Consider the following 43,422-nt stretch of genomic DNA (forward strand, 5'->3'; position numbering starts at 1 on the left):
TGGTGACCCAGCTGGCCACAGAGCATTTTCTACCCTATCAAATTTATTAATAACCACTTCATGCTTCCTTTGTATAGACTGTTCCAATTTATCTTCCAGAAACACGATTTGATCAATTACTTTTCCTTCATTCTTTTTTAGCAATGGAAGCAGCCCTTTATTTTCCGTTGTTACAATGGATTCGAGCTGTTCATATTTTATAAGCAAATCTTGTTTCATTTTCTCAAAAAGCGCATCAATATTTTCGTTCTTTAAAGTTTGAAGGAAATCTCTTTTTTTCTTTTCAGTACCACCCACTAATGTTTCTCGTAAATCCAATCCAAGTTCAACCATATCTGTTTCAATTGAACGATCCAATAGTGTGATGTTTAGTCGCGGCACAATCGGTGGCATTTTCATACCAAACCATTCGAAAGCCTGTTTTAGCTCTGCCCAGTATGCAATCTCCCCTGGTCCGGCAATGAATGAAAGGGTAGGAAAAAGCCATTCTTGCATTAATGGTCTCGTAACAACATTATTACTGAGGCTCTCCGGAAATTCACCAGCTAATTCAAGGATCTGCTCAAGAGTCAATTGAATTTGGCCACCCTTGCCGATAAAAAGCTTGTTTTCATCATCATAATCAAGCAATATTCTTTCATTATTTTCTTGATCATAATAAAAAAGATTTGCTGCTTGGTCGCTAATGTCAAGCGTATGTTCAAATCCATTCAATTTCAACTCTTTTTGCTGTGCCTTTACTTTTTTTGTTATTTCCTTACAATCATTTATTTGCTTAATAAAGAATTCTTTTTCCAGTTTCCGGATTTTCTCATCACCAGAGTCAATGATCAATAGACCGGAATCTTTAAAGAGATGCATAACGATCCATGCAAAGAAATCTACAAAGGTTTTTGATTCGTGAATAGCCTTTTCAAAAACATGTAGTAAATCCTTTGTATACGCTGTTTCACCAAATGATTTAATGATCCCTTCTACCCATTGATAACAAAGGTTATGGTTCAACGATATAGCTGAAACCATCCTTTTATCATGTACTTTTTCTGGATAAATTTTTTTTTCTATTTTATTGTTTCTTTCAACAAATACATGATTTACCTCTTGGTAATCATGGTCCTCTCCGGCTATCCAAAATACTGGAACAACAGGAACACCTAGTTCCGCTTCCTTCTGCTTAGCAAGAGCAATGATCGATATAATTTTATGTATCGTATATAAAGGCCCAGTTAATATCCCAGCCTGCTGACCACCTATAATGACCGTACTATTTTTTCCCTTTAACTTCTCAATTGACGCTTTAACCTTTTCAGATGTAGGAAATTGATTCATGTATTCCTCAATATGTGCTGCAAGCTCATTCCTCATGTACGAACGCTGTTGTATTTCGGTTAATCTTTTTTCATATTCTAAATGATCATTAAATCGATAATGAAAATAGCCCTGAATTTCTGGCGTCTGTTCCAGATAATCAGTTGCAAACCGGTTCGTAGCCGGTAATGAGAGATTTAGAATCTCCATTTTTGAACTTCCTTTCTAATCATTAGTTTTCATTCCATTCTCTCTTCATTCAAATGGAGTTTTTTCATTTCTCATTATTACCATAAGAGTATATCATTGTCCGTAATGAAAAGAAAAAAGTTTGTCTTGGATTTTCAAATGATGAATCAACCACTACAGCTTCTTAAAAAAAGGGTATTATTGCATAGCAACGAATGTATTCACACTTTGAACAAGTCCGATGATCGTCAGAACGATATATGCCATAAAAAATAAGAGAAAATTAAAACGCCAATAACCGCGAAAAACACGCAAGAAATCTATTTCCTTCTTGATTTTCCAAAAAATAAAGACAAATACAATGGCTGTGATCAGCATAAATAAAATAATTAGCCAAAAATAATTATGTTCCCAGATCGTTAATATTAAATGATGAACAGAAAAGACAAATAATAATGTAGTAATGTCTAATGCCATATGCACTGAACGTCGATGTTTTTTCGTTATTTGCTTAAAAATAATAAAGACTAGCAAATAACCTAATAACGGGATTGTCACAAAAGTAGCAATAATTGCTGAAAAAATAGAACCCATTCTAATTCTTCCCCCTTTCAAACTCCTTTCCTTTAATCAGATGATAAAAACTTTCTGAAAATGGAGCCTTCAATTGCTTTTTCCTTGCCTCATTAAGAACAAAGCCTAGAATCGCATCAACTTCAGTCGGGCGTTGTTCATCCATATCCTTTAGCATAGATGACCGGTTTTCAGCTGTTTTCCTAGAGATATTTTCTAAATGCCGAAAGGTTTTCTCCTTGTCCATCAAATCCAAAATAGTACTCACTTCATTAAAAAACTCCTTGAATAGGTAATAATAATGAGGATTCTCTAGGAGCAGGCCATTATTTATATTTAATACAGCTGTTAATGGATTAATAACTGCATTGACAATAAGCTTTTGAAGGAGCATTTCATTGTAATTCTTTTGCAAAACAAATGGAAAATTCTCAATTGGAGTAGCTAATAATTCTGCTAGTTCAGATTCGTTCTCACCTTGATATAGAGCCAGATTAATTAATCCTTCTCCCGTATGTATAATATGATTATCTTTTATTTTATTTGCACCATGCTCGACCGTACCAACAACAATCGTGTGACCATATAACTCATTCAGCAGCCTTAAATGTCCCATCCCATTTTGAAGAAACAAGAATGTACATTTCCCCTTCGTATTTGTTGATTTAATTTTTTCAATGACTGCAGGGAGCTGGTACTGCTTGACCGCTATAATCGTAAGCTCTTCTTCCGCATTCCAGCCTGAAAATAATGAAACATTTATCGCTTCATTCATCATTTTTTTTTCCTTTTCAAAAACAAGACCTTCTGTTAACAATTTGTTCATTTGCTTATTTGAGCGCACATATACATGAACTTCGTAATGCTTCATCAAATAATGGGCAAGCAAAAGGCCAATAGAACCTCCACCAATAATACCTATTTTCATAATTACCTCTTATTTTTTAAGTATTTAGTCATATTTTAACAGAAAAATTAAAAAGGATGGGAAAGAAAGTTGAAGAAATGACTGAAACAACAAAAAGACTCCTTCTCATAAAAGAAGAAGGAGCCAAGAAGAATTATACTGGATACACAGGATGTTTACGAACACTAAATTTTAATTCCTTCGTTTCATATAAATCAAATCTTTGTATAAGCACATTTCTTAAATCAAATGGAGAGACAATATCATCAATGATTAATTCTGAAGCTAGTTTATATATATCAATATGCTCACTATATTCTCGCTGCTTTTCCTGAATATATGCTATTCTTTCTTTCGGATCCTCTATTTTTTCAATTTTATTTGAATAAACTGCATTCACAGCAGCCTCAGGACCCATTACCGCTATTTGAGCCGTTGGCAATGCAATACAACAATCTGGTTCAAACGCAGGACCTGCCATAGCATACAATCCTGCTCCATATGCTTTTCTAACGATTACAGATATTTTTGGAACCGTTGCAGAACTCATCGCCGCAATTAGTTTTGCTCCATGACGGATAATTCCCGCCTTTTCAACTTTTGTACCGATCATAAAGCCTGGCACGTCCGCAAGAAATAGCAATGGAATATGGAATGCGTCACATAGCTGAATAAATTTCGCCGCTTTATCAGCAGAGTCAACAAAGAGCACTCCGCCTTTCACACGCGGCTGATTGGCAATAATCCCCACCGTACGTCCGCCTATCCGTGCAAGACCCGTTATTATTTCAGCAGCAAAAAGCTTTTTGATTTCAAAAAAACTGCCTTCATCAATTAAAGCATCTATACATTCATACATATCAAATGGGGCATTCTGATTTTTAGGAATGATTTCCTCCAAATCGCGACCTTGCTTCGGTTGAACAATAGCATGCTTCTTAGGCACCTCTTTAAAGTTCGCAGGAAAATATGTAAGATAGGTTTTCGCAAGTTTAATTGCTTCTTCTTCATTCGTTGCAAGAATGTCACCACACCCGCTTACCGAGCAATGCATTCTTGCCCCACCCATTTCCTCAAGTGTAACTTTTTCACCAATTACCTTCTCAGCCATCCTGGGTGAACCTAAATACATAGAAGCATTCTTATCAACCATAATCACAATATCGCAAAAAGCAGGGATGTATGCTCCTCCTGCAGCAGAAGGACCGAATAATAAGCAGATTTGCGGAATCATGCCTGAAAGCTTCACCTGATTATGGAAAATACGTCCTGCACCACGTCGGTTCGGAAACATCTCAAGCTGATCTGTAATTCTTGCACCAGCAGAATCCACTAGATAAAGGAGGGGCACCTTTAATTTTTCAGCCGTTTCTTGAATACGGATGATTTTCTCTACCGTTCTTGCTCCCCAAGAGCCAGCTTTCACAGTAGAATCATTCGCCATGACACAAACAGTTTGCTGATTTATCTTGCCAATAGCCGTTACGACTCCATCTGCTGGCAAATCCTTTTCTGCACAATTCGCAAATTTCCCATCCTCTTCATATATCCCATTATCAAAAAGGAGTTCAAGCCGTTTTCTCACAAATAATTTGTTCTGCTCATGCAATTTTTCATGATACTTTGAATGTCCACCCGCTTCTATTTCTCGGCTTTTTTCTTTAAGTTTTTCCGCTAAAGTATTTGCTGTTGCCATTCTACTCCTCCTCCTTGACTTATAAGTTAATAATCATCTGAATTATTCCAGAACGAACAACACATCTCCTTCATTTACAAAATCGCCAATGTTTACTTTCACTGCGGATACTTTCCCATCTATTTGGCTTTCGATAGGAATTTCCATTTTCATTGATTCAATCATTAATACATCTTGACCAGCGGTTATCTCGTCTCCGCTTCCAACCATAATATTTAATACTGTTCCTGCCATTGATGATGTAATTTCTTTCACATTGATTCCTCCTATTCAATAATTAACGTTTTATTTGTTAAAAAGCTTGTGGAATAATTGCCACTGATAAAATCACGATCTTTTAAAATCTCTTTAAATAATGGAGCATTTGTTTTAATCCCCTTAATGATTAAATTCGAGAAAAACTGCTCCGCTTTCTCAATTGATTCTTTTCTTGTATTTCCATAAATTATACATTTGGCAATCATTGGATCATAAAAGGGAGAAACGGTAGAATTGGATGCATAGCCAGCATCTACACGTACACCTTCAGACTCTTTCCAGCGAAACTCTTCCATTTTACCTGGTGACGGGAGGAAGCTTTTAGGATCTTCTGCATACAAGCGGAATTCAATCGCATGCCCTTGTTGCTGTATATCAGATTGCGATAGAGGAAGCTTCGCTCCTCTTGACACAAGGATTTGCCATTTTACTAGATCAAGACCAGTAATCTGCTCGGTTACAGGATGCTCTACTTGCAATCGAGTGTTCATTTCAAGAAAATAAAAATTTTCTTGTGCATCTACAATAAATTCAATGGTACCAGCGTTTTTATAATTTACCGCTTCTGCCGCCCTGATAGCTGTTGCATACATTTTCTGCTTGGCTGAATCCGATAAAAATGGAGATGGGGATTCTTCGATTACCTTTTGGTGCCTTCTTTGTATGGAACAGTCCCTTTCAAATAAATGAACAATGTTTCCAAAATTATCACCAAAAACTTGAATTTCCACGTGTCTCGCATGATTTATATACTTTTCAACAAATACCTCTTCAGAGCCAAAATACGCTTTTGCACGTGCCTTTGTTGAACTAAACGACTTAGCGAGCGCTTGCTCATTTTCACAGCGCACCATTCCGATCCCTCCACCTCCGCCACTTGCTTTTAGCATGACAGGGTAGCCCATTGATTCTGCAAGTCTGATCGCTTCTTCGAGTGTAGAAGTGCCTTCCTCACTGCCTGGCACGACCGGAACTCCTGCATCCTTCATTGTCTTTCTAGAAACAATTTTATCGCCCATTAAATCAATGGTTTCTGGATCTGGTCCAATAAAGGTGATTCCAGCTTCTATGACAGCTTTGGCAAATTCTGCACTTTCGGAAAGAAAGCCATAACCGGGATGAATTCCATCTACTCCTTCACTCTTAGCAATCTCAAGGATTACTTCAGAACGTAAATAAGATTTATTTACAGCAGGTTCACCAATATTGAAAGCAAATGTTGCCTCTTTAACAAATGGCATGTCTGAATCAGCATCTGAATAAACAGCAACCGTTTCAATTCCCATTTGATGGCAAGTTTTCATAATCCGTAAAGCGACTTCTCCCCTGTTTGCAATTAGAATTTTTTTCATCCAACATCCCTTCTTTCTATGATGTAATAATTAATAAGAGACTTGTACGTAAGCATAGAAAAATTCTCGGTTATTTTCTCAATCTTCCTACAATACAATATATTTCTACAATCTTTTCTATTTTTCCTGCTAAATTTGAAAACGCTTCCTATTTTTTTATTAGGTTTAATGTAACTGGCTATTTAAGTGCAGAATTTTTCGTTTTTTTGTTATATAATAAGGTTTATAGAAACATACATTTTCATAAATTTTTTTAACTTAATTAAATAGAAATAATTAATTGATTCATTTATTGCAGCAAAGAAGGAGAGGAAAGCAAATGTATAAGGTTGAAAAATTAAAAGTAAATTACAAAACACTTGAGGAATTTAAAAAGTTTAGAGAGTACGGTTTACAAGAGCTTTCGATGTTAGAAGATCTAGAAGCTAATATTATTGAAGATGATAGCGTTTCCCCTTTCTATGGGATCTATTTCGGGGACAAACTGGTTGCTAGGATGAGCCTATATCAGGTAGAGAAGAAATTCGACCGATACTTTGAGCCCGCTCAAGATTATTTAGAGCTATGGAAACTCGAAGTGATTTCCGATTATCAAAATAAAGGCTATGGAAGAGCGCTAGTAGAATACGCAAAAAGTTTTGGTCTCCCTATTAAAACGAATCCAAGAGTTAAATCTAAAGATTTTTGGGATAAGATGGGGTTCTCTTCTGTTGCTTATGATATGGAAAGAGATCGTGGAGAAAATCCGCTTGTTTGGTATCCTGACGGAGTTAAGGAGCAAACACATTAAAAAGACATTGCTTCAATGTTAAAGCGGACAATTTATATGTCCGCTTTACTCAATTATGCTCCACTTTTCTTTGACCCTCTATACCTTTTGCTCATGATCTTCATCCTTTAATTCAACAAGCTTTCTCGCTCTTTCCATAATATTTATTAATGCCTTATAGTCTGCTTGGATGGAATGTAAGTCTTTAAGTAATTTTTCATTTTCTGATGCAAGGTAATATAACTGCTTTTCAAGGTTTTGAATTCGCTCTTCATACGTTTGAATATTTTCATTCTGCAAGCTTGACTGTTCAGCCTTATCATATAAATCTTTTAAGTAAGTGACTAATTCTTCAAAGTCCCACACTTTTTTTTCTTCCTGAGGAGCTATAATTTCTGCCTCCAGAATCTGGTTTGTCACTTGCTTTTTATCCTCTAATTGCTGATTACTCAGTTTTCTTTCTTTTCTTTGTCTTTTGGCAAGCTCAATTCCAGATTTATACTGTTTTCTAACATATGAATTCCAGCGGAATCCACATGCTGCAGCTGTTCTTGTTAGTTCCTTGCCAACTTTATCAAATGCTTGCAGCTGTGTTCCTCCTTCTCTTATATGGCGAAGCACAACTTCTGCAAGCAGCAGATCTTCATCATGAGTCCACGCATCTTGTCGAGTCGATGACATCAGTTCACCCTCCTAGTGTTTTTTATTAATAATATGCTTATGCTAGAAAAGATAGACTGATATCCTGTTTGAAACTTCACAATTATCTTCGTTTTTCACTTTTTTAAGAATTTCTCCACTTGTTTATGATGAGCTTCGCCTTGCCACAATACTGCACAATTTCTGACTTCTTGCTTCACTCTTTCCTCCACGCCAGCCTCTGTCCACTTTTTTATAAACATTTTTTTATAAGATTTTAATACGTCTCCGTCTAGTACTAGCATTTTATTTAAAAAGGATCGGCAGCTTTCCATTGGTTCACCAGTATATATCCACTGAAAAAAACCCATTTCCTTTAATTCATCACTACTATATAAACGAGCCTCCATCAGCATTTTCATTGCATTTGCAGATGAGAGCTTTTCAGACAGGAAGGTTCCACCGCCCCAGCCTGTTGTGATAGAAAGCGTCCCTTGAATAAATCCAGCTTTAACCTCCTTACTCGCAATCCGAAAATCACAAGCAGAAGCAAGCTCGCATCCTCCTCCAACTGCGATGCCATTTAACAGAGCGACAGTTGGTTTCGGCAAGAAAAACAATCTAACTAGAAGCCCTGACATTCGATTTAACATACCAAATGCCGCTTCTTTCGTTTTTAATTGATGAAAGGATGATAAATCTCCTCCTGAACAAAATGCCTTGTCCCCTGCACCAGTAATAACCAATGCCTTGATTCGGTCTTCCGCAGCTACTGCCAGAGCTTCTTCCAACCCATCCATCACTTCATAGCTTATGGCATTCCTTTTCTCTGCCCTGTTAATAGTAAAAACTAATAATCCATCATTATGTACTTCTAATAAAAATGGCTTCATATTATTCTCCCCTTACTTACTTATTTATGTATTTATTAACAAAACGACAAAAGCACAAGAACAAATTGTTCTTGTGCTTTTTATGTCAGCTGGAAATTAGTTATTAACAACTTCTTTTCCTTTGTATGTTCCGCAAGCTTTACATACGCGGTGAGCAAGTTTCATTTCACCACAGTTTGGGCATGATACCATACCAGGTACCTGTAATTTAAAATGGGTACGACGTTTTCTTTTTGCAGTTTTAGAAGTTCTTCTAAAAGGTACAGCCATTCTTCCCACCTCCTTAAAAAGTTATGAAGGCCAGATCATGCTGGATTCTTCAAATAGTTACTTGTTTTCTTCCGCTCTTATGAATCGGAAGAAGGATCATTTTGATCAAAAAATTGAGCAAGTCCCGCAAGACGAGGATCAATTCTTTCCTCTTTGTCTCGCTCTTGAATGACTTCCCAATCCTTACCGGATTGCGGAGCCCCTTCTTCGCTGCTATCGGTGCAGAACACTTGCATGGGAACCTCGAGTATTAGGATCTCCTGAATGACCGGCATAAGGTCAATCACTTCACCCTTTACTTGATGAACCTCCTCTTCAGTTTCATAATCCAAACTTTTTAAGAGGAAAGTTTCTGTTGTTTCCACATTAATTGGGAATTTTACGTCAACTAAAGTACGAGAACAAGGAAGTATTAAGTAGCCGTTAATTTTCAAATGAAAAGTCACCTTTGCAGAGTCAATATCTGCTCGACCCGTTATATGCATTGGTGAAGCGTCTCTGATCGTTGGATCAATAGTTTTGATCTCATCAACATTGACGATTTCATCTAACGGAAAATCCTTGCTTCGATGTTTTTGTAACTGACTTAAAGTCCATTTCATACGAATCACCCCAAGGCAACAAAGGTAATTATAGCTTTCATATAATTATTTGTCAATATTTTTTCTTTACACCCTTTAACATGCATAAATTGCATAATGTAGTGTTATCAGCGTGTTTAGAACTCCTCACTCTTAGTATTATATCCTTGTTTGCATGTTTTGCAACAAGTGTGTGGTCATCGTTGTGGTCAAACGATGGCCATCTTTTTTTACCTTTATTCCCTTGGAAGGATTCAATTGATTTCATTAAATGTTATAACTTGATTCCTTACACTTTGTAATTGTTCCTTTAACTTTCTTTTTCTATCCTCTGTTGTCGTAAAAAAATAAAGAATAGGTGTTTGTTCTTTAAAAGCTGGTAGGATCTCTTTATATATTTCAATTTTCTTCTTATTATCAATCATCTTTCTAGCATTATCCACTTCAATTAAATGCAAATACCCGTTACGCTTGAATACTGCATCACATATCACTTTCTTTTTTGCCCCTAAACTTAAGTGTTTAAACTGAACACCTAATGAATTGGCGGGTTTTATAGTAGCTTCTAATGGTTGTTCATTCTTCCAGTCATGAGGGCAATTAAAATAAATGAACACTTCATTTCTTAGAAATGTGTGTGCCATGAAGTGTTTCTTATTATCATCCTTGGTTGATCCGATTAAATCTTTTCCCTGTTTATTCAGATAAATAACCTTTTCCTTCATATAATATGTCTCATTTATATATGGCCCTAATTGTTTCACTACTCGGCAGGCATTACGATAACTTTTTAAATCATGTATTTGCTGGAGGTGCTTGATCTTCACCATGCCCAGCTGGTCGATTGTCGTTAACAGACTTTCTATCCTTTCCTGTGTTGAGTATTTCATCTTCTCTTTCCTCCATCATTTTAAACATCATCTTATCGTCAATATATGGCACCTGTACGGTTCTCTTCTTTTCAATAAGGTAAATAGCCCTTCCAGGAATAGATGGCAAATCCTCGGCTCCTTTTTCATCCAGGAGAACCCGGCTAGCTACTTGTGAAGCACAAATAAATGAAAGCCTTGCTACAATATTCATTTTCACTTGCATTGGAACAGCTTCCTTTGTAGGGTACTGAGTAGCATATATTAGGCGATATCCTAACCCTCCACCGATTCGAGCAATTTCACTTAATGCTGCCTGACAAAACTCCGCGAATTTTTTCGCTTCTTTTGTTTTGACGATGCTTGGAGAAAGTTCGGCCCCTTCATCCACGATAATGAAAGTACGTTTTTTAATGGGTGTATCAATAATATTTGAGTAGCCTTTTTCACGGAACATAACCTCTCTCTGTTTTAATTGTTCAGTAAGGAATGCTAATACTTCCGTTGATTCATACACGTCACAAGCAACCTCTTTAACTTGCGGTAATGACTTGTATTTGTAAAACTCAAGCCCGGCTTTTAAATCAAGGATATATACTTCAACATCTGTAGGATTATTGAGGATGAGTGTGTTTAAGACTCCTTTCATAAACACAGTTTTACCAAATCGAGTCACACCACCATTTAGTAAGTGGCAATACTTTTCAAAATCATGATAAAGGACTCCTTGATGATTCTGCCCTATTGGCACTTCCCATGTTCCAGGTCTTAATAATTCATCATTGTAAGTCCATTTGTTTGGCAACTTTTTATCATATACATGGATCTTTAACAATCCATCAAACTCATAATCAACTTCTTTGTTTAATCCATCTTTAATTGCTGGAATTAAGGATTCCAAAGATTCTGATGGGATTCCTAAAGGAAGAGAGTAGAGGTAAGTTGTATAGGATTCATTGGTTTGTTTGCGAATGAATGTAGGGTATTTCATACTATTATCTTTGTTAATTCCAACTTTGCAATTAATAAATATTTGATCCATTTTCTTTTTGTCGGACATTTTCCCTTTTGGAATGAAAGCAGCAACAGCTATCGATAACGGCAAAGCGAACCATTCGATCATTAAGACACCCTCTTGATTTTTTATGAGAGACATCGAATAAAAAAGATATGTGATAACATATCAAAGCCCAATAAAAAAAAACAATATTAAACAAATTAAACAACAATAAATACCCATTTTGCATTCTTCAATGAACACTTCATTTATTGCACTATTCTTAGAAGAATACTTTGCTCAATTCTTTCAATAACCAGAGGATTGCACCAAATTTGCTTGTTTCCATCATAAGGTGAATCATTTCCTTATTAATCGACAGACCAGACTGCTCTAATGCATGTAATATCATAAATACCCCACCTGAAGCACTGATAAAAGTAATCCCAAATGTAAAGGGGTCCAACTTCATTCCCTCCTTCCTTGTATTCTTCAATGTATGCCCATATGAAATAATGATGCCTGTCATCTGAAATATATTTCCTAAAGGAGATTGTCTGTTTATGTGGAATAAAAAGACAAGGTGATGAAAAATGATATTACGATGTAGGTTAGAGGAATTAATAAAAGAAAGTGGATTAAGAAAAGACTTTGTTGCTGAAAAAATCGGATGTACAACTAGACAACTACGAAATTACGAAAGACAAGTCACTATCTTACCTATGGATAAGGCATATATTTTATCTGATTTATTAGGTGTAAAAGTGGATGATTTATACGAAAGGAGTGAATAATTTGGTATTTGATTTCATAGGGGCATTCATAATTACATGGGCTATTTATAATGTTTTTCAAATAATTTTAATGAGATTTCTTGATCCAAAAACACTTCGATACGTTTCGTTTATCGGTTCTTCTATTTTGATATTAATCGTCACAAGCTTTACAATGGGGATTGTGTCAGGATTCATTATCTATATACCTGCTCTTTTTATTTGGCTAGTAATTGACCTAATAAAAATTAATAAAAGAGATAATAAAAGTTCCCATAGTAAAACCGCATAGAGGTAAAATGATGAAAGTACATATAGAAATAAACCTAAACGTCGAAGGAAGTATAAGTGCAAGCCGTGCATCATTTTATGTTAAAGATAAAGACTTCAATAAAGACGCTGATTGGGCAGTTGGAATAATTGCTTATGAGTGGATCCAACAACGTTGGAGAGAATTTGGATGCAGAAAAATGATAATTCATAAAGTCGTGTGGGATGAGCAACATGATATCACTGATCTTGTGAGACAGATAGAACCGATTGATCCACCTGATGATTTGCCTTTTTAATTCATAAAAATGACACAAGGATTATCCCTCCATTCGCCTAATATTTAGGTATCGAAAGGAGGGATAATATTGTATAAGCCACTTGGGTTTGTGGAAAACGGAGTCAATTACTATATTTTCGCAACAAAGAGAAGTGTACTGGTTATCGGAATGTCAAATTCATTCTCTATTATAACTAAAGGAGAGACTTTTAAAGAAACAATTGCAGAAGCTCAAACGATAATTGCAAAAAAAGCCCTTATTAACTAAAATTTTTCATCTTAGTTTCTTTTCTAATTCCTGTATTCTTTTGGCTAGAGGTATCATCGCATTCCAAACATAATATTGATTCACTGATCGAAATGGATCTTTTCCATCTGTAATACCAAGACGCATAGCTTCTTGTCTTACATCCTCTTGAGCATCAGATAATTTTTGTTCCACACTTGTCATCTCCTTTTTATTTAATTCAGTTTTAATCGCATTCAAAAAGGACTGCCATCTTCCTTCATCTAAAATCCGATGAGGGCAATATTTACCAGACCAATCTTGATGTTTTTTTACACGTTCAACCCCCCAGCCGCGCTCTCTTAACAACTGAGCGATAAACTGTATCGCTAAACCTTCTGCTTGATAATATTTCGTACCACCTGACTTGCTGTAACATATTTCTATTCCTATTGATTTTCGATTACCTGAACCGTTACCATCTCCACAATGCCAAGCCATACGATCTAAAGGAATACCTTGCACAACCTCTTTATCATCAACAGCAAAGTGATAAGAGACTTGATTAGTATTATTTATCATGTATTGCACTTCGTTATTAGCACTAGCATCGTTATAAGTGTTGTGAACAGTGATATATTCAGCAGCCATTATATTTGGGCATTTTATTTTATGATTCTTAGATTGTACAAGCATTTGTCTAACAGGGATATTCACTTTTTATCACCCTTATCACTCTTAATCTGTTCAAAGCGTGACTTTAAAAAGTCCGGAACATCTAAACCTAATCGCGCCATATTTTCAATTAAAGATATCCCCTCAGTTCCGATTAAGAAGAAAAGCATCGAGTTACGGACGAAACCTTGTTCGCTGCCACTTATGATATCTAATTGATTTGCAATAATAACAAGGGTAATCATGGCCCCTTTCTTCCCCAACCCTTTTAATGCTCTCTTTGAACTAATTCCTTCATTCTGACTTCCTGCAATTACACCAATTAGAAAGTCACAAACCATAAAAATAACTAAAGCAACAAGCAAATGATCAATTCCACCAAGCAAATAGGCGATGGAAGAAATTCCACCGCCTGTAATAAATGTATAAAGTGTATTTGTCTCTTGTTTCATCTGTTACCTCCCAAAATTAAAAGAGGACTCAATGAGCCCTCTAAAAATGTTTTTTGAATCCCTTTTCATCTCTAGTGTTGTCGTCCTTAAACAGTCTTTTAACGAAATAGATGACATCCTTCATAAAGAAGAAAAGCCAACATATTATAGCTAGACCGAAAAATATAACTACAACTGCACCAATTGGATAGGATAGCCATGATATTAAGTGAATGTAAGATAAATAAACAACGATGCCTAATGGAATCCATAACAAAGGTGAAAATGCACTAAATAAAAATTTTTTCAAGTTCTCACCACCTATGGGATTCTATTCCCTGCTTTTGCTAATTGAGTGATAAGTTGATCAATCTGTTTAATCACATCTGCTTTTTCTTCTCCACTCATATTTGGTTCTTCAATCACAGCACGCTTAGCTGCTTGTAATTCACTTATTTCTTTTGATAACTGATTTATAGTTTTCATTGTTTCTGTATTTTCATGATCCGGATTATGTTTCTTCGCTGATAGATTTTCACGTTTTAATTTGTCCATCCGCTTATAAAAGTCATTAACACTTTGGTTATTACCTTCAAGGTTCTTAACCACAAAACGGTTAAGAATAGGAGCATCAGCTATGCCCTTATCAGGAAGCTCTGGTTTTTCCTTCCCAGCTACTTTGTAGCCTAAATCTGTTCCCTTTAAGAAATAACCACCTAAACCACCAGTATACCCTTTAAACACATGCTCAAGTTTTCTTGGTGACTTTTTAAAAGCTGCTCCAATATCTTTCGATAATTCTGATTGATATGGGCCATATTGATCTTCAGGTAATAAATCCTGTTCACGTCTTGGAACAATTGGAGAGTCAAAATGCATGCTCTTATTTCCGTAAACCTCTATCCATGGAAGAATTGCTGTAGGAATCCAGTTTGGAGTAAAGGCTTCTCTGACTGTCTTTCCAAATCCCTCAAATGCTTTTGGGTCATTTGTTTTCATAAAATCGAGCATTCTTTCAAATGACGTTCCAAACATAATACCTGCTTCGAAAGGTTTAGGAAGTTTGTAAATTTGATCCCCTATTTCAAAATGCCAGAACAGATCCCTTTCACGTTGCGGAATTTCTTTATACCAATCTTTATCTTGGTTATAATAATACGCAACAATTGAAGGTAATGTAATACTGGCTAACGATTTAACAGTTGCTTCAACTTTTCTCTCTTTAAAGGTACGTGCAAGTTTATCCATAGATTGAACAGCCGCATTAAAAAAGGCAGTCACTTGATTGTATTGCCTACCTACAGTTCCAGCTCTGCTAAAGTCAATTAGATCACGTGAAGAAAAGGCTGCTTCTTTTGGTGTCGCACCTTTATTCAAGCCTTTTTTAAATTCCCCTACCCTTGTCGCTTCCTCGGTTATTTCCGATACCTTGCGTAGTGGTTGAAGGAATGTATCTAAAGCTTTAAAAGGGGTGCCAAAGTTATTTTTAACTTTCTGACCTAAAGATTGTTTTACCATTTTACGTAGGTCGGCTTGTAGATATTCACGATCAAGAGTGGATAATACTGAGTTAGCTCCCCCACTTTGCTTCCAAAGCCAGTAATCACTATCTCTTTTGAGTACACTCTTCATCCCTTTAGCCATATCCCAAAATGGAATAAATCCATATTTAGAGTTAACAAATGCTGATAATTGATCTCGGAATATATTTACGGGTCCGAAGTCAGGAGATAGCACAGCGCCGGCTCGTAATGTTTTAGCAGGAACCCCCATTAAGTTAATGAAGAAGTTTTGCTTTTGGGCATCCAAAGAAAGCATGGCTTTGTATAAATCATCTTGCAGTTCCATTTCGATTTTTTGCCCATCTTTGTACACATAAACCTTGTTACCTTCACCTTTAAATAGATTATCAATCGCATCTGTTCTACCATCATTCATTTGTACGGTCGCATCATCCAGGACACTAGAAAGATTGTCGATAGAAGCATCTTGCTTTGTTACATTTGTGATTCTACCCCACATATTATTTTCTGGTGCATTTTTCAATAAGTCATATAACGCTACTCCAACCTTATTTCTTTCAGCAATGTTAGTAATAACATAAGTGTTTTTCACAATGCTTTCAATAGGATTAATAATAGGTTTTGTAGATCCAGTTCTTTGTTTGATTGGATTAGCTTGACTAGCAAACTTCATTTTAGGACTAGTTAAAGGTTCAAACCCTCTAACTCGTGGCTCTTGCACCCGATTCATTGGAATATAGTTAGGGTTTTCCTTAAAAATCTTTTTAAGAGCATCGTCAGTGTAATAACCTGAATCCTTTAATTCTTTCATTAAATTTTGACTGTACTTAACTAATTCCTCTTGATGCTTCTTGAAATCAGGTGATTCTGCTTCAATTTGTTTAATGGTCGCTTCTGCTAATTGGTAATCATTTATACCTTCGACATCTTTTGGCTTAATTCCTGCCGTTAAGCCTTTACTATCGTAATCTAGTGCACGTTTAGACGTTGTATATGCAAGGAAATCATCAATATTATTCTCAACTGGTTTAATAATTTCTTTCAGTGATTTTTCTAACTTTTGGCCTGAGTCACTAAAGACTCCCCCATTTAAATAGGTTTCAGCTTTTCCAGCTACACCACGAGCCAATTGAGCCAGTTTATGAGGGTCATTGTCAATCTTTAACCCTTTGCCCCCTAAATCTTTTGAAGCCTTATTTACTGCGTGTAAATCATTCACAATTGCAGTATAAGCCTTATCAAATGACCATTTTGATTTTTCTCGCTTACCAGTTGAATCAATTTGCTGTTTAACAATTTCTTTTGGATTATCTATATCAATCGGTGTACGATCAATTGGAGTACCTCGAACCATTGGTACTTCATTAACTGCACCAGATGTTATAGGCTCGAAATCTTTACCTGGTGTCAATCGATTTAATGAAGGTTCTTGAACAGCAGCTGCTATTTCTGGTCTAGCTTGGTCGATATCTCTCAACAGTGCTGTTTCATTTGTTTCAGACTTTCTAATCGAAGCTAATTTATCAAATAATTCATTCGATTGGCCATTTAATCGACCTGTGTTTGATCGTTGTAAACTATCTATAACATTCTGGCTAGGGGAACCACCAAATGTAGGTACATCCCCTTTAGCAAAAGGGGCCAAGCTAGTTTGAACAGCTTTACTTATTCCTTTCCCTAAGCCGTATAAGGCAGGATCAGCAATGGCTCCCAATCCAACTCCTAAACCTACATGCTTCAAGTTATCTATATAATTGGTATCTTTAGGGTTAAAAGCTTCACGAACACCTACTTCGCCCCCCGCAATTAAACCACCAGCAATTGCACCTTCTTGAGCCAATTGTTTAAGTTTATCCACCCCTTTTGAACCCGGCTTTAATCCTAAACCAGTTCCACGAATTGCTTTATATGTTCCCATACCAGGAATTAGATAACCAAGTGCATCATAACCGAAGTCTGTTATCTTACCTGCTAATGATCTATCTTCATTTGTGAACTGCGAAGCACGTTGGCCATCATTTGTTTTCTTATATACTTGGTCAAGCGTACCCAATGTTGCTGTGTTAGCAAGCCTTGTAAGTCCTCTGGTTGATTCTTTGGTGAATTTACTTCTATCGGTTTTAACAGCATCATCCACGTTGTTTTTAAACGCTTCTGTAAAGCTAACATCATCAAACGGATTAATCGCTTGACCAAAGTTTTTTAACGGAGTCATGATGTCATTCAATAACGATCCGTTGCTTTTATCCTTCTTGCTCTTGTTATCATTCTTTTTTTTTAATACACCTAAGTCACCTTTTTTCTGTTCTTTTTTTTGAGCAATGGGTATCTCAATACCGTATTTTGAATATACGTTATTTTCTTTTGCCTTAACTTGTTTATTTAATTTCTCTGTATATTTGTTGAACTCCCTTTCAGAACGGAACTGACCATTTGAAGCAGCATTATACATAGCATTAATGTAATCATCAATTGTAAAGCCCTGTTCTTTGATCTGCATTTGTAGCATGGGATCATTTTTTATTTCTTCAGCTGTACGATTGGCCCCGTTTCTTTTGAGAGCAGAATTATTAGACGGATCACTCCAATAATTTAGTGCATCTTGATATGTTTTCTTTTCCTTTTTTTCTTTATATTCCTGCAGCCGTTTATTGTATTCTTCCTTAGCTATATTAACCTGAGCTTTACTTGCCCCAATACTTCGAGCATTAGAAAGACCGGCATCATATGAGCCGGCCCCGTAACGAGATTCGAAAATCGCTTTATATTTATCAGGATTATAATTAGAAGGCATTTCGCACCTCTTCTCTTATCTTAAAAATGGTGATGGATCTAACACAGCACCTTTAGAATTAGTTACCTCATAATGAAGGTGAGGGCCAGTTGAACGTCCAGTATTCCCTGATTTACCTACTAAGCTTCCTCTTGAAACATTCTGGCCAACTTTAACACCTATGCTGTCTAAATGAGCGTAACGGTGTAAATATCCGTTAGCATCCTGTATAACAACAGTGTTTCCATAGCTAGAATGACCAGAAGTTGAAACAACCTTTCCGCTTATGGTGGATGCTACTGGCGTACCCTTAGGAACAGCTATATCCATACCCCTATGGTTTGAATTTTTCTGTCCAGTTACCGGATGTGTTCTGGTACCTGGCTGTGATGTGATTTTATAGTCTTTTAAGTTGGGGATCCAACCATCTCCTTTCACCTCTGTATTAAAATTTGCGTTGTTATAGTAATCAATCATTGCCTGATTCATAGATTGTTCAAGATTACCTTTATATCTCATTTCATAATCACGCCAAGCAGCTTCTTCACCATATTGAGCCTTAGCCCATTCAAGCTGTGCTTTTTCAGAAGCAGACATATTCTCGAAAATATATTTACGCCATGCCCTAGCATCTTTTTGTTCAGACTCCCATTCAGCGTCACGACGTTTATCACGCTGTTGCTGATAATTGAAGTTACGGTCATTAAGCATCCTCTGATAATCGAATTGTTGATCATATCGTTGGTCGCCAATCAAATCCCTTGATCTGTTATAGTCAAAATCTCTTTGATTTGCATATTTACTCCAATCAAATTGGTCACGATTAAGATTAAGTCCTTCTACCCCTAGGTATTCACTTAACTGTTGCGCTCGTTCTTGTAATGCTAAATTTTGGTCAAATTCCATCATCCGTTGAGCCATCTCTGCAATCTTTGCAGAACGTTGAGCGTCTAGGTCAGAAATATTCGATTGAGAAGCTATGCCAATCTTATTCATTTGGTCAGCAGCAAGTCCACTGTGCGCTAATCCTCTTGCACTAGCAACCTCAGAAGCATTTAGCTCGTTTTGGTACCTGTTCTTTCTCACGTTTTCTACTGCTCTCTCATAAAGAGGATCAAGTTGTTGTTTAGCTCGGTCTGCTGCTTCACCGTAGGTTAAGGCATTTCGTTGATTAGGAGTGAACGAATTTCTGCTACCACCGCCACCTGTATAGGTTACTTCTGGTTTGGCATACTCTTCATTTACCTTGCCTTGTATCGCTTTTTCCCTTTCTGATTGGCTCATATTATTTCGTTGGTCAGTTGTCCAATTGTAATATTTCATTAAGTCATCATATTTAGGGTCATAATTTCCTATATGGTCAAAGTTGCCTGTTTTTTGATATATATAAGCATTACGTAGCTCATCTGTGGTTGCCATTTTTCGGTTATCCGGATTATCATACCAACCATTTTTTATCTTATTTTTTTCATACTCATGACCTTCTGATAAGGCTGCTTGTTTCTCTGCCGATATTGCCACAAAAACAACTCCTTTCTGGCATAAAAAAGAGAGCCGTTAGGCTCCCGTTGGTACTTGATATCCCATGTCTGTTAAAACAAGATCAACTTGCGATTTTAAATTCGAAAGGTTTGGTACTTGCTCATATTGATAAGTACCGTTAAGAACGGCAAAAGACCACAATTGTACTAAACCACTATTTTTATTAAACATCTAAACCACTCCTTTATGTTGTTGTTAAAAGGGTTGATAATTCCAGAACAGATTGTTCAAGTATTTTTTGGCTTGCTTCTTGAGTAGCAACAATAGTCGAGAGTTCCATTACACTTGCTTGTAACATTTGGTTTTCCTGCCTAAGCAAATCTAGTTCTGAAGGTTTTGGCTCTGGCAAGGGCGGTGGTTCAATTTCAACCGCTATAACTGTACCTTCCATTACTTCGAGTTTGAAATACTCATAATGGACTTCTATAAAGTCATATTCATTAGCTTTACCACCGAAATTAGGGATTACATCTTTTTCGATAGCCTGTTCAACAGTTTCGTTATTCGCCGGTGTCCCTACTATTTGCAAATTAGTTTTGTTAAAAATGACTATCATTGGGTTAACACCTCTACAGATACATTTATAGAAAGAGTTCTTGCGACAGTTCCTACGTTTACCCACCTAATTTCAAGCTCACTGCAATCTTCATTAAGTCCAATGAACTCAATGTAACATTCTGCACCACTAGAGAACGGATATCTAAGAGGATTTAATGCAGGATTGTAAAGTTGAGTATTGTTGAATACAAATGATTGATTAGTTCCATATTTAAGTTTATCAATGTAATAAATATAGCCAGCATCATAAGTGACATAAGGTGAATTTTCATTAGCTTCTAAGGTTTTTTTATTCCATTCAAATACAAGAGCAGATCGGTTCTCTCTTGAATACTCCAAAATCAAACGATACCAAAATCCATTACCTGGAAGTGTTATTTTCTTGCTGTACTTCTCTCCATTAGGAGCTACACTTGTTGTTTTATCTGACCAGAAAACATACTCTTTTTTCATCCCCACCGGACTTCCATCTGATTTTAAAGGCACTCCATTTTTATCGAGTAAGGCAACCCCATCTTTCCTCCCTAACTTATCTATAACAGTCAGACCGAATTGAGATAGTTGTTTATTCATTTCCTCAATCTGTTTTACTTGATAATCACTTTCCATATGGAAATTTTCTGTGTGCTTTGCTTGTGTATCTCCAACATGGCAAGAGAAATTATAGCGATTTAGGACTTTATAGGTTACTGTATAAAAAGCTGCTTTGTTATACAACGCATTATCTAATTGTGCCATAGCACCTGAAGATGTTGTACCTTTTGGATAAATTTTCCATCTTTTATCTAGTCTGCCCTGTTCGTAGATAGAAAAAATTTCCTCTGCCTTATTCTGTAACTTTGAAACTCCAAACAAACTATTTACACCATTATTTATATTCCATTCAAACGGCGCGAGCGTGTTTTGATAAGGATTCGCCTTTTCCCTTAGCACAATCCCTTCACCTAAATTAATCTTATTCGTACCTTTCACTAAACGTAAAGCACCCTCATATTTAGCAGAAACATCTTGTTCAGTAGATGTTTTGTAGATGATTTTAATAGGTTTGAAATCAGGAGCTAAAGCAGTTGGTACAGATGATTTCGTGTAAGCATTGTCTGTGATTGGACTCCATGCACTATTAGGGCTGAATCCCGCATACCATTTCTTAGTTCCACTGTTATAGATTGCCCCACTAGGTTCTTGCATTTGCCATCCTAATAAAAATGCAAGTATCTCTAATCTACTTGGTTTATAATTATCTCCCCAGCCTGTATCAGCAGAAGAAAGAAATAAAATTAAACTATTTTCATCAAGGTAAAAACGATCATTTATGATATTAGATGCAGAATCAGTTCTCTGCATGAATACCCCGTTAAACTTAATTACATCAACAGAAGAGATATTAATACCAGGTGCTACTTCACTTAGAGGTATTAGAATACCTTTGCCACCAGTATAACTTGTATTAATCTTAGGATTTTTAACATTTTCAGAGGTTAGCAAGCTTTCAATCTTATTCTGTTTCTTTCTCCATTCCCCATCAGATGTTTGATAAATTTTATCCCCTTTATAGAGGTATTCATCAAAATGTAGAGCTGAACCATTATCTACTTCAATATAGGGATTTCTTACTGGTTGATATCCTAATACAAATTCGCGTTCTTCAGTCGCTTCTATAAGTTGAACATCTTCGAAAATAATCGCACCCTGCGCTTTGTTATCTACAATGCACCTAACTTGTATTGAATTAACACCTTGAGGAACGGTGAATTTTTCTGGAACATTAGTTGTATCTAGGCTAGTTCCACCATATGCATCAATATAAGTGCCAGTGTCGTAGCTTCTCTTACCCGACAAAAAATATGTTGATCCACTTTTAACTGGTAAAGACGTTGAATGTACTATGGTCGATCCATTAGAAACAATTGTAATCTTATTATCTGAATTAACCGTTACATTACTTCCACCGCCACTCCACTTACCGCTGTTAAAAGGAGGAACAAGGTTTTTTACTTCGTCCCCTAAAATTTCAACAGGAGCAAGTGCAGCATTTTCAGGAGCTTCAATATTGTTTTCTCCACGCTTTAGTGTAATAGTTACCGGTTCTTCTTCTTTAACCATGTTTTCAATGACAGTTACACGTCCTGCAATGGCTGGATCGGCTTCCTCAAAAGGCACACCATTCCAAGTGCCTTCAAAGTTTCCTGTTATATCAAGCTTCTTTTTAACCTCATCATCTTGATCGTTATGAGCTTTAACAAGATTATCAAACTCTGCATCTACTTGCTCTGCATCAGTTCTTGTACCATTTTGAAAGTCATATAATCGCTGAATTTTCGCCACATTATCACTCCTTATGGCTTTTTCAATTTATACTGAAAGACCATCCCATATATCGTTAAAGGTTGGTCTACTTCGTTATTTGTAATGATTAATTGAATGTTTTTTCCGCGTTTTTGTATCCTTAATTCATTTTGAACAACATCACGATAACCCCAAAATGCTTCTCCCCATATTCCTTCACCCCAACCCTGTGATTCATCAGTTGAAACTTCTTCAATTTCTACGTCGATATAATCCACTTTAGCCGCAAGGTTAAATATAGATGTTTCAGCATCGTATTGTTTCGCTATTGTCCAAAACTTTTTAAACTTCTTATCCTGGACTTCGTAATTGAAGTCGAAGTTTTTAGTGTGAAGCATGAATTTAATCGGTGCCCCATCATCTGAATATACATTTTCATCAAAACGGTAGATATATCCAGAGTCAGAAGCAAAAAATAAAACCCCTTCTTTTGTTAGGAAGGAGTTAGCTTTAATATTTGTGAATTTAGTCCAACATTGAAGAATTGTATCGTAAACAAGTGTTAATCCACTTGGGAAAGAGAGATAATATTTGTTATCAAAATAGTGTCCTACTGCTTTTCTTTTGTCAGCAAGAGAAATCCCTTTTAGAGTGTTTTCAACGCTTGATAGCACCCTTCCCTGACTAGTGAGAGTAGACACTTGCCTTGCACTTACATAATTTTGATCTGTAGAGTACATAGCATATACCCCATCTTCCGCAAGGTAGAAAAGGTCATTGCCTACCATCTTAACAGAGTTTGGAGCAATGCAACCTGTAGGCACATTTATTTTTTGAAGGTCAAATGCTTCAATTGTTCGGCCATCACCGCGAAGAAACCAGACAGAGTTTTCACAAAGAATAACTAAACCATCACGGAAAGCTTCTAGCTGGTTGATTACATCGTTATTATCGGTTGCTACATCAATAAAGAATATGGCTGGCCAATAATCATATACAGCATAACCCAATTTAGGATCATGGTGACAGAACGACAGCCGATTCTTTACCGTTGGGTGTGCAGCAGCATAAATTCGGTCTTGTTTGATAGCTAATGCTCTAAAATTAGTGAGATTAGCCAAATCATTTAATCCAGGATCTTGTTCTTCATTTACTCCTGTACCATCTGTTCCTTCTTCTTTTATAGGAACGTGAGGAATTACTTCAGATACAACCCCAGCTTGATATTGTTTTAACTTACCTCCATCAGCAAACAAAACAACATCACCAATGTTACGGTCTTTGTAGCTAATCATTTGTACTTCGGAACTTGATAATGAGCCTGTAATTGCGCTCAGATTGCCGTTTGATTCCGAATAAACCTTTTTATCACTAATCGCTAAATAAGCCCTATCACCGTTAAATCTGTTGTGCTGATAGTGCTTTGTTATAGGGTGTGATAAATGATTAGAGTATTTTACATAGCCGTTACGCTTAGATATTGGCCCTTTTCCAAATACTACGTTTTCGGCATCAACTACCGCCTGATCAGGAATAAGATTGGCTGCTGTTTTGTCATTGATACCTAACTCAAAGGTTCGGAGTGGATAAAGTAATTTCCTAGCCATTAAGTCACCAGCCTTACTTGCCCGACTTCTCCATCTTGATTTTGCTCAATTGCAAAGTCTCTTTTCTTTGCCTGGTACTCACTCCATGCATTCATTTGCATTTCTGGTTCCTCATCTTGATACTTTGCACGAGCAACAGCATACAAAACTAATAGATCATGATAATTTGAAGGAATTACTGGTTCGTCATCAGGGTTTACAAGGTGCGGTAATTTCGCATAATAATATAATGTTAATTCCCCGTCATTTTCGGGCTTTGGTTGAATAGTTAAGGCATTTCCCCACATTTTATAACCGCGGCTAGAACGGTCTTTTAGAGGTATTTCAAGCAATTCGTTATCATCCATAATTAATTCAATCTTATGGAAGTCAGAAGGTAAATCATATTTATCTTGACCGACAACCAAAGGAATGACAGCAGTTTGTTTATACTTTGCTACTGGAGTAAGATCATCCAATCCCCTATTAATCCATTGAATTATTTCAGCATTGGATAACGAATCATCTATATCCTTGTTTACTTCTTTGATTAAACTTGATAGATTCATGCAATCACCTACTTTTTAGTGGTGGTCTTTGGCTTTAATTCCTTGATAATTTCTTCTTTAGCTTCTTTTATTTCATTTTTGATAAATGCAGCTAATAGTTTGCCATCTTCACTGTTTGGTAGTTTAATTTCACTCATATTAATTCCTCCTTTAAATTAGAAAAAGGGAAGGCTTATGCCCTCCCTAACTTTTATTAAGGTGTTACTGCTCCACCTGTAGAGCCAACGATACCACGGAAATCAGATACACCGTAAGAGTAACGCATATAACCGCGATACTTTGCTTCTAATGTATCGAAGTCCTCTTCATGTTTAAACTCCGGCTTAACCCTCCAGAAGAAGTTAAGTTGAGCAACAGCAGGGTCCATAACAAACCATGCATCATCATTCGTAAGGTAATCATAGACTACTACTTCAAGAGCTCCTTTTAGTGTGTTAATATCATTGAAGTCTGTACCTGTTTTTTGATTTGAACCGACAATTTCACGAGCAACAAACTCTTTTGCACGTGGTACGATTAAATACTTCGGCTGGTACTGAATTTTATTACCAGTTTCATCTGGAGCATCATGCATGCACTTGATAGCCAACTTCAAGTTAGCATCATTTAATTCACCAGTTACAAGGTTAGATGCTGTACCCCCACCCTTTAAAACGTGATCATTTGCAAATAAAGCCTTACCATCATAGATCGGACGAGTTACACCATCAAAACCAGCATTAAGAACTGTGGCTGCATCAACTTCTACCTTTGTTCTTCCTGAATGAGCCAATGCTTTTGGCATCTTGTTAATTACGTTATACTGCTCATCATCATGCATTTCTCTTGTTACTTTGAACCCACTTGCAAAAGAATTGTGAGTATAAGTGATTTCATGACCGCCAGTAGGATCTTGATAAGTAACTGAACCTTTCTCAGTCTTATTATCCCACGGTGCGAAACCACCAAGTAATAGATCATATTCCTTAGCTTTTTTGGAGCTATTTACATTAAATACTTTATTAAATTGTTCGGATTTCTCAGGGTAGTTATCGAAGAAAATCTTTCGTAATCCTGGTTCAAGTAATTTACCCCATTGTGCATTATCATAACGTCCTAAAGACATTCAAATCATCCTTTCTTATTTCCATTTTGCGTATTCTTCCGGAGACATTCCCATGTGTTGAGCATAGGCTATTTCTTCCGGAGTTAAATTTAATGCAACAGTTGCATTTTCATCATGTGTTTCAACGTGTTTCCCTTGTCTCGCTTTAATTTGATCCACCACTTTCTGTTCTGCCTGTTGTTGAAGCGAAGGTATTTGTTCCTTTAACCCACGCAAGCTAGCAAACTCATAAGCTTCTGTAAGTGTCATTTTGTATTTAGTTGCTAGTTCAAACATTTCTTGCTCGTATTTAGGGAAGTTTTCATCTTTCCTTAATTCACTCAATTCAGCATCAACTTGTCTTTTGAAGGATTCTACTCGCATATCTTCCAGCTGCTTCTTAACAGTTGATAACTCTTCATTTACAGGAGCAATGTACTCACGATATGCTTCTTCATCCATTCCCAAACGTTGTGCTTCTTGCTGTACTCTTTGCTGTTCCTCAGCCTGTTGTGCTGCCTGAATAAGTTCATCAATTGACTGATAACCTGTAATTTGTGCAACTCTTTGAAGATGTTGCTCATATTCAGATGCCTTTTGATTCACTTTGTCATAATTTAACCCCTTCTGAATGTAAGTAGGAGCTTCATCACGACTAATTCTCATTTCCTCTTTGTTGTATTTAACAGGGATGTAATCCTCTTCCTGTGTGGTGGCAGGAGGTTGTTCATCTTGAACCTGTGAAGATTCTGATTCAATACCAGGATCAATTTGTTCATCCATTGGCACTTCTTCTACTGCTGGTGGTTCGTCACTGTGGTACTGTAAATCTAACTTCAATAAAAATTCGCTATGGTTGGCGATTGTCATATTTCTTTTCCTCCCTCGGTATGGTAGCCGACAAAATAATATAAAAAGGCTAAGGAAGTCTCATCCCTAGCCTGTTATTTGGTGTATTTCCAATTACCATTCTCATATCTACCGTAAATTCTTGTTGGTGAATCAATAACTACCTCCCAATCTTCTGCTAAAGCATCAGATGTACTTGGTGACCATGTAGCAACATCATTTTGAGCTGTTTTCAAAGCTAGATACGGACGATATGGAACCATATCATTTTCAAAAAAACCTTTAATTGCGTCCATCTTTGCAGGAAACACACCAGCTTCTACATAATAAACAAACATATTCGCACCATTCCAACCTTTACGAGCAATGCGTTTTCCTTGTTTAGCTAATTCTATAGCTTGACCAAAATTCATTTTCTTTTCCTCCCAAATAAAAACACCTATTGAGGTGCTAGTAATGTTTGCATTATTTGATCTTCATTCATTCCCTGCTGCATCATTTCCTGTGCTGCCTGTTGTACTTCTGGTGGTGCTCCTTGCATGAATGTATTAAAGTCAGGTGGCCCCTGAGGTTGTTGTTGCATTGCTTGCTGTTGCATCATCATTTCTTGCTTACGTTGCAACACTTCCTCGGCTTTTGGGAACTTAACTGTTTCTAACAATGCTTGTTCATCAATAACCTTCATCTGGTACAGTTCTTTTGCTTGTTCATACAAGAATGCTTTTGAATATTGCATTGAAGAACCAACTTCGACTCGCACATCAAAGTCAGGATCAATTTCAATGACTTGTTTCTCCAATTGTCCTTTTTCCCCATTGAATTCATCATATTCTCTTTTTGTTTTCAACTCATCAGCCTTAAATTTAATGAACTGTGCTTGATAATTATCTCCAAGAATACGAATATACCGTGGCTCTTGATAAAATTCTCTTACTAGCTCAATAATAAGCTCACCAATCTCTTTTAATCCTGCTTCTAACGTTCGACCTAATAGTCTTACACGTTGGTTAGCACTCTCTTGAAGGGCAAGAATAGCACTTGCAGCTGTAACCCCACTAGGAGCCTTTCCTTGTGTTACATCATGAATCCCTGAAACTGATTCAGCATCGCGTTTTTTGGTCGCTAAATGATTAGGAATAAAGTTTGGGATTGGTTGGCCCGATTCTTGTTTAATCTGGCTAATATCATTTACTTCAACAATTTTATAAGGCATATTTGTGTATTGTCTTTTATTTAAGCCACTGTTAGCACCTGTAAAAATCGTTCCATTACCACCTAATCGAGCATTGTCCAATATCTGCTGATCCAATAGGTTAACTATCATCTGCGGTGACATGATTTGAGCAAGAACACCCATTGCCCAAAACTTCTTTTCTACAGGGAATGCCGGAATAGCCACAAAAGGATAACGACCATGTTTATAGAATTCCTTTTCATCCCTTAGAAGAGTGTCTCCAGCAATCGTTACAAGTCGTATCTTACCGTTTTCCTTAGTCCAATACTCAATCAACAGGACTTTGTTATCTCTTCGTGGTGAATCGTCTGTATCGTCAAATACGGCGATTTCCTCATACTTCTTATCTGCCTGTACATCTTTGCCATAACGCTTTTTGATATACTCTACACTCTTTTGAGAAGCATAGATAACATAATCGCTGTCTTGCACACTCTTAGCCCTAGGAGAGATAAAGAACTGATCTAATGGCACATTAATGATGTCTATATCCCCTAAACCTTTTAATAGTTCAGGATTCCAGAACACCTTGTATATACCCATTCCATGCTTTATTCGGGTACGTTCATTAAGGATTAGCTTATAATCCATATCCCGAACGTCCCAAACGTACTCTATAATCTTAGAAAGAATATCAGCCTTTTCCTCATCACCTGGTTCAGTCGGCAAACAAACAATCTGAGGTCGGTTATCCGTTAACTGTGGAATAATACTCTCAACAATAGAAAAACATATGTTAGTCACGGGCTGAACCTGACCTTCATATGCTGGTTTACTCTTCCATTGTTTCCCTCGATAGTAATCCTCTTGCCTTTGCCACGATTTTTCTTCTGCGGCTTTAATGGTGCGAGATTCAATGAATCTATTTTGAATGAGTTGAACAAGTTTTTGTTCATTCTGCTTCTGCTTTTCGGATGATTCCTTTTGTTTATCGTCCTTTTCTAATTTCAATGGGTATTCACCCCTTTATTCTTCATAAGTTAATTCAACCAAGCCATTTTTAGCCATGTCTTCTAGCTCTTTTTCAATTTGTTCAATACTAATATTAATGCCATCTCTTGCAAACATTTGTTGTATCTCATATGGGCTCATTTACAAATACCCCTCTCCATCCTCGTGATACTCTAGCCCTGTTTCATCTTCCCAATGGCTGTAGTGGTCGTATTCGTTTGGATTCTTAACAGGCTTTTCTTCTTTGATCGGTTCTAATAGCTGTTGCTCCCTCGCTTTATGGGCAATAGCCAATGAGATAATTAAATCATCATGCTTTCCTTCTTGCGCTTCTGGCTTTCCATTTTCGTTTCTAACGAATGTTAGCATTTCATTAAGTGTTTCTATGTCATTAATTAAATCAACGCTCTCACGCACTATTTTGACCAATTCAGCAATGATTACAGGTCGAGACATACGATCAGTACGGAAACCAAATTTATGTTGTTTCTTCTTACTGATTTCATCAATAGTTTCACGCTTGTATTGTCTCCAGTAACCTAAGCGTTGTAACTCTTTCACTGGATAAGTAGAGAAGTTAACTTCAATACTTAATAATGCTTCATTGTAATACTTCCCAAGGCAGTACACTTGCCTAGCGAATAGATCTTCATCTGTCTGATGGTGTATGACTGCATCTTGTGAGCCTGTTAGATTATTAAGGACATGCCCAGCGAAATTGTCACTTCCATCTCCTGCGGTATCTCCACCAAATACATAAGGTGTTGATTTGTTTGGCTCCTGGTATATCTTGATGTAACCTTCTTCATCATCAATCCATTTGATTGTCTTATCTACAATCTTTTCATTCTCATAATCAAAAATAAAAAAGCCTTGCTTAACAGGCTTTCGATTACGTAAATATGCAATTCTTTCAGTAACCTTCTGTGCATCAAAGATGGTTTTCCCAATTACTCCCCATTCTCCAAGTGCATAGACCATATAATAATATGGGTCGGTTTCTTTGAACCCTTCCAATACATCAATTTGTTCTTGTTCAAGAAACTTATTATCTTTGTATGTGGTTCTTAATGTTGTGCAATTAGCTTTTTTCTTATCAAAGAATTCGGATTTAAGCCAGTGTGTAACTGATATAGGGTTAAATGAAATAATCATCTGTTTATACCAAATGGTTTTATCTCGAAGACGAATATCTAATTGTCGATAATCCTCTACATCCATTTCTGATGCTTCCTCAAGCCATATCCCTGTAACACCTACAATAGATTTAAGCTTTTCAACATCATCAAGACCAGCAAATATGATTTCATTGCCATTTTTACACTTGATGTACAGTTCACTAGTTCTTCCCTTCGGCACATGGAATAATGTACTTAGATTCCATTTACTAATTAAACTTTTAAACTGTTCAAATACAGAACCACGGAGTGTATCCTTTACCTTCCGCAATACCAAGAACCTATGTTTATGATTCGGATGGCTTTCTTTCATCATGCGGATTAGAATCTTTTGTGCAGCAAATACAGATTTCCCACTACCACCGCCACCCATTAATACAAGGTAACGATCTTTGTTATTCAAGAGGTCTCTATCAAGGTAAATCTGATTAAATACCTTCTTGCTGATTTTCACATTCGCCTGTGCCATCAGTCATCATCAAGAGACACGTTAATCTCTAATTCTCCACTCATATTAATATCCTGCTGTTCTTTCCATCCAAAATTATTCTTTAAATTGAACACTACGCCTTGAGCAATCTTAGGCTTCCATAGGCTTTCCTCAACAAATGCTTCAATCTTAGCCTTTGCTGCGCGTATCGTGTCAAAATACTCATCTCTTTCCTCATAATTTAGCAACGTTTGCCTGTTAGTACCTAAGAAATAAGCCAACCCTGAAATGGTGTACGGTTTTGGGTCTGGAACCTCTATAGGCTCACCATCTTTATTGAACATTACTTTCATATTCCTATCACAATGAAAGAAGTATTCACTTATTCTTTCAGATAATTCCTCTGGACTTTTAAACTTCAATGGTTTTGCCATTACATAAACACCTGCCCTCCCTTTGCAGGCTCGTTATAACCTACAAATAGTTATTATCACGTGGAGCTTCCATAACTGGAGGAAACTCTTTATCCATATCAATTTGTGCTCGTTGCATGTTGTCGGCTCGTTGCTCTCTCTTATACTCTGTGTAGTCTTTAGCTAGTACCTTATCAACTAGCTTTTGTGTTTGATCCATGCTCATCTTCACAAAAATAATGAATGTAATAAGGATTAATACTATTGCTGTAATGTATTCCATGGTTAACACCTCTCATTTACTAATAATTAAATAAAAAAGCCACTCAATTTGAGTGACTCTTAATTACTATATTTTTTCATAAGTTTTTACTTTAAATTGTTGCATTGGTACCCCTAACACCTCTGCTAGTTCGACTTTAATCAACTGGTGTAAATCACCTTTATAACTTGTATCCACATTAATCTCTTTATAACTTTCAAATTTCTCAGGAACCAAGTTGTCCCCTACTCTTTTAAAAAGCTGAAAAGTTACTCCAACTCGCAATTCACCCAACTCCTCTTTTGGAAAATATTAAAAGGTTTCTAAAGACTCCTTTATCCTTTTTTCTAAATCTAAGTAGGTTTTTATACGAGAATCCATCACTGTACTATAGTATTCAAACCCAATTTCATAACTGCAGTCAACACATCTACCATATTTATAACTCGGAGTGTAGTAAAAATTTTCTTTCTCAGCACAGTTAGGACAGTCCTGAATCTCTCTTTCCGGCATTTGATAGCGAGGATCAAAACTTTGTAATGAATTTAAAACCCTTTCTTTCAATTCTTTTTTATAATGATAACTTTTGTCACTCATTGTCGATTCCTCCTATAAAAATTTATATTATAAGAATATTCGACAAATACAGTATTATTCCTTTAATTCATCTAAACAATATATACAAAAATTACCTCTGACTCTATTTAGATAACTTATATAAGACATACTGATTTAAAGATATGCCTTCCTCGGCTGCCATAATTGAAAGTTGCTTGTGTAAGCTTTTAGGCACACGTACATTAAATTTTCCACTATATTCTTCATCAACTGGTTCAGGAATAGGATCGCCATGTTCTAGCTTTGTATCAATGTACATAGTTAATACTAATTGAAGCTCGTTTAAAGCTTCCTCATAACTATCTGCTGATGTATGGCACCCATCTAATTCTTTTACATTAGCCCAATAGCTTTCTTCACCATCATCTATAATACGTTTAACTTGGAATGTATACGGCAATGATAAATAATAATTTAAATCTTTTTGATTTTTCATGTGTTTTGGCATAAGATAGAAGGAGAAAAAGGAAGGGGGATTACTCCCCAATCCTTCCAAGCGTATCCTTTACAGCTTCGGGGTGTACTGGATGTTCACGCTTGACAGTCGTCACAAGTCCTTGTTCGTTTCGGAATTGATGGTGAGAACCGCGAATTCTCACTACTATGTATCCGTAATGTTCAAGGACTTTTTTGACTTCCTTAAATGATACTCCTTTTGGTTGGTTTTTCATCTTTTCGATGATTTTTTCTATCTTTGCCATGTTTCACCTCCTGATTACATAGTACCAAATACAGTACCATTGTACAAGAGGTTAATTGTAAAATTTTTCTCTTTTATCTAAAATGACACATTTCAGTTCACATAATAGCGACCGCCACCCACCCCTTGACGTTATTTTTATCGCTTGATTTTCCCACTATGACCATATAAAAAAGCACCCAATTCGGATGCTTATTTTAATACTACTTCATTTTTTATTAAATCGAATGCCAGATCTGTTACCTCTAACCGTTTAATAATTTTTTCATCCCCAATGGATATGTTTACTTCTATCGTCACAGGGATATCCGTAGTAGGTAAGGTACTAAGCTTTTCGACCAAATTTTTTACGTTCATGACACCCTCTCCTTTTAGCTGATAATTTCGGCAAAAAGAGAGATATCCCTTGTGTCTAAATTATGACTAAAAAAGGACGATGCTCTCATCTCTAAAAAGCACCGTCTCTCACAAAGGGATTATAAAGTTTATGCAGATTCAGCTATCGCCGCGCTCCACACAGCGTTCGTATACATGTTGAAGGCATGTACACTATTGAATCAATTAGATCGAAAAAGGTTTTGAAGTTAACTATCAATTAAGCATTATTCGACTGTTTCCGCAGCCGATAACTATTACTAATATCATAGTAACATGGAAAATGAAGCCAAAAGTGCAAAGATAGTGCATACTTTCTTAGCACTAATCGTTACTTCTCAACTGCATTTATCTCATAGACCCTATTTTTTATTTTAGAAATTGTTACGTCAAAGCCAATATCCAAAAACTTTCTAGCAACTTCCAACGCTTGTTCCATTGTACTTGCTACTGTATACATATCCTCACCTTCCTGTCGCAGTTTCGGTCAGTTAATCATCTCCACCCTAACACTTCAGCAATGGCATTCACTATTTCATCCCGCATGTTAAAAGCTGTACGTCTGCTGACTGGAATTTCTTCTGCTATACCTTCCCATGTCTTCATCTGCGGCCTGGTCCAATACTTCAATTTAACTAATTTTTGATAATCATCTGGTAATCCTGTGAATACTTTTTCAACAGCTTGAGCAATCTCTTCTAGTTTATTTAATCGTTTGTGTGTCGCTAACCTTGTGCCGATCTGCTCAGTAGGAGAAGAAGGAAGAGAACTCCTTCCCCCTCCTGTATTTTCATCATCATTTTCTTTTGTGAACATAATGTTATTTCTTAAAAACTGTATTTCTCTTAAAGTATCATGGTAACTATATAACTCTGATTCTATGTGCTTGAAAGTAGCTTTTTTTAGTTTGATTGCTGTTGTCATTTATTTGCCCCCTTCAACTACAATAGCTTTCATCATGTCTTTTAATGTGTTCTGCATACCTTGATATGAAAGAGCTATCCCTTTCCAAGTGACATAATATCCTTCATAGATACCAGACCTCTCTAAATTGACACCTTCTGCAATTTTACTTTTGTAATTAGAATCATTTATGGCCATCTTGTTTGTTTCACGCTCATACACATATATTTGACCTCGTTCTGTTGATGCCTTTCCGAAATAAAATTGGTATTGCGATTTATAAAAACCAGCAATCTTCCAAGCTTCTCGTTCAGCTCGATTATAAAAGTGTTCTAGTTTTGCTATTTGGAATGGTGTAAGTGAATCAAGGATTTCTTCATATGCATTTATAGATTTCAACAATTCATTATGTTGTTTAATTGCTTTTGCTGCCCCGTCTGATAACTCCTTCTTCATGTCCTCTTTTAGTTGTTCAGGAGCTGTCACACACTCACCTTCCTCCTGGCTTTCCTGTTCTTTTTGAGTTGATCTAACTCAATCCATCCACCGTCAATCTTCGAATAGGTAATCAAGGACAGTTTGTGAGGATATTTCTTTTCAAATAGCTTTTTCTTTATCTTAAAAGCTTCCGTTTCTACTCCTTTGACATCCACCACTTCGATAGTTCCATCCAATTTATGAATCTCAAAGTCTGCTTTATAATCAATTCGTCTGTACTTTTTCCCATTCTTTTCAAAGGCTTCTTGCAACATATAGCAAGGCTGGATTCGGAAGAAAAGTATTTGTTTATTGGCTTCTAGCCATTTTAGTTGTTCATAATACTTTGCTTCTAATTTAGAATCAAATTTAAGTCCATCTACTTCGACTTTCAAAGAATTATATTTACTCATCCGACTCTTTCCTTGTACAATTTATCGAGTTGTTCGTCAGTAAGCTTCTGCAAATACTCCCTGCTGAAGTTTGTTCGCCATTCAAGGACACTGATCATATTATCTCTTTCCCAAGCATCAAGTTTCATCAGTAACCTTCCTCCTGACGTTGATGATTAACAGCATTCTTTTCGAAATATGCCTGTTCTATTTGTTCCCATGTGAATCCGAGCATTTCTCCTAATCCAAGGTACAATTGAATTAAATTTCTGTAATGATGCAACGTGTAGTCTAATCTATCCTGAGCAAACAGGTCTGTTGCTGCTCTATGCAAGTAGATAAACTGTTTATTTACGCAATCACAAATGAATACAGCATATTTGAAATCATTTAATCCTTTCTCAATCCCTAATTCCAGTACAAAATGTAATCCGTCCACATATTCTTCTAATAAAGGATAAGACGATCTATACAAGTCAATTGAAGGTGATCCACATGATGAACATTCTTCATTATCGTTTATTTTTTTGAAATCACTGTCATTTTTATAAACACGATCTCCGCAATCACCACAACATACAAATTCAGCATTTTCTATTTGCGCTCCTACCGTGGTGTGAATTTTTCTAGGCTGCTGATTCTTACTCCAAAACTTAAATCCTCGCCACTCATTGGCACATTCTCCAATCTCCACAAGTAAAGCTAATATCAGTTTATTGAATCGATCCGGCTCATTGTAATTAATCCGGTCACGTAATATTTTTTGTGTTTCAAACAACTTTTTTAGGTTCATCCCTTGGTATCCTCCTATCCAGTTCTAACAAAGCAGCATATCTATGTCGTTTTGTATATCGGGCCAGCTCTAACAACTGACCCAATGTTAATGTTTTATAATCCATAGTTTCAGAACGGCAGATCATCATCATTAATATCTGGATAGCCACTATTACTGAATGGATCCTGCTGCTTGTTTTGCTGATTACTAGATTGATTGTTATTCGACTGCTGATTATCTTTCTTCGATTCCAGAAATTGAACGCTTTCAGCCTGTACCTCCGTTACATAAACACGCTTTCCGTCCTGCCCTTCATAGCTACGTGTTTGAATCCTTCCGTCCACTCCTGCCATTGAGCCTTTCTTTAGAAAGTTGGCCACATTCTCTGCTGGCTTTCTCCAAATCACACAGTTGATAAAATCTGCTTCCCGTTCCCCTTGCTGATTGGTAAAGGTACGATTGACCGCAAGTGTAAAGGAGCATGTTGGTACTCCATTTGGGGTATATCGTAAAATCGGGTCTGCTGTTAATCTTCCAACAAGTACTACTCTGTTCATCATGATTTCTTAACCACCTTTATAATCTAAAAAATTTTGAAGTTATGTCTCTTGTTTTTTCTGTATGATTCAATAATTTATTGAATCCATCACTGATAAATTCAATAATGTAAATTAACGAAAAACCAATATTTATGATCGGTGAAAGAACAATTAGGACATCTTGCACCTCAGGCTTAAGGAATGGAAATAAATTTTTGAAGTCATTTCGCATACCTAAATACGTAATTATCCCAGGTGTGATGTAAAACAAAAATATCATCCAGAACATAAAACGTTCCTCCGTTCTCTTTCTGTTCCCATAGGGATTGACATATAATTATTATGGGATTTTATTGTCTTTTTGTATTTGAAGTTAAAATATATTCCTCACGAATGACCTTCTTCTGCCATTCTAACCATTGTTCCTTTGTCCACTTATCTTGCATTTGTCCTCTTCCTCCACATCTAAGATATATTAATGTGTTTCCAACTTCTACTGTACTTAATGTCACAAACATTAGATGCAGTTGTATTAAATTTTTTCGATATATCACATATTCTTTTTCCATCTGCTATCATCTTTTTAATTTCAATCACTTCGTTTTCTTTCAATTTACTAAGACCACTTCTTTCACCTTTTGCAGTTCTCCCTCTTATGATCCTATCGTTCATATTATCTAAGAAAGTTCCAAGTTCAAGGTGTTCGGGATTAATACAAGCAGGATTATCACATTTATGCCTGACAACCAGCCCCTTTTGTATTTCTCCAAACATTTGTTCAAAAATAAACCTATGGACCAGGTAATGCTTACCATTCTTCGTTAAGTTCGGATATCCATTCCTATCCTTCTTATGAGATATACATATTAAACATCCGTTTTCTTCTTTAACTTCAATCTTTATGTTCTGACGATTTTTCACTACAAAAGGGCTGCCATGCTTAGTTACTCTTAGATAATGCTTATTGCAATATCCTTTTGCTTTAACTTTATTTTCACAATCTTTCATCTTGCATTTTAGCAATACGTTCCTCCTCCATCTTAAAGAATTTTTCGTATGTCTCAGGAGTAGTGTTTTTTACAAGACCTTCTTTAAATAATGAGTAAATATCTTTCCAGAAATGAGGGCCAAACCGTTCAGCTCTCATATCTCTGATTAAATCAGCGAACCCTTTGTCTATATGTGCATGCCTATGACACTTATTGCATAATGGAGCTAAGTTTCTCCATGAACCTGACCCAAATTGACTCCTAAAAACGATGTGATGTGCTTCTATTGGAGTGTGGCCACACATCTGGCAATACTCTCCAAATTCATCAATCATTCGATTATAGTCTTTTTCAGTTATTTTAGTTCGTTCCTTCTTGGTTGGAATTATCCTACCGCGATATAACTGAGGATTCTTTTTCTTTTTAGGACGTTTTTCTTTATGCTTTGGTTTGTCCTTGGGCTTAGAGATAGGTTTAGGTACTGGATGAAATCCTAAATCCATAACCGTAACAGCTCCCTCATTGCCATATTCTCTGTTTCATAAAGTGCCATAGATTTTATCATCTTTTCATTTTCTTTCTTAATGTTTTCATATGAGTAATCTAACTGAGTTAACTCATGCCTGGTATTAAGCAACTGATCTCGATAATTGTCTCTTTCCTCTTTTAAACTAGTAAGTTCAGATTCTATATCATCACATGCAGCATGGATACTTTCCAGCTCACTTACTTTTGCTTCTAATTTTTCAATAAGCACATCTTTCTCTTTTCCACTTTTCTTTTCGTCATTCAGTGCTGTGCTTAATTCATCGATTAGTTGGCGGTATTCAGCGTTTTGATCTTCTTTGGAAGGTTTAGTCCGAGAAGCTTTTTTCTCGGCTTTATCAAGCTGTTTCGGTGCTGTATTCCAATTTAATTTATGATTGTATAGTGTTGCTGTTGAAACTCCTAATTTTTCTGCAATCAACCTATCAGAATATCCCTTATCCTTTAAATCCTCATAAGTTGATTTCATTATTTTCACACTTTTTGTCACAGTCAATTCCCCTCTCTCATAAGCTAAATATTTTTCTCGGATTTTCTTAAGAAGCCTTGAAATATGAACTTGACTGCATCCGATTTCATTTGCAATTTCCACTTGAGTTTTACTGGATAATATCCCTTGAACAATGGTTTTTAATTTTTCATCATCTAACACTTGAAGAAATTCTTTAACATACAACTCTGATGTATCTTGTTCAATCGGTATTGTATCAGCAACAGTTAAATCTTTTTCTCCATCGTTACCCATTGGCTGATCTAATGATGTTGTATATCTATTCTTCTTCAACGCTAATACTTCTTTAGCTATATCAAAGGTCACTTCAAATTGGACAGCAATTTCTTCAAAAGATTCATCTCCAGTAATCTTCATTGCAATTTCTTTTACAGTTCGAGAAAACTTCGGTCCAGGGTTTATATCCCTTAATAATCTTTGGATATTTCCTTTTATCATTGGAACAGCATAAGTTGAAAATTTAACTCCATACGAAGGATCAAAATTCCTTACTGCTTTTATAAGCCCAATCATGCCCTCGCTTACAAGATCGTCATATTCAATCCGAAGATTGTTAGCATATTTTAGAAACCGTCTAGCCACATAATGAACAAGTTTTTCATTTTCTTTGACTATTTGCTCTAGATCAACAATCGGCACTATTTCAACTGCATTCATTTGCCTTCTCCAGTTCAATTAGTAACTTGAGGTTAGCTGCAGCCTTTTCAAGATCTTGTAATCCATTCTTGTTTTTATATCTACTGACATATTTGATTACATTCCCAATATAAAACCCCTCTGCAACTGTGTAGCCACCTTCTTTTGGAAAGTGTTTTTCTAAATATCCATTTACATCAATTTCATTCTTATGATAGTGGGAAGGTTTATTGATTAAGTCCTCTTCAAAGTTCATATTCATCACCAAATCCTCCAATCTTCCCTTGGTTTTATAGCTCCTTTATAAAGACGATCCAAAACTTGAAAAAACACTGCTATTTCCGTTCGCCCCAGCACAACAGCCATTCTTTTCATTGGTACATCTAGTTCCCATAGCCGATCTAATTTCGCAATCTCTTTATTGCTCCACATCCATTCGGAGTCCTCGATGTCTTCAAGAGAGATATTGATGTTATCTCTCCTGATTCGTAAGTAAGCATCCTCAAGCCGTGCTATAGCTAAGTTCTCTCTCTGCTCTGCACTCTTCAATTTTCTGCTCCCACCCTTCAAAGTAGGCTTTCCAGTCACGCTCTATTGGTTTGACACAGGAGCATGGGTTTAATGCCCATACTCCTTGCATAACTTCTTCCGTAAGCTTTCCAGAACCACTACAAGCTGTGCACATATCCGCACCTCACCTTTGATCTTTACCTTCAACCGGATACAAGTAGCCAGAACACATGCCCTTTAATCTACTTGCTGCAGCTGGCCCAATTTTATCCGATAAGGTTTCTACATCTTCATTACTGCTGAAGATAATTGGTTTACCAAGTTTATATAATTCATTGAATATCTGATAATATAAATCTTCTCTTGGTTCCGTCCATTTCAACTTCCCTAAATCATCCCATACAACAAAATCAGCATACTGAGTGATATTGGATAGAATACTATTGTAAGTTTCACCGTTATCCTTATTAAATTTTGCTGTCATTAAGTCTTGGATGAAAACAGGATCGCTTATTACCTGTACTCTATAACCATTTTTTATAAGATACTTGGCTGCACTTATTGTTAAGTGACTTTTACCTACTCCATAATTATTGTGCTGACGTTTCATTTCTGACCTTAATTGAGGATCATCAATGTTTTTTATCCTTTGTTCTCCATAAGTAGCGATAAAACCGAAAGATGGCCCTTTGATTCTTAACTTTTCATCGTTCTTTCTTACAATTTCCTCAGCAGGCTTCTTTTGCGGAAATGTTTTGAGATACTCCGTGATCTTCTTTAGCATGAGATCATGTACCGATTCTCTTATCTCAAAGTTTTTAAAATTATAATCCTCATACTCATCTGGAATCATGGCATTTTTATAACGAGCTCGCTGTTTAATAAGCTCCTGACATTCACAATCCTTGCCATATTCGTTTCCATCTTTCATGTAAAGCACCATTCCCATACCATTACATTTAGGACATCTATCGTTGTTGGTAATCGAACTCTGGCATTTCGACACTGTACTGCCTTCCGACCGTTCTCGAAGCTTGCTTAAAACCTCCTGTATTCTGTCCAGGTTGATTCACTCCTTCCTCATACCCATCTATAAAGGAGTCGTTATTTAAAAATGTTGTTGGGTGTTTAATGTATTGCTTGTCCGTACATTCAACTTGTTTCGCGTATTTCTCAGTACCAGACAAAATGACTTCTAATGAATGACTTTTAATCGCTTTCTTGAATGATTTAGCAGCCTTCTTCTTATCCACTCTCCTTGGATAAATAGACCAGAATTGCTCAAATTCATTTGAGTAAGGATTATTATTCTTTTCTTTATCTATATCTAATTCTTTATCTATTTCTGTTGCGTGACTTTGCGTGACTGTCACGTGACCTGTCTCACTTGAGATAGTTAATCTTTTCTTCTCTCTTTCTCTTTGTTTTCTAAGTCGGTTCTGTTCTCTAATTTTCTCAAGCCCATCAACGTTTTGGTGCTTTTCCCAATTAGAAATATTTATAAAATGATCGTCTGAAATCTCAATCATTCCGAATGTCTCAAACGTCTTTAATGCTAATCTCACTGTCGCAATTGGACGATTAAAGATTGTCGCAAGCATCTCATCTGTATATGGAATCTTCTCATTGAGATAGATAAAACCAGTCGCATTTGTCTTACCTGCTTGAGCAAGTAATTTAACCCAAATGATTAAGATCGTATCAGCTTCAGGCATGCTCTCAATTAATCGTATCTTCTCATCCTCAAACATTTGAGTGCTTAACCTGATCCATTTAACCTCTGACATGTAAACACTCCTATCCAATCCGAATAAACGTTCCCTGTAGCCAATAGTCAAAAGATGGTATATAATTGACTACAGGGAATATACTTTATAAAGAACGTAATTATTAGTCTAGTTGGTGGTGCAACTAGGCTATTTTTTTGTCCAATAATTTATGAATGTAATCTACACCTTTTGCTGTTACATATGTTTGTGGCTTATTTATTACCTGGGAGCCCATTTCTATCGGCTTCTCTTTTACTACAAAGTATCCACGGTCAATGAACTGCTGATAAGGTGTGTTATCACCCATGAAAATCTTGTTTTCTCTTAAGAAAGCAAACAGCTTGTTCCGACCAATCCCCAAAACCTTCGCAACCTGTCCAACCTTCTGATAATTCTCTCCACTAATAAATTTGTCATGAGCTTCCACTTTCGGCTTATTGCGCTCATTTTCTTCTTGGAGATCAGCAGCAAGTCTTAAAGCTTCAGCAAAGGTGGTAGGTACTGCAAATTGTCTCTGCAACTGCTCTTTTATTCTCTTAAACTCTTGAATAAATTTAACTTTAAATTTCATAGCTTCTGGAGTTACATAACCCATTACAACTAAAGTGAAAGCATCTTCTGTCATATTTACTTTTTTGTATTCTCTTCCTCTTACATTCCTGTAAACTGACTCTTCAAAGTTGATGAGTGAGAATTTCTCTTCTCCAGCTTCGATCAGTTTTTCCACTTGATTTCGAATATCTCTCAATACATTATCGTGATTCTTCCCAAACACCTCAGCCACAGTCAAACTGTCAGTAACAGCTTGTCCTTTCTCGATAAAGACTAATTGGTTCATTTATTTTCCTCCCTCTTCATAACAATCAACTCACCAACATCACAATTTAAAGCAATACAAAGCTTTGCGATCGTGTCTAAACTCAATGATTTTTTATGACCATTCAAAAGACTGTACAGTACATTTACATGAACATCAGCTTTTGTAGCGACTTCCTTAACGACACGAATTTTATTTTTTGCCATGAGGTCAAGAAGTTTTATTTCCAATTTAGCCAAATTCTATCACCTCCAATGATTTAATTATAACCTTTTATATAATCACTGTAAACACTTATGTGGTTATAAAAAGAAAAACATTTGCATTTTATCATAATATTAGATATCATGAATATAAATGTGTTATATATAAACACGAAACTATTCATAAAAAGGTGATTGTTGTGAAGGTGAAAAATAACTTGAGAGTATTAATGGCTCAACACAAGATGAACATTAAGGATGTTCATGAGAAAACAGGATTAAGCAGAACTACAATCTCAAAAATGTACAACGAAACTTCCGGGACCATCTCATTTGAAACTATCGAAAAACTTTGTCTATTATTTGACTGTGAAGTTCATGAACTACTTTACCTTGATAAGAAATAACTTATTACTGTATTACACTAACTAATTTAAAAAAGGAGCGAACACAAAATGGCTGGTCATGTACGTGGAGAAAATTACAAACCAACTACTACTATTGCATTTGATCCTGATATTCTTGCAGAAGTTGATAATTACTGGTACGAACACCGTAAAGGAAACAGAAGTAAAGGTGTAAACGAATTGATCCAGTATGGTTTAAAATACGTAAAACTTGTTGAAAAGAAGAAGCAACGTGAAGCTGAGAGGATGCTTGGATAAAACAGCCGAGCATCCTTTTTTTATTTTTATGCAGCTACGTTTTGCATCCTTTCAGTCAATTCAATAAACCATTCTTTATCATTAGTGGCTAGTGCTAACTCAATCATCGATTCATAATCTTCCTTTTTTAATAAAGTTGCTTCTTTTTCTAATTCCGAAATATCATGATCAGCATTGTTTTGTTGTACTATTGGAGTTTCAATAAATTTAAACTTTTTTAAATAAAGTCGTTCATATTCTCGAAGCCATGACTCAAGATCTTTATTGTTCATTTCAAACCCTCCCTATTTAATTGACTTTATCTATCTTTTGTTTCTTAAATGCGCTCTTCTACTAACTTGCCATCTTGCCACACTTGTAATTTATCCCGGTAGTTGTTATTCCAGTGTTCTGCAACTTCATGAGGATCAGTAGTAACCAATGAAATTTCATTTTTATAAATGATTATGAAGGTCTGTTTAGATTTTTTTAACTGTTCAACTTGATGTATTAATTTGTTGTTTTCCATTTTTTCATGAAAGAGGTCGTTATTTAGATCACTCCCACATGACTTTAACCGTTCAATTTCCTGCTGCTGTTGCTCAACCTTATCTAATGTTTCTAAGAGCTCTTGCTTCATGTTCCTCGCGTACCATACACCTCGCTCAATCATTCCGTCAAAAGCCCATGAAACCTTTTCTTTTAGAGTAACTGCATTTACTTCTTCATCTGATATTTCAATTAGATCTTCATTCGTCAAATTAACTCCTCCTACCTTTTGTTTACTTAATTAATTACAATCTGCTGTACCATCTGATTTCAAT

Annotated in this window: 62 protein-coding genes and 1 pseudogene (1 of these 63 only partly in view); 7 read left to right on the top strand and 56 right to left on the bottom strand. The window is 36.2% G+C overall.

Annotation, left to right across the window (positions count from 1 at the left end; genetic code table 11):
- From bshC to RUH74_RS03070, 6 genes are all read right to left on the bottom strand, one after another.
- Positions 1–1,518 carry the 5' portion of a bacillithiol biosynthesis cysteine-adding enzyme BshC gene (gene bshC, locus RUH74_RS03045; protein WP_313798771.1) on the bottom strand. 117 nt of this gene lie to the left of the window's left edge, so 1,518 of the gene's 1,635 nt are visible here — the first part of the coding sequence; it begins with the start codon at positions 1,516–1,518; its stop codon lies off the left edge, out of view.
- Between the two features lie 177 nt (positions 1,519–1,695).
- Positions 1,696–2,091 (bottom strand): DUF3397 domain-containing protein, encoded by a 396-nt coding sequence (locus tag RUH74_RS03050; protein WP_313798772.1) that lies wholly within the window; start codon positions 2,089–2,091, stop codon positions 1,696–1,698.
- Position 2,092: 1 nt separating this feature from the next.
- On the bottom strand, positions 2,093–2,998 hold the full coding sequence (locus RUH74_RS03055; RefSeq protein ID WP_313798773.1) for a 2-dehydropantoate 2-reductase: 906 nt from the start codon (positions 2,996–2,998) through the stop codon (positions 2,093–2,095).
- A gap of 133 nt (positions 2,999–3,131) precedes the next feature.
- Positions 3,132–4,673: an acyl-CoA carboxylase subunit beta gene (locus RUH74_RS03060; protein WP_313798774.1), complete on the bottom strand. Its 1,542-nt coding sequence runs from the start codon at positions 4,671–4,673 to the stop codon at positions 3,132–3,134.
- A 42-nt stretch (positions 4,674–4,715) separates the two neighbouring features.
- A complete protein-coding gene (locus RUH74_RS03065; RefSeq protein ID WP_313798775.1) occupies positions 4,716–4,928 on the bottom strand; it encodes a biotin/lipoyl-containing protein in 213 nt (70 codons plus the stop codon).
- 11 nt (positions 4,929–4,939) lie between these two features.
- Positions 4,940–6,283 carry an acetyl-CoA carboxylase biotin carboxylase subunit gene (locus tag RUH74_RS03070; RefSeq protein ID WP_313798776.1) on the bottom strand — a complete coding sequence of 448 codons (1,344 nt, stop codon included), beginning with the start codon at positions 6,281–6,283 and terminating at the stop codon, positions 4,940–4,942.
- A 319-nt stretch (positions 6,284–6,602) separates the two neighbouring features.
- On the opposite strand from RUH74_RS03070, the gene RUH74_RS03075 reads away from it, so the two are divergent.
- Positions 6,603–7,073 carry an N-acetyltransferase gene (locus RUH74_RS03075; RefSeq protein ID WP_313798777.1) on the top strand — a complete coding sequence of 157 codons (471 nt, stop codon included), beginning with the start codon at positions 6,603–6,605 and terminating at the stop codon, positions 7,071–7,073.
- A 78-nt stretch (positions 7,074–7,151) separates the two neighbouring features.
- Here the strand turns inward: RUH74_RS03075 and RUH74_RS03080 are convergent, their stop codons facing one another.
- From RUH74_RS03080 to RUH74_RS03110, 7 genes are all read right to left on the bottom strand, one after another.
- Positions 7,152–7,733 (bottom strand): RsfA family transcriptional regulator, encoded by a 582-nt coding sequence (locus RUH74_RS03080; protein ID WP_313798778.1) that lies wholly within the window; start codon positions 7,731–7,733, stop codon positions 7,152–7,154.
- A gap of 95 nt (positions 7,734–7,828) precedes the next feature.
- Complete coding sequence (locus RUH74_RS03085) at positions 7,829–8,584, bottom strand: enoyl-CoA hydratase/isomerase family protein (RefSeq protein WP_313798779.1); 756 nt, start codon at positions 8,582–8,584, stop codon at positions 7,829–7,831.
- 96 nt (positions 8,585–8,680) lie between these two features.
- Positions 8,681–8,854, bottom strand: a complete 174-nt coding sequence (rpmF, locus tag RUH74_RS03090) for a 50S ribosomal protein L32 (RefSeq protein WP_053475556.1) — start codon at positions 8,852–8,854, stop codon at positions 8,681–8,683.
- A gap of 77 nt (positions 8,855–8,931) precedes the next feature.
- The gene (locus RUH74_RS03095) at positions 8,932–9,456 is read right to left on the bottom strand and encodes a YceD family protein (RefSeq protein ID WP_313798781.1); all 525 of its coding nucleotides are present in this window, start codon (positions 9,454–9,456) and stop codon (positions 8,932–8,934) included.
- Between the two features lie 233 nt (positions 9,457–9,689).
- On the bottom strand, positions 9,690–10,325 hold the full coding sequence (locus RUH74_RS03100; RefSeq protein ID WP_313798783.1) for a hypothetical protein: 636 nt from the start codon (positions 10,323–10,325) through the stop codon (positions 9,690–9,692).
- Positions 10,231–11,427: an FtsK/SpoIIIE domain-containing protein gene (locus RUH74_RS03105; protein ID WP_313798784.1), complete on the bottom strand. Its 1,197-nt coding sequence runs from the start codon at positions 11,425–11,427 to the stop codon at positions 10,231–10,233. Before RUH74_RS03105 ends, RUH74_RS03100 begins: the two co-directional genes overlap by 95 nt.
- 157 nt (positions 11,428–11,584) lie before the next feature.
- The gene (locus RUH74_RS03110; RefSeq protein WP_313798785.1) at positions 11,585–11,767 is read right to left on the bottom strand and encodes a hypothetical protein; all 183 of its coding nucleotides are present in this window, start codon (positions 11,765–11,767) and stop codon (positions 11,585–11,587) included.
- 127 nt (positions 11,768–11,894) lie between these two features.
- On the opposite strand from RUH74_RS03110, the gene RUH74_RS03115 reads away from it, so the two are divergent.
- The 4 genes from RUH74_RS03115 to RUH74_RS03130 all read left to right on the top strand — a co-directional run bounded on the left by RUH74_RS03115 (position 11,895) and on the right by RUH74_RS03130 (position 12,892).
- A complete protein-coding gene (locus RUH74_RS03115) occupies positions 11,895–12,095 on the top strand; it encodes a helix-turn-helix transcriptional regulator (protein ID WP_313798786.1) in 201 nt (66 codons plus the stop codon).
- On the top strand, positions 12,070–12,366 hold the full coding sequence (locus RUH74_RS03120; protein WP_313798787.1) for a hypothetical protein: 297 nt from the start codon (positions 12,070–12,072) through the stop codon (positions 12,364–12,366). Before RUH74_RS03115 ends, RUH74_RS03120 begins: the two co-directional genes overlap by 26 nt.
- Positions 12,367–12,373: 7 nt before the next feature.
- The gene (locus RUH74_RS03125; RefSeq protein WP_313798788.1) at positions 12,374–12,643 is read left to right on the top strand and encodes a hypothetical protein; all 270 of its coding nucleotides are present in this window, start codon (positions 12,374–12,376) and stop codon (positions 12,641–12,643) included.
- Between the two features lie 69 nt (positions 12,644–12,712).
- Positions 12,713–12,892 (top strand): hypothetical protein, encoded by a 180-nt coding sequence (locus RUH74_RS03130; protein ID WP_313798789.1) that lies wholly within the window; start codon positions 12,713–12,715, stop codon positions 12,890–12,892.
- A 6-nt stretch (positions 12,893–12,898) separates the two neighbouring features.
- On the opposite strand, the gene RUH74_RS03135 is transcribed toward RUH74_RS03130, so the two are convergent.
- From RUH74_RS03135 to RUH74_RS03335, 41 genes and pseudogenes are all read right to left on the bottom strand, one after another.
- Positions 12,899–13,567: a peptidoglycan recognition protein family protein gene (locus tag RUH74_RS03135; RefSeq protein ID WP_313798791.1), complete on the bottom strand. Its 669-nt coding sequence runs from the start codon at positions 13,565–13,567 to the stop codon at positions 12,899–12,901.
- Positions 13,564–13,977 (bottom strand): phage holin family protein, encoded by a 414-nt coding sequence (locus RUH74_RS03140; RefSeq protein ID WP_313798792.1) that lies wholly within the window; start codon positions 13,975–13,977, stop codon positions 13,564–13,566. The genes RUH74_RS03135 and RUH74_RS03140 overlap by 4 nt, the downstream gene beginning before the upstream one ends.
- 40 nt (positions 13,978–14,017) lie before the next feature.
- Positions 14,018–14,266, bottom strand: coding sequence for a hypothetical protein (locus tag RUH74_RS03145; protein ID WP_313798793.1), 249 nt, complete (start codon positions 14,264–14,266; stop codon positions 14,018–14,020).
- 11 nt (positions 14,267–14,277) lie between these two features.
- Positions 14,278–18,273 carry an LPD38 domain-containing protein gene (locus tag RUH74_RS03150; protein WP_313798794.1) on the bottom strand — a complete coding sequence of 1,332 codons (3,996 nt, stop codon included), beginning with the start codon at positions 18,271–18,273 and terminating at the stop codon, positions 14,278–14,280.
- Between the two features lie 15 nt (positions 18,274–18,288).
- Positions 18,289–19,773: a peptidoglycan DD-metalloendopeptidase family protein gene (locus tag RUH74_RS03155; RefSeq protein WP_313798795.1), complete on the bottom strand. Its 1,485-nt coding sequence runs from the start codon at positions 19,771–19,773 to the stop codon at positions 18,289–18,291.
- 36 nt (positions 19,774–19,809) lie between these two features.
- On the bottom strand, positions 19,810–19,965 hold the full coding sequence (locus RUH74_RS03160; protein WP_313798796.1) for a hypothetical protein: 156 nt from the start codon (positions 19,963–19,965) through the stop codon (positions 19,810–19,812).
- A 13-nt stretch (positions 19,966–19,978) separates the two neighbouring features.
- Positions 19,979–20,350, bottom strand: a complete 372-nt coding sequence (locus RUH74_RS03165; protein WP_313798797.1) for a hypothetical protein — start codon at positions 20,348–20,350, stop codon at positions 19,979–19,981.
- A complete protein-coding gene (locus RUH74_RS03170) occupies positions 20,347–22,677 on the bottom strand; it encodes a hypothetical protein (RefSeq protein ID WP_313798799.1) in 2,331 nt (776 codons plus the stop codon). The genes RUH74_RS03165 and RUH74_RS03170 overlap by 4 nt, the downstream gene beginning before the upstream one ends.
- 11 nt (positions 22,678–22,688) lie before the next feature.
- Positions 22,689–24,245, bottom strand: coding sequence for a hypothetical protein (locus RUH74_RS03175; protein ID WP_313798800.1), 1,557 nt, complete (start codon positions 24,243–24,245; stop codon positions 22,689–22,691).
- Positions 24,245–24,793, bottom strand: coding sequence for a phage adaptor protein (locus RUH74_RS03180; RefSeq protein WP_313798801.1), 549 nt, complete (start codon positions 24,791–24,793; stop codon positions 24,245–24,247). Before RUH74_RS03180 ends, RUH74_RS03175 begins: the two co-directional genes overlap by 1 nt.
- Positions 24,794–24,801: 8 nt before the next feature.
- Positions 24,802–24,930: a hypothetical protein gene (locus RUH74_RS03185; protein ID WP_313798802.1), complete on the bottom strand. Its 129-nt coding sequence runs from the start codon at positions 24,928–24,930 to the stop codon at positions 24,802–24,804.
- Positions 24,931–24,986: 56 nt separating this feature from the next.
- Positions 24,987–25,898: a Mu-like prophage major head subunit gpT family protein gene (locus RUH74_RS03190; RefSeq protein WP_313798803.1), complete on the bottom strand. Its 912-nt coding sequence runs from the start codon at positions 25,896–25,898 to the stop codon at positions 24,987–24,989.
- A 15-nt stretch (positions 25,899–25,913) separates the two neighbouring features.
- Positions 25,914–26,747 carry a hypothetical protein gene (locus tag RUH74_RS03195; protein WP_313798804.1) on the bottom strand — a complete coding sequence of 278 codons (834 nt, stop codon included), beginning with the start codon at positions 26,745–26,747 and terminating at the stop codon, positions 25,914–25,916.
- A gap of 137 nt (positions 26,748–26,884) precedes the next feature.
- A pseudogene (locus RUH74_RS03200) lies at positions 26,885–27,139 on the bottom strand (DUF2829 domain-containing protein); the annotation flags it as partial.
- A 26-nt stretch (positions 27,140–27,165) separates the two neighbouring features.
- Complete coding sequence (locus RUH74_RS03205; RefSeq protein WP_313798805.1) at positions 27,166–28,911, bottom strand: portal protein; 1,746 nt, start codon at positions 28,909–28,911, stop codon at positions 27,166–27,168.
- A gap of 15 nt (positions 28,912–28,926) precedes the next feature.
- Complete coding sequence (locus RUH74_RS03210; RefSeq protein WP_313798806.1) at positions 28,927–29,052, bottom strand: hypothetical protein; 126 nt, start codon at positions 29,050–29,052, stop codon at positions 28,927–28,929.
- Positions 29,053–30,558, bottom strand: a complete 1,506-nt coding sequence (locus tag RUH74_RS03215; RefSeq protein ID WP_313798807.1) for a PBSX family phage terminase large subunit — start codon at positions 30,556–30,558, stop codon at positions 29,053–29,055.
- On the bottom strand, positions 30,558–30,953 hold the full coding sequence (locus tag RUH74_RS03220; RefSeq protein WP_313798808.1) for a terminase small subunit: 396 nt from the start codon (positions 30,951–30,953) through the stop codon (positions 30,558–30,560). The genes RUH74_RS03215 and RUH74_RS03220 overlap by 1 nt, the downstream gene beginning before the upstream one ends.
- A gap of 40 nt (positions 30,954–30,993) precedes the next feature.
- On the bottom strand, positions 30,994–31,215 hold the full coding sequence (locus tag RUH74_RS03225) for a hypothetical protein (protein ID WP_313798809.1): 222 nt from the start codon (positions 31,213–31,215) through the stop codon (positions 30,994–30,996).
- Between the two features lie 66 nt (positions 31,216–31,281).
- A complete protein-coding gene (locus RUH74_RS03230; protein ID WP_313798810.1) occupies positions 31,282–31,479 on the bottom strand; it encodes a hypothetical protein in 198 nt (65 codons plus the stop codon).
- Positions 31,480–31,506: 27 nt separating this feature from the next.
- The gene (locus tag RUH74_RS03235) at positions 31,507–31,791 is read right to left on the bottom strand and encodes a hypothetical protein (protein WP_313798811.1); all 285 of its coding nucleotides are present in this window, start codon (positions 31,789–31,791) and stop codon (positions 31,507–31,509) included.
- A gap of 103 nt (positions 31,792–31,894) precedes the next feature.
- Complete coding sequence (locus tag RUH74_RS03240) at positions 31,895–32,299, bottom strand: type II toxin-antitoxin system HicB family antitoxin (protein ID WP_313798812.1); 405 nt, start codon at positions 32,297–32,299, stop codon at positions 31,895–31,897.
- Positions 32,289–32,513, bottom strand: a complete 225-nt coding sequence (locus tag RUH74_RS03245) for a type II toxin-antitoxin system HicA family toxin (protein WP_313798813.1) — start codon at positions 32,511–32,513, stop codon at positions 32,289–32,291. The genes RUH74_RS03240 and RUH74_RS03245 overlap by 11 nt, the downstream gene beginning before the upstream one ends.
- 191 nt (positions 32,514–32,704) lie before the next feature.
- Positions 32,705–32,869: a hypothetical protein gene (locus RUH74_RS03250; protein WP_313798814.1), complete on the bottom strand. Its 165-nt coding sequence runs from the start codon at positions 32,867–32,869 to the stop codon at positions 32,705–32,707.
- A gap of 349 nt (positions 32,870–33,218) precedes the next feature.
- Positions 33,219–33,347 carry a hypothetical protein gene (locus RUH74_RS03255; RefSeq protein ID WP_313798815.1) on the bottom strand — a complete coding sequence of 43 codons (129 nt, stop codon included), beginning with the start codon at positions 33,345–33,347 and terminating at the stop codon, positions 33,219–33,221.
- Positions 33,348–33,382: 35 nt separating this feature from the next.
- Positions 33,383–33,811: a transcriptional regulator gene (locus RUH74_RS03260; RefSeq protein WP_313798816.1), complete on the bottom strand. Its 429-nt coding sequence runs from the start codon at positions 33,809–33,811 to the stop codon at positions 33,383–33,385.
- Complete coding sequence (locus RUH74_RS03265; protein WP_313798817.1) at positions 33,812–34,276, bottom strand: hypothetical protein; 465 nt, start codon at positions 34,274–34,276, stop codon at positions 33,812–33,814.
- Positions 34,273–34,680: a DUF1064 domain-containing protein gene (locus RUH74_RS03270; protein WP_313798818.1), complete on the bottom strand. Its 408-nt coding sequence runs from the start codon at positions 34,678–34,680 to the stop codon at positions 34,273–34,275. Before RUH74_RS03270 ends, RUH74_RS03265 begins: the two co-directional genes overlap by 4 nt.
- On the bottom strand, positions 34,677–34,808 hold the full coding sequence (locus RUH74_RS03275) for a BH0509 family protein (RefSeq protein WP_157684542.1): 132 nt from the start codon (positions 34,806–34,808) through the stop codon (positions 34,677–34,679). The genes RUH74_RS03270 and RUH74_RS03275 overlap by 4 nt, the downstream gene beginning before the upstream one ends.
- Positions 34,808–35,452, bottom strand: a complete 645-nt coding sequence (locus RUH74_RS03280; RefSeq protein WP_313798819.1) for a dUTP diphosphatase — start codon at positions 35,450–35,452, stop codon at positions 34,808–34,810. Before RUH74_RS03280 ends, RUH74_RS03275 begins: the two co-directional genes overlap by 1 nt.
- Before the next feature lie 110 nt (positions 35,453–35,562).
- Positions 35,563–35,994: a single-stranded DNA-binding protein gene (ssb, locus tag RUH74_RS03285; RefSeq protein WP_313798820.1), complete on the bottom strand. Its 432-nt coding sequence runs from the start codon at positions 35,992–35,994 to the stop codon at positions 35,563–35,565.
- 16 nt (positions 35,995–36,010) lie between these two features.
- A complete protein-coding gene (locus RUH74_RS03290; protein WP_313798821.1) occupies positions 36,011–36,262 on the bottom strand; it encodes a hypothetical protein in 252 nt (83 codons plus the stop codon).
- Positions 36,263–36,438: 176 nt separating this feature from the next.
- On the bottom strand, positions 36,439–36,996 hold the full coding sequence (locus RUH74_RS03295) for an HNH endonuclease signature motif containing protein (RefSeq protein ID WP_313798822.1): 558 nt from the start codon (positions 36,994–36,996) through the stop codon (positions 36,439–36,441).
- On the bottom strand, positions 36,968–37,465 hold the full coding sequence (locus RUH74_RS03300) for an HNH endonuclease (RefSeq protein ID WP_313798823.1): 498 nt from the start codon (positions 37,463–37,465) through the stop codon (positions 36,968–36,970). The genes RUH74_RS03295 and RUH74_RS03300 overlap by 29 nt, the downstream gene beginning before the upstream one ends.
- Entirely contained in the window at positions 37,456–38,676 is a 1,221-nt protein-coding gene (locus RUH74_RS03305) for a sigma-70 family RNA polymerase sigma factor (RefSeq protein ID WP_313798824.1), read from the bottom strand. The genes RUH74_RS03300 and RUH74_RS03305 overlap by 10 nt, the downstream gene beginning before the upstream one ends.
- Complete coding sequence (locus RUH74_RS03310) at positions 38,663–38,917, bottom strand: DUF3310 domain-containing protein (RefSeq protein ID WP_313798825.1); 255 nt, start codon at positions 38,915–38,917, stop codon at positions 38,663–38,665. Before RUH74_RS03310 ends, RUH74_RS03305 begins: the two co-directional genes overlap by 14 nt.
- Positions 38,917–39,204 carry a hypothetical protein gene (locus tag RUH74_RS03315; RefSeq protein ID WP_313798826.1) on the bottom strand — a complete coding sequence of 96 codons (288 nt, stop codon included), beginning with the start codon at positions 39,202–39,204 and terminating at the stop codon, positions 38,917–38,919. The genes RUH74_RS03310 and RUH74_RS03315 overlap by 1 nt, the downstream gene beginning before the upstream one ends.
- A 145-nt stretch (positions 39,205–39,349) precedes the next feature.
- A complete protein-coding gene (locus RUH74_RS03320) occupies positions 39,350–40,096 on the bottom strand; it encodes a DnaA ATPase domain-containing protein (RefSeq protein WP_313798827.1) in 747 nt (248 codons plus the stop codon).
- 37 nt (positions 40,097–40,133) lie between these two features.
- Positions 40,134–40,952, bottom strand: a complete 819-nt coding sequence (locus RUH74_RS03325) for a phage replisome organizer N-terminal domain-containing protein (RefSeq protein WP_313798828.1) — start codon at positions 40,950–40,952, stop codon at positions 40,134–40,136.
- Between the two features lie 124 nt (positions 40,953–41,076).
- The gene (locus RUH74_RS03330) at positions 41,077–41,772 is read right to left on the bottom strand and encodes a Rha family transcriptional regulator (RefSeq protein WP_313798829.1); all 696 of its coding nucleotides are present in this window, start codon (positions 41,770–41,772) and stop codon (positions 41,077–41,079) included.
- Entirely contained in the window at positions 41,769–41,990 is a 222-nt protein-coding gene (locus tag RUH74_RS03335; protein WP_313798830.1) for a helix-turn-helix domain-containing protein, read from the bottom strand. Before RUH74_RS03335 ends, RUH74_RS03330 begins: the two co-directional genes overlap by 4 nt.
- Before the next feature lie 170 nt (positions 41,991–42,160).
- Between RUH74_RS03335 and RUH74_RS03340 the strand changes: the two genes are divergently transcribed.
- Together RUH74_RS03340 and RUH74_RS03345 are read left to right on the top strand one after the other, a co-directional pair.
- Positions 42,161–42,361 (top strand): helix-turn-helix domain-containing protein, encoded by a 201-nt coding sequence (locus RUH74_RS03340; protein WP_313798841.1) that lies wholly within the window; start codon positions 42,161–42,163, stop codon positions 42,359–42,361.
- Between the two features lie 48 nt (positions 42,362–42,409).
- Positions 42,410–42,619, top strand: coding sequence for a hypothetical protein (locus RUH74_RS03345; RefSeq protein WP_313798831.1), 210 nt, complete (start codon positions 42,410–42,412; stop codon positions 42,617–42,619).
- 26 nt (positions 42,620–42,645) lie between these two features.
- Here the strand turns inward: RUH74_RS03345 and RUH74_RS03350 are convergent, their stop codons facing one another.
- On the bottom strand, positions 42,646–42,891 hold the full coding sequence (locus RUH74_RS03350; protein WP_313798832.1) for a hypothetical protein: 246 nt from the start codon (positions 42,889–42,891) through the stop codon (positions 42,646–42,648).
- A gap of 44 nt (positions 42,892–42,935) precedes the next feature.
- The gene (locus tag RUH74_RS03355; protein WP_313798833.1) at positions 42,936–43,358 is read right to left on the bottom strand and encodes a hypothetical protein; all 423 of its coding nucleotides are present in this window, start codon (positions 43,356–43,358) and stop codon (positions 42,936–42,938) included.
- Positions 43,359–43,422: the final 64 nt, after the last annotated feature.

It is taken from the genome of Cytobacillus sp. (assembly GCF_032154635.1).
Lineage (GTDB): Bacteria > Bacillota > Bacilli > Bacillales > Cytobacillaceae > Cytobacillus.

What these genes read in the sequence shown, in the direction of transcription:
- RUH74_RS03050 (WP_313798772.1), bottom strand. Translation starts at nt 2,091, where the DNA reads ATGGGTTCTATTTTTTCAGCAATTATTGCTACTTTTGTGACAATCCCG.
- RUH74_RS03055 (WP_313798773.1), bottom strand. Translation starts at nt 2,998, where the DNA reads ATGAAAATAGGTATTATTGGTGGAGGTTCTATTGGCCTTTTGCTTGCC.
- RUH74_RS03060 (WP_313798774.1), bottom strand. Translation starts at nt 4,673, where the DNA reads ATGGCAACAGCAAATACTTTAGCGGAAAAACTTAAAGAAAAAAGCCGA.
- RUH74_RS03070 (WP_313798776.1), bottom strand. Translation starts at nt 6,283, where the DNA reads ATGAAAAAAATTCTAATTGCAAACAGGGGAGAAGTCGCTTTACGGATT.
- RUH74_RS03075 (WP_313798777.1), top strand. Translation starts at nt 6,603, where the DNA reads ATGTATAAGGTTGAAAAATTAAAAGTAAATTACAAAACACTTGAGGAA.
- RUH74_RS03080 (WP_313798778.1), bottom strand. Translation starts at nt 7,733, where the DNA reads ATGTCATCGACTCGACAAGATGCGTGGACTCATGATGAAGATCTGCTG.
- RUH74_RS03085 (WP_313798779.1), bottom strand. Translation starts at nt 8,584, where the DNA reads ATGAAGCCATTTTTATTAGAAGTACATAATGATGGATTATTAGTTTTT.
- rpmF (WP_053475556.1), bottom strand. Translation starts at nt 8,854, where the DNA reads ATGGCTGTACCTTTTAGAAGAACTTCTAAAACTGCAAAAAGAAAACGT.
- RUH74_RS03095 (WP_313798781.1), bottom strand. Translation starts at nt 9,456, where the DNA reads ATGAAATGGACTTTAAGTCAGTTACAAAAACATCGAAGCAAGGATTTT.
- RUH74_RS03100 (WP_313798783.1), bottom strand. Translation starts at nt 10,325, where the DNA reads ATGAAATACTCAACACAGGAAAGGATAGAAAGTCTGTTAACGACAATC.
- RUH74_RS03105 (WP_313798784.1), bottom strand. Translation starts at nt 11,427, where the DNA reads ATGATCGAATGGTTCGCTTTGCCGTTATCGATAGCTGTTGCTGCTTTC.
- RUH74_RS03115 (WP_313798786.1), top strand. Translation starts at nt 11,895, where the DNA reads ATGATATTACGATGTAGGTTAGAGGAATTAATAAAAGAAAGTGGATTA.
- RUH74_RS03120 (WP_313798787.1), top strand. Translation starts at nt 12,070, where the DNA reads ATGATTTATACGAAAGGAGTGAATAATTTGGTATTTGATTTCATAGGG.
- RUH74_RS03125 (WP_313798788.1), top strand. Translation starts at nt 12,374, where the DNA reads ATGATGAAAGTACATATAGAAATAAACCTAAACGTCGAAGGAAGTATA.
- RUH74_RS03140 (WP_313798792.1), bottom strand. Translation starts at nt 13,977, where the DNA reads ATGAAACAAGAGACAAATACACTTTATACATTTATTACAGGCGGTGGA.
- RUH74_RS03150 (WP_313798794.1), bottom strand. Translation starts at nt 18,273, where the DNA reads ATGCCTTCTAATTATAATCCTGATAAATATAAAGCGATTTTCGAATCT.
- RUH74_RS03160 (WP_313798796.1), bottom strand. Translation starts at nt 19,965, where the DNA reads ATGTTTAATAAAAATAGTGGTTTAGTACAATTGTGGTCTTTTGCCGTT.
- RUH74_RS03165 (WP_313798797.1), bottom strand. Translation starts at nt 20,350, where the DNA reads ATGATAGTCATTTTTAACAAAACTAATTTGCAAATAGTAGGGACACCG.
- RUH74_RS03175 (WP_313798800.1), bottom strand. Translation starts at nt 24,245, where the DNA reads ATGGCTAGGAAATTACTTTATCCACTCCGAACCTTTGAGTTAGGTATC.
- RUH74_RS03180 (WP_313798801.1), bottom strand. Translation starts at nt 24,793, where the DNA reads ATGAATCTATCAAGTTTAATCAAAGAAGTAAACAAGGATATAGATGAT.
- RUH74_RS03185 (WP_313798802.1), bottom strand. Translation starts at nt 24,930, where the DNA reads ATGAGTGAAATTAAACTACCAAACAGTGAAGATGGCAAACTATTAGCT.
- RUH74_RS03190 (WP_313798803.1), bottom strand. Translation starts at nt 25,898, where the DNA reads ATGTCTTTAGGACGTTATGATAATGCACAATGGGGTAAATTACTTGAA.
- RUH74_RS03195 (WP_313798804.1), bottom strand. Translation starts at nt 26,747, where the DNA reads ATGACAATCGCCAACCATAGCGAATTTTTATTGAAGTTAGATTTACAG.
- RUH74_RS03210 (WP_313798806.1), bottom strand. Translation starts at nt 29,052, where the DNA reads ATGAGCCCATATGAGATACAACAAATGTTTGCAAGAGATGGCATTAAT.
- RUH74_RS03215 (WP_313798807.1), bottom strand. Translation starts at nt 30,558, where the DNA reads ATGGCACAGGCGAATGTGAAAATCAGCAAGAAGGTATTTAATCAGATT.
- RUH74_RS03220 (WP_313798808.1), bottom strand. Translation starts at nt 30,953, where the DNA reads ATGGCAAAACCATTGAAGTTTAAAAGTCCAGAGGAATTATCTGAAAGA.
- RUH74_RS03225 (WP_313798809.1), bottom strand. Translation starts at nt 31,215, where the DNA reads ATGGAATACATTACAGCAATAGTATTAATCCTTATTACATTCATTATT.
- RUH74_RS03235 (WP_313798811.1), bottom strand. Translation starts at nt 31,791, where the DNA reads ATGAGTGACAAAAGTTATCATTATAAAAAAGAATTGAAAGAAAGGGTT.
- RUH74_RS03245 (WP_313798813.1), bottom strand. Translation starts at nt 32,513, where the DNA reads ATGGCAAAGATAGAAAAAATCATCGAAAAGATGAAAAACCAACCAAAA.
- RUH74_RS03250 (WP_313798814.1), bottom strand. Translation starts at nt 32,869, where the DNA reads ATGAACGTAAAAAATTTGGTCGAAAAGCTTAGTACCTTACCTACTACG.
- RUH74_RS03255 (WP_313798815.1), bottom strand. Translation starts at nt 33,347, where the DNA reads ATGTATACAGTAGCAAGTACAATGGAACAAGCGTTGGAAGTTGCTAGA.
- RUH74_RS03260 (WP_313798816.1), bottom strand. Translation starts at nt 33,811, where the DNA reads ATGACAACAGCAATCAAACTAAAAAAAGCTACTTTCAAGCACATAGAA.
- RUH74_RS03270 (WP_313798818.1), bottom strand. Translation starts at nt 34,680, where the DNA reads ATGAGTAAATATAATTCTTTGAAAGTCGAAGTAGATGGACTTAAATTT.
- RUH74_RS03275 (WP_157684542.1), bottom strand. Translation starts at nt 34,808, where the DNA reads ATGAAACTTGATGCTTGGGAAAGAGATAATATGATCAGTGTCCTTGAA.
- RUH74_RS03280 (WP_313798819.1), bottom strand. Translation starts at nt 35,452, where the DNA reads ATGAACCTAAAAAAGTTGTTTGAAACACAAAAAATATTACGTGACCGG.
- ssb (WP_313798820.1), bottom strand. Translation starts at nt 35,994, where the DNA reads ATGATGAACAGAGTAGTACTTGTTGGAAGATTAACAGCAGACCCGATT.
- RUH74_RS03290 (WP_313798821.1), bottom strand. Translation starts at nt 36,262, where the DNA reads ATGTTCTGGATGATATTTTTGTTTTACATCACACCTGGGATAATTACG.
- RUH74_RS03300 (WP_313798823.1), bottom strand. Translation starts at nt 37,465, where the DNA reads ATGGATTTAGGATTTCATCCAGTACCTAAACCTATCTCTAAGCCCAAG.
- RUH74_RS03305 (WP_313798824.1), bottom strand. Translation starts at nt 38,676, where the DNA reads ATGAATGCAGTTGAAATAGTGCCGATTGTTGATCTAGAGCAAATAGTC.
- RUH74_RS03310 (WP_313798825.1), bottom strand. Translation starts at nt 38,917, where the DNA reads ATGAATATGAACTTTGAAGAGGACTTAATCAATAAACCTTCCCACTAT.
- RUH74_RS03320 (WP_313798827.1), bottom strand. Translation starts at nt 40,096, where the DNA reads ATGAAAGATGGAAACGAATATGGCAAGGATTGTGAATGTCAGGAGCTT.
- RUH74_RS03325 (WP_313798828.1), bottom strand. Translation starts at nt 40,952, where the DNA reads ATGTCAGAGGTTAAATGGATCAGGTTAAGCACTCAAATGTTTGAGGAT.
- RUH74_RS03330 (WP_313798829.1), bottom strand. Translation starts at nt 41,772, where the DNA reads ATGAACCAATTAGTCTTTATCGAGAAAGGACAAGCTGTTACTGACAGT.
- RUH74_RS03345 (WP_313798831.1), top strand. Translation starts at nt 42,410, where the DNA reads ATGGCTGGTCATGTACGTGGAGAAAATTACAAACCAACTACTACTATT.
- RUH74_RS03350 (WP_313798832.1), bottom strand. Translation starts at nt 42,891, where the DNA reads ATGAACAATAAAGATCTTGAGTCATGGCTTCGAGAATATGAACGACTT.